General features: G+C 63.0%; 52 protein-coding genes, 1 tRNA gene, 1 rRNA gene and 2 pseudogenes. 17 read left to right on the top strand and 39 right to left on the bottom strand.

The genetic code is table 11. The features are described 5' to 3' along the window. Positions 1-59: 59 nt before the first annotated feature. Together AB4Y73_RS13535 and AB4Y73_RS13530 are read right to left on the bottom strand one after the other, a co-directional pair. Positions 60-608, bottom strand: coding sequence for an AMIN-like domain-containing (lipo)protein (locus tag AB4Y73_RS13535; protein ID WP_441872377.1), 549 nt, complete (start codon positions 606-608; stop codon positions 60-62). Between the two features lie 309 nt (positions 609-917). After that, positions 918-1,220: a DUF4193 domain-containing protein gene (locus AB4Y73_RS13530; RefSeq protein ID WP_275214587.1), complete on the bottom strand. Its 303-nt coding sequence runs from the start codon at positions 1,218-1,220 to the stop codon at positions 918-920. A 174-nt stretch (positions 1,221-1,394) separates the two neighbouring features. On the opposite strand from AB4Y73_RS13530, the gene AB4Y73_RS13525 reads away from it, so the two are divergent. After that, entirely contained in the window at positions 1,395-1,742 is a 348-nt protein-coding gene (locus tag AB4Y73_RS13525; RefSeq protein WP_441872375.1) for a hypothetical protein, read from the top strand. A gap of 102 nt (positions 1,743-1,844) precedes the next feature. Continuing rightward, positions 1,845-2,516: an alpha/beta hydrolase gene (locus tag AB4Y73_RS13520; protein ID WP_441872373.1), complete on the top strand. Its 672-nt coding sequence runs from the start codon at positions 1,845-1,847 to the stop codon at positions 2,514-2,516. A 34-nt stretch (positions 2,517-2,550) separates the two neighbouring features. On the opposite strand, the gene AB4Y73_RS13515 is transcribed toward AB4Y73_RS13520, so the two are convergent. The 6 genes from AB4Y73_RS13515 to AB4Y73_RS13490 form a co-directional block, all read right to left on the bottom strand. Beyond that, positions 2,551-4,116 (bottom strand): acyl-CoA synthetase, encoded by a 1,566-nt coding sequence (locus AB4Y73_RS13515; RefSeq protein ID WP_441872371.1) that lies wholly within the window; start codon positions 4,114-4,116, stop codon positions 2,551-2,553. 53 nt (positions 4,117-4,169) lie between these two features. Beyond that, the gene (locus AB4Y73_RS13510; protein WP_441872369.1) at positions 4,170-5,537 is read right to left on the bottom strand and encodes an MFS transporter; all 1,368 of its coding nucleotides are present in this window, start codon (positions 5,535-5,537) and stop codon (positions 4,170-4,172) included. Between the two features lie 41 nt (positions 5,538-5,578). Continuing rightward, on the bottom strand, positions 5,579-6,034 hold the full coding sequence (locus AB4Y73_RS13505; protein WP_441872367.1) for a MaoC family dehydratase: 456 nt from the start codon (positions 6,032-6,034) through the stop codon (positions 5,579-5,581). A gap of 85 nt (positions 6,035-6,119) precedes the next feature. Then, positions 6,120-7,370, bottom strand: coding sequence for an acyl-CoA dehydrogenase family protein (locus AB4Y73_RS13500; RefSeq protein WP_441872365.1), 1,251 nt, complete (start codon positions 7,368-7,370; stop codon positions 6,120-6,122). A gap of 1 nt (position 7,371) precedes the next feature. After that, positions 7,372-8,262, bottom strand: coding sequence for an amidohydrolase family protein (locus AB4Y73_RS13495; RefSeq protein WP_441872363.1), 891 nt, complete (start codon positions 8,260-8,262; stop codon positions 7,372-7,374). 2 nt (positions 8,263-8,264) lie between these two features. Next, a complete protein-coding gene (locus AB4Y73_RS13490; protein ID WP_441872361.1) occupies positions 8,265-9,215 on the bottom strand; it encodes an SDR family NAD(P)-dependent oxidoreductase in 951 nt (316 codons plus the stop codon). 237 nt (positions 9,216-9,452) lie between these two features. Between AB4Y73_RS13490 and AB4Y73_RS13485 the strand changes: the two genes are divergently transcribed. Beyond that, positions 9,453-9,947, top strand: coding sequence for a MarR family winged helix-turn-helix transcriptional regulator (locus AB4Y73_RS13485; protein ID WP_441872359.1), 495 nt, complete (start codon positions 9,453-9,455; stop codon positions 9,945-9,947). A gap of 683 nt (positions 9,948-10,630) precedes the next feature. Here the strand turns inward: AB4Y73_RS13485 and AB4Y73_RS13480 are convergent. The 6 genes and pseudogenes from AB4Y73_RS13480 to AB4Y73_RS13455 all read right to left on the bottom strand — a co-directional run bounded on the left by AB4Y73_RS13480 (position 10,631) and on the right by AB4Y73_RS13455 (position 15,409). Then, complete coding sequence (locus tag AB4Y73_RS13480; protein WP_441872357.1) at positions 10,631-11,404, bottom strand: AAA family ATPase; 774 nt, start codon at positions 11,402-11,404, stop codon at positions 10,631-10,633. Further along, positions 11,398-11,598: pseudogene (locus AB4Y73_RS13475) on the bottom strand (recombinase family protein); the annotation flags it as partial. The pseudogene AB4Y73_RS13475 and the gene AB4Y73_RS13480, both read right to left, overlap by 7 nt. A 299-nt stretch (positions 11,599-11,897) precedes the next feature. After that, positions 11,898-13,325 carry a carboxylesterase family protein gene (locus tag AB4Y73_RS13470; RefSeq protein ID WP_441872355.1) on the bottom strand — a complete coding sequence of 476 codons (1,428 nt, stop codon included), beginning with the start codon at positions 13,323-13,325 and terminating at the stop codon, positions 11,898-11,900. After that, positions 13,318-14,673, bottom strand: a complete 1,356-nt coding sequence (locus AB4Y73_RS13465; RefSeq protein ID WP_441872354.1) for a replication-associated recombination protein A — start codon at positions 14,671-14,673, stop codon at positions 13,318-13,320. The genes AB4Y73_RS13470 and AB4Y73_RS13465 overlap by 8 nt, the downstream gene beginning before the upstream one ends. Further along, the gene (locus AB4Y73_RS13460; RefSeq protein WP_441872352.1) at positions 14,670-15,026 is read right to left on the bottom strand and encodes an MmcQ/YjbR family DNA-binding protein; all 357 of its coding nucleotides are present in this window, start codon (positions 15,024-15,026) and stop codon (positions 14,670-14,672) included. Before AB4Y73_RS13460 ends, AB4Y73_RS13465 begins: the two co-directional genes overlap by 4 nt. Beyond that, on the bottom strand, positions 15,023-15,409 hold the full coding sequence (locus AB4Y73_RS13455; RefSeq protein WP_441872350.1) for an MmcQ/YjbR family DNA-binding protein: 387 nt from the start codon (positions 15,407-15,409) through the stop codon (positions 15,023-15,025). The genes AB4Y73_RS13460 and AB4Y73_RS13455 overlap by 4 nt, the downstream gene beginning before the upstream one ends. Before the next feature lie 76 nt (positions 15,410-15,485). On the opposite strand from AB4Y73_RS13455, the gene AB4Y73_RS13450 reads away from it, so the two are divergent. The 4 genes and pseudogenes from AB4Y73_RS13450 to bsaP all read left to right on the top strand — a co-directional run bounded on the left by AB4Y73_RS13450 (position 15,486) and on the right by bsaP (position 18,491). Next, the gene (locus AB4Y73_RS13450) at positions 15,486-16,079 is read left to right on the top strand and encodes a TetR/AcrR family transcriptional regulator (protein ID WP_441872348.1); all 594 of its coding nucleotides are present in this window, start codon (positions 15,486-15,488) and stop codon (positions 16,077-16,079) included. After that, a complete protein-coding gene (locus AB4Y73_RS13445) occupies positions 16,072-17,067 on the top strand; it encodes a zinc-binding dehydrogenase (RefSeq protein ID WP_441872345.1) in 996 nt (331 codons plus the stop codon). The genes AB4Y73_RS13450 and AB4Y73_RS13445 overlap by 8 nt, the downstream gene beginning before the upstream one ends. Positions 17,068-17,234: 167 nt before the next feature. Next, positions 17,235-18,252 (top strand): annotated as a pseudogene (gene bioB / locus AB4Y73_RS13440) (biotin synthase BioB). Further along, complete coding sequence (bsaP, locus tag AB4Y73_RS13435) at positions 18,249-18,491, top strand: biotin synthase auxiliary protein BsaP (RefSeq protein WP_441872343.1); 243 nt, start codon at positions 18,249-18,251, stop codon at positions 18,489-18,491. Before bioB ends, bsaP begins: the two are co-directional and overlap by 4 nt. A gap of 495 nt (positions 18,492-18,986) precedes the next feature. Here bsaP and AB4Y73_RS13430 read toward each other — a convergent pair whose 3' ends face one another. From AB4Y73_RS13430 to AB4Y73_RS13350, 17 genes are all read right to left on the bottom strand, one after another. Further along, positions 18,987-20,264, bottom strand: coding sequence for an acetyl-CoA C-acyltransferase (locus AB4Y73_RS13430; protein ID WP_441872341.1), 1,278 nt, complete (start codon positions 20,262-20,264; stop codon positions 18,987-18,989). A gap of 115 nt (positions 20,265-20,379) precedes the next feature. Next, complete coding sequence (gene dmpG, locus AB4Y73_RS13425) at positions 20,380-21,426, bottom strand: 4-hydroxy-2-oxovalerate aldolase (protein WP_441872339.1); 1,047 nt, start codon at positions 21,424-21,426, stop codon at positions 20,380-20,382. 2 nt (positions 21,427-21,428) lie between these two features. Next, entirely contained in the window at positions 21,429-22,367 is a 939-nt protein-coding gene (locus tag AB4Y73_RS13420; protein ID WP_441872337.1) for an acetaldehyde dehydrogenase (acetylating), read from the bottom strand. 10 nt (positions 22,368-22,377) lie between these two features. After that, the gene (locus AB4Y73_RS13415; protein WP_441872336.1) at positions 22,378-23,193 is read right to left on the bottom strand and encodes a 2-keto-4-pentenoate hydratase; all 816 of its coding nucleotides are present in this window, start codon (positions 23,191-23,193) and stop codon (positions 22,378-22,380) included. Next, complete coding sequence (locus AB4Y73_RS13410) at positions 23,193-24,131, bottom strand: 3-carboxyethylcatechol 2,3-dioxygenase (protein WP_441872334.1); 939 nt, start codon at positions 24,129-24,131, stop codon at positions 23,193-23,195. Before AB4Y73_RS13410 ends, AB4Y73_RS13415 begins: the two co-directional genes overlap by 1 nt. Further along, a complete protein-coding gene (locus AB4Y73_RS13405; protein WP_441872332.1) occupies positions 24,100-25,827 on the bottom strand; it encodes a bifunctional 3-(3-hydroxy-phenyl)propionate/3-hydroxycinnamic acid hydroxylase in 1,728 nt (575 codons plus the stop codon). Before AB4Y73_RS13405 ends, AB4Y73_RS13410 begins: the two co-directional genes overlap by 32 nt. A gap of 32 nt (positions 25,828-25,859) precedes the next feature. Continuing rightward, positions 25,860-26,729: an alpha/beta fold hydrolase gene (locus AB4Y73_RS13400; RefSeq protein ID WP_441872330.1), complete on the bottom strand. Its 870-nt coding sequence runs from the start codon at positions 26,727-26,729 to the stop codon at positions 25,860-25,862. A 155-nt stretch (positions 26,730-26,884) separates the two neighbouring features. Beyond that, positions 26,885-27,583, bottom strand: a complete 699-nt coding sequence (locus AB4Y73_RS13395) for an IclR family transcriptional regulator (protein ID WP_441872328.1) — start codon at positions 27,581-27,583, stop codon at positions 26,885-26,887. 88 nt (positions 27,584-27,671) lie between these two features. After that, the gene (locus AB4Y73_RS13390) at positions 27,672-28,562 is read right to left on the bottom strand and encodes a 3-hydroxyacyl-CoA dehydrogenase family protein (RefSeq protein WP_441872326.1); all 891 of its coding nucleotides are present in this window, start codon (positions 28,560-28,562) and stop codon (positions 27,672-27,674) included. Then, entirely contained in the window at positions 28,549-30,021 is a 1,473-nt protein-coding gene (locus AB4Y73_RS13385) for an aldehyde dehydrogenase family protein (RefSeq protein ID WP_441872324.1), read from the bottom strand. The genes AB4Y73_RS13390 and AB4Y73_RS13385 overlap by 14 nt, the downstream gene beginning before the upstream one ends. A 12-nt stretch (positions 30,022-30,033) precedes the next feature. After that, positions 30,034-31,194, bottom strand: coding sequence for an acyl-CoA dehydrogenase family protein (locus tag AB4Y73_RS13380; protein WP_441872322.1), 1,161 nt, complete (start codon positions 31,192-31,194; stop codon positions 30,034-30,036). 54 nt (positions 31,195-31,248) lie between these two features. Beyond that, positions 31,249-32,424, bottom strand: coding sequence for a CaiB/BaiF CoA transferase family protein (locus tag AB4Y73_RS13375; protein WP_441872475.1), 1,176 nt, complete (start codon positions 32,422-32,424; stop codon positions 31,249-31,251). A gap of 104 nt (positions 32,425-32,528) precedes the next feature. Beyond that, entirely contained in the window at positions 32,529-33,374 is an 846-nt protein-coding gene (locus tag AB4Y73_RS13370; RefSeq protein ID WP_441872320.1) for an ABC transporter ATP-binding protein, read from the bottom strand. A gap of 9 nt (positions 33,375-33,383) precedes the next feature. Next, positions 33,384-34,142, bottom strand: coding sequence for an ABC transporter permease (locus AB4Y73_RS13365; RefSeq protein WP_441872318.1), 759 nt, complete (start codon positions 34,140-34,142; stop codon positions 33,384-33,386). Beyond that, positions 34,139-34,990, bottom strand: a complete 852-nt coding sequence (locus AB4Y73_RS13360; protein WP_441872316.1) for an ABC transporter permease — start codon at positions 34,988-34,990, stop codon at positions 34,139-34,141. The genes AB4Y73_RS13365 and AB4Y73_RS13360 overlap by 4 nt, the downstream gene beginning before the upstream one ends. A gap of 5 nt (positions 34,991-34,995) precedes the next feature. Further along, positions 34,996-36,000: an ABC transporter substrate-binding protein gene (locus tag AB4Y73_RS13355; RefSeq protein WP_441872314.1), complete on the bottom strand. Its 1,005-nt coding sequence runs from the start codon at positions 35,998-36,000 to the stop codon at positions 34,996-34,998. A gap of 150 nt (positions 36,001-36,150) precedes the next feature. Continuing rightward, the gene (locus tag AB4Y73_RS13350) at positions 36,151-36,963 is read right to left on the bottom strand and encodes an IclR family transcriptional regulator (RefSeq protein WP_441872312.1); all 813 of its coding nucleotides are present in this window, start codon (positions 36,961-36,963) and stop codon (positions 36,151-36,153) included. A 214-nt stretch (positions 36,964-37,177) separates the two neighbouring features. Here AB4Y73_RS13350 and AB4Y73_RS13345 point away from each other — a divergent pair, with 214 nt between their 5' ends. Continuing rightward, entirely contained in the window at positions 37,178-38,461 is a 1,284-nt protein-coding gene (locus AB4Y73_RS13345; RefSeq protein ID WP_441872310.1) for a TetR/AcrR family transcriptional regulator, read from the top strand. A gap of 12 nt (positions 38,462-38,473) precedes the next feature. Here the strand turns inward: AB4Y73_RS13345 and AB4Y73_RS13340 are convergent, their stop codons facing one another. The 3 genes from AB4Y73_RS13340 to AB4Y73_RS13330 are packed head-to-tail and all read right to left on the bottom strand — an operon-like array spanning position 38,474 to position 41,037. Continuing rightward, positions 38,474-39,319 (bottom strand): aldolase/citrate lyase family protein, encoded by an 846-nt coding sequence (locus AB4Y73_RS13340; RefSeq protein ID WP_441872309.1) that lies wholly within the window; start codon positions 39,317-39,319, stop codon positions 38,474-38,476. Positions 39,320-39,331: 12 nt separating this feature from the next. Further along, complete coding sequence (hpaH, locus tag AB4Y73_RS13335) at positions 39,332-40,141, bottom strand: 2-oxo-hept-4-ene-1,7-dioate hydratase (protein ID WP_441872307.1); 810 nt, start codon at positions 40,139-40,141, stop codon at positions 39,332-39,334. Beyond that, on the bottom strand, positions 40,138-41,037 hold the full coding sequence (locus tag AB4Y73_RS13330) for an alpha/beta hydrolase (RefSeq protein WP_441872305.1): 900 nt from the start codon (positions 41,035-41,037) through the stop codon (positions 40,138-40,140). Before AB4Y73_RS13330 ends, hpaH begins: the two co-directional genes overlap by 4 nt. A 303-nt stretch (positions 41,038-41,340) precedes the next feature. Between AB4Y73_RS13330 and AB4Y73_RS13325 the strand changes: the two genes are divergently transcribed. The 5 genes from AB4Y73_RS13325 to AB4Y73_RS13305 all read left to right on the top strand — a co-directional run bounded on the left by AB4Y73_RS13325 (position 41,341) and on the right by AB4Y73_RS13305 (position 46,375). Then, positions 41,341-42,600, top strand: coding sequence for a hypothetical protein (locus tag AB4Y73_RS13325; RefSeq protein WP_441872303.1), 1,260 nt, complete (start codon positions 41,341-41,343; stop codon positions 42,598-42,600). Between the two features lie 51 nt (positions 42,601-42,651). Next, on the top strand, positions 42,652-43,635 hold the full coding sequence (locus tag AB4Y73_RS13320; protein WP_441872301.1) for a flavin reductase: 984 nt from the start codon (positions 42,652-42,654) through the stop codon (positions 43,633-43,635). A 44-nt stretch (positions 43,636-43,679) separates the two neighbouring features. Next, on the top strand, positions 43,680-45,059 hold the full coding sequence (locus tag AB4Y73_RS13315; protein WP_441872299.1) for an MmgE/PrpD family protein: 1,380 nt from the start codon (positions 43,680-43,682) through the stop codon (positions 45,057-45,059). Between the two features lie 30 nt (positions 45,060-45,089). Then, positions 45,090-45,695: a VOC family protein gene (locus AB4Y73_RS13310; protein WP_441872297.1), complete on the top strand. Its 606-nt coding sequence runs from the start codon at positions 45,090-45,092 to the stop codon at positions 45,693-45,695. Positions 45,696-45,835: 140 nt separating this feature from the next. Next, a complete protein-coding gene (locus AB4Y73_RS13305; RefSeq protein ID WP_441872295.1) occupies positions 45,836-46,375 on the top strand; it encodes a carboxymuconolactone decarboxylase family protein in 540 nt (179 codons plus the stop codon). 868 nt (positions 46,376-47,243) lie between these two features. Here AB4Y73_RS13305 and AB4Y73_RS13300 read toward each other — a convergent pair. Both AB4Y73_RS13300 and AB4Y73_RS13295 read right to left on the bottom strand, forming a co-directional pair. Further along, a tRNA-Thr gene (locus AB4Y73_RS13300) sits at positions 47,244-47,320 on the bottom strand. A 180-nt stretch (positions 47,321-47,500) separates the two neighbouring features. Then, the gene (locus AB4Y73_RS13295; protein WP_441872293.1) at positions 47,501-48,391 is read right to left on the bottom strand and encodes a DsbA family protein; all 891 of its coding nucleotides are present in this window, start codon (positions 48,389-48,391) and stop codon (positions 47,501-47,503) included. A gap of 179 nt (positions 48,392-48,570) precedes the next feature. Here AB4Y73_RS13295 and AB4Y73_RS13290 point away from each other — a divergent pair, with 179 nt between their 5' ends. The 4 genes from AB4Y73_RS13290 (at position 48,571) to AB4Y73_RS13275 (ending at position 53,798) form a co-directional block, all read left to right on the top strand. Next, positions 48,571-50,073, top strand: coding sequence for an alpha,alpha-trehalose-phosphate synthase (UDP-forming) (locus AB4Y73_RS13290; RefSeq protein WP_441872291.1), 1,503 nt, complete (start codon positions 48,571-48,573; stop codon positions 50,071-50,073). Beyond that, entirely contained in the window at positions 50,063-50,893 is an 831-nt protein-coding gene (otsB, locus tag AB4Y73_RS13285) for a trehalose-phosphatase (protein ID WP_441872289.1), read from the top strand. Before AB4Y73_RS13290 ends, otsB begins: the two co-directional genes overlap by 11 nt. Positions 50,894-51,124: 231 nt before the next feature. Then, the gene (locus AB4Y73_RS13280) at positions 51,125-52,207 is read left to right on the top strand and encodes an ABC transporter ATP-binding protein (protein ID WP_441872287.1); all 1,083 of its coding nucleotides are present in this window, start codon (positions 51,125-51,127) and stop codon (positions 52,205-52,207) included. Positions 52,208-52,379: 172 nt separating this feature from the next. After that, positions 52,380-53,798, top strand: a complete 1,419-nt coding sequence (locus tag AB4Y73_RS13275) for a DUF4032 domain-containing protein (RefSeq protein ID WP_441872285.1) — start codon at positions 52,380-52,382, stop codon at positions 53,796-53,798. 117 nt (positions 53,799-53,915) lie between these two features. Here AB4Y73_RS13275 and AB4Y73_RS13270 read toward each other — a convergent pair whose 3' ends face one another. The 3 genes from AB4Y73_RS13270 to rrf all read right to left on the bottom strand — a co-directional run. Next, on the bottom strand, positions 53,916-55,304 hold the full coding sequence (locus AB4Y73_RS13270) for an FAD-binding oxidoreductase (protein WP_441872284.1): 1,389 nt from the start codon (positions 55,302-55,304) through the stop codon (positions 53,916-53,918). After that, positions 55,301-55,795, bottom strand: a complete 495-nt coding sequence (locus AB4Y73_RS13265; RefSeq protein ID WP_441872282.1) for an SRPBCC domain-containing protein — start codon at positions 55,793-55,795, stop codon at positions 55,301-55,303. The genes AB4Y73_RS13270 and AB4Y73_RS13265 overlap by 4 nt, the downstream gene beginning before the upstream one ends. Positions 55,796-56,058: 263 nt before the next feature. Beyond that, positions 56,059-56,131 (bottom strand): 5S ribosomal RNA (gene rrf / locus AB4Y73_RS13260); the annotation flags it as partial.

Here is a 56,131-nt window from a genome sequence, read left to right as displayed (position 1 = left end):
CTTCCCGGGCAGGGCGCCATCCCTTGGGTTACTGAGCTACCTCAACGTCGGAGCGGCCGTCACCAGAAGTGCGCTACATCCACCACCAGTCGCGAACCTGAGCCGGGGCCCTCCAGGGTGATTACCCGGAACGGAAGCCGGGCACGGACGCCCAGTCCGAGGCTGGTATAGCCTTCGAAGCTGCCCGCGGATGCCACCTGCCGGAACGTCTGGTATCCCGAGACGTCGGACAGTTCCTTCGGCGTCACGGGGCTGTAGGTGGGGGCGCCTGCGCTGTCGTAGGACGGCGCGTTGACAGTCACCTGGAGGAAGGCAGAGCCCCGCATCGGGATTTCCTTACCTGAACCGTCCTGGACCACGGCCGGAACGTACTGAACCGTGTACCCCTTGGCAGGGCCGTTGAGATCAACCACCATCCGGTCGAAGCAATAGTGCTGCCCCGTCCTGACATTCGTCACGGATGCGGAGCTCATCCCCGGCGCTGTCTTAGCCAGCGACCCCCAAACGAGCCCGCAGTACGATGTTGCTGCCGAGGCGGGCCCCGGCGCCAGGAAACCCAATCCAACAGCAATCAAAATGACTGTTAGCCACGTCTGAAGCTTTTTCACTGTGGGCCACCCTTCGAGTGTTGAGGTACCTCAAGCGTAGGAGTCTCCGGGGCCGTAAATAAGGGCTGTGGCCGCTTCGGCGCGGAACCGTTAGGGGCGGGTTCAGCCGGTCACGCCAGCGTCATTCCGGCGGGTTTCTGAGGCGGAAAGAAGCGCTATTAACACCATTTCTGCACCCCGCCGTTATGCAACATAACGACGCCGGACCGGCCCACCGGGCAACCCTTCGCGGGGTGTGCCGTGAAGACGCAAAAGCCCCGTCCGGCCAAGAGGCTGACGGGGCTTGATTCGCGGGTGAGGGCGGGTTTTCTAGCCCTCGCACTCGATGCAGTACTTCAGGCCATTCTTTTCGCGGGCAACCTGCGAGCGGTGGCGGACCAGGAAGCAGGACGAGCACGTGAACTCATCGGACTGCTCGGGAACCACCACAACGGTCAGTTCTTCGCCGGAAAGATCGGCGCCAGGCAGGTCGATGCCCTCAGCCGTATCGTTCTCCTCGACGTCGATGACGGCGGTCTGGGCGTTGCCGCCGCGGGATGCCTGAAGTGCCTCCAGCGACTCTGCGGAAGACTCGTCGTCTGTCTTGCGTGGAGCGTCGTAATCGGTAGCCATGGCGGGGGTTCACTTTCGTTGCTGCGCGGCACCATTTCAGGCACCTCAGTGAAGCAGTTTAGGTCATTGCCCCACCACTTAGGCAATAGTGTGGGCAATTCGACAGATTATGGGGGCCTCGAGAGGGTTACGCTGAAGTGGCCGGCATTCCACGTTGAACCCGCAGGAGGCACCATGGCCGCCAAACTCAACCGCAAAGCAGTGACCCATGCCCGCAAGCTCATCGAGAGCGGAAAGGTCGAACGCGATGTCCGCGATGACTGGAGTGAACATGCTCCCACTGCGGACCAGGAGAACGCCTACATCGATAAACACGGCTTCCCGGCATTCGCTGAATGGCATCTGGGCCGGGACGATGAGCAATCTGAAGGCACGAAGGGCAGTGTGAGCTTCCCGTTCGGCGACTTCAAAAAAATCCACCGTTGCGCCGTCATTTCCCTGGAAAGCCGGGCAGCGCAGCACGGACACGATGACATCCGGGATGCCGCCAAGAAACTGCTGGAGCTGATGGATTCAGACTGATGCCGGCGCGGATTCGGGCACCGGGCATTGACAGCCGCCCCGGAAAGGGTTCTACTGGTTGTAGCTTCAACTAAAAGCCGCTTCCAGTGCTAAGGACTACTCATGCATCTCCCCGCCGACCCCGGTGCCGCCAACCTATCCTCCGCGAATGCCCAGCACGTTGTGGCGGCGGCAGGATCAGCGGATCCGTCCGCACCCCTTGTGGTGCTGTTGCACGGGCGGGGTTCCAATGAGCGCGAAATCCTCGGCCTGGCACCCCACCTCCCGCAAGCTTTTGCCTACGCTGCCGTTCGGGCCCCCATTGCGGAGGGCAGCGGCTATGCGTGGTTTGCGAACCGGGGCATCGGCCGGCCCACGCCCGAGTCCCTGGCTGAACAAATGGCCTGGTTCCGGCTCTGGCTTGATGAATACTCGCCCGCCGGCCGGCCCGTTATCCTGGTGGGCTTTAGCGGCGGCGCCGCGTTTGTTGGCGGCCTTGTCCTTGACGATCCGAACCGCTACTCAGGTGCGGCCATCCTTTACGGCACTTTGCCGTTCGATGCAGGAGTGCCGGTCACGCCAGCGAGGTTGGCTGGCCTTTCCGTATTTGTTGCCCACGGGGACCAGGACCGGGTCATCCCGGCTGACCTCCTCGCCCGGACCTGGCAGTACCTGACCACAGAGTCTGCCGCCAGCGTCCACACCCGCCGCGACCCCGGTGGACACCAGATCTCAGCCCAGACGCTCACCGAACTCGGCGCATGGATCAGCGCTACGGGATCTCCATCGGCCTGACTGGCGCCCGCAGCCGCGCTGGCACACCCGTGGATCACGGCTGGGCCGAACTCTGTTTCCGGAGATCCGCCTTCCTGATCTTCCCGCTGGCCGTGCGCGGCATCTCATCCACGAACACCACCGACTTGGGGATTTTGTAGCGCGCCAGCCTTCCCTCAAGATGGGTCCGCAACTCGGCCTCGGTGAGCCGGGCGCCTTCCCGCAGCAGCACTACGGCACGGGGAACTTCGCCCCACTTCTCGTCCGGCACACCGATCACAGCCACGCTGCCCACGGCGTCCAGTTCGGTGATGGCCTGCTCCACTTCCGCCGGATAGATGTTCTCGCCGCCGGAGATAATCATGTCTTTGAGCCGGTCGGCGATGAACACGAAGCCTTCCTCGTCCTTATAGGCCAGGTCGCCGGATCTGAACCAGCCGCCATCGGCGTAGGATTCGGCGGTGGCGTCGGGCCGGTCCCAGTACTCGCGGATCACGTTGGGGCCCTTGATCTGGATCTCCCCCACGGTTCCGGGCGCCGCGATCCCGGCGATCGGGTCGGCGATCCGCACGTCAGTGAAGAAGTGCGGTAGCCCGGCGGAACCGGCCTTGTCGCGGGACCGCGACGCGGGGAGGACCGTTGCCGCCGGCGCAGTCTCGGTCATGCCGTAGCCGTTGCCGATTTGGAGGCCCCGGGACTCGTACGCGTCGAGCACCCGCATGGGGATTGCGGATCCCCCGCAGGTGAGCTTGTTCAGCGAGCTGAGATCTGTGGTTGCCCACGCGGGGTGTTCGCAGATGAGCTGATAGGTGGTCGGGACCCCGCTCATCGTCGTGACGCTGTACTGCTCGATCAGGCCTAGGATCCGGCCCGGATCAAACCTGGATTCGAGGATGACCGTTCCACCCTTGAGGAGCGTCGGCAGGACACCCATGTCCAGGGAAGCCACGTGGAACATGGGTGAAATCATCAGCGCCACATCCTGCGAGGAAAAATCGAAGTCCACGATCACGTTGATGCAGTTCCAGGTGACGTTGCCGTGGGTCAGCAGGGCGCCCTTGGGACGGCCCGTCGTGCCCGAGGTGTAGAGGATCATGGCTCCGTCGTCCAGGCCCACCGGTTCATCGATCTGCTGGTCCGTGCCGGAGGCCACCACATCGTCGAAGCCCTCGACCGCCCTCGGCCCCTGGCCGCTGCCTGCCCGCGCGGGGCCGCCCGCACCGGCATCGTCGACAACGACGAGCCTCGCCACGGCGGTGCCGGCCGCACCGCGGGCGGCGAGGTCGCCCAGGTTGTGCGCGTGGATCAGAGCAACGGCCCCGCTGTCCTGCAGCTGGAACTGGATCTCGGGCGGTGCCAGCCGGGTGTTGAGCGGGACGAAGACGGCGCCCAGGGTGCCGCAGGCAAAGAGGGTTTCCAGGAAGGACGGGTGGTTCTCGCCCAGGTAAGCCACCCGGTCCCCCCTTGCGACGCCGCGGTCCCGCAGGGCGTTGGCCAGCCGGAGGCTCCGGTCCGCGAACTGCGCGTAGCTCATTTCCCGGCCTCCGCTAATCAGTGCGGTCTTGCTGCCGGACTTCGGGCGGCGACGTTGCAGCCACGAGCCGATGCCAAAATTTTCCACGGCGAATCCTTTCTACTGTGAGGTTAGCCCGCTGGACGGGACCCGATGAAGGGTCAGGCCCGGACGGTCAGGAGGTCGTTGTTCTTGGGCTCCCGGGTGAGCAGGATGAACACGATGGACACCACGGACATGATGGCCAGATAGGTGACCACCGAGGACGTGTTCTGCCCCGAGTCCTTGAAGATCTGGGCCACGATGCCCGGTGTGAAACCGGCGCCCAGAAGGGTGGCCAGTTGGTAGCCAAGTGAAGCGCCGGTGTACCGGGACGTGGTGCCGAACTGTTCGGACACAAAGGCTGCAAGGGGCCCAAAAAGGGTGGAGTGGATCATCAGGCCGATGGCGAACGCCACGAAGATCAGCACGATGTTGTTCGAGGACAGCAGGGAGAACATGGGGATCAGGTAGACGATGAACACCACCAGGCCGCCGATCATGACCGGTCGCCGGCCCAGTTTGTCGGAGAGCTTTCCACCCAGGATGACAAACACGATGGACAGGGCCGAGGCTGCGGCAAAGGCGTACAGCACGCCCTGCCGGTCCGCACCCTTGGAGACCGCATAAGTGACGGAGAATGTTGCCAGGACCACCTGCAGGGCGAAGCCGGCTGCCCCTGCCAGCATGGTGAAGATCAGGGTCTTGGGACGGCGCAGCACCAGCAGCAGCGGGATATCGCGCTTGGATGTGATGCCTGCCCGCAAGGCCTCCCGTTCGGCCTGGGCCCTCTCGGCTTTTTCCTGTTCCAGCGCAGCCTTGAAGATCGGGCTCTCCGAAACCTTCAGGCGGACGAACATGCCCACGCCGAGCAGGACAAAGGACAGCAGGAACGGCACGCGCCAGCCCCAGCTGAGGAACTGGTCATTCGGCAGCGCCGAGAATGCACCCATGGCGAGGGTGCCCAGGACGGCGCCGGTGGGGGCGCCGGCGTTCACGAAGGAGGCAGCGAAGCCGCGCTTGCCGGATTCGGAATGCTCCAGTGCCATCAGGGCTGCGCCACCCCATTCGCCGCCCACGGCAATGCCCTGGACGACGCGGAGGATCACCAGAAGCACAGCGCCCCAAGGGCCGGCCACGGAGGCACCAGGGACCACGCCAATAAGCGTGGACGCAATACCCATCATCAGCATGGAGATGATCAGCATGTTTTTGCGGCCCAGCTTGTCACCGAAGTGGCCGAAGATGATGCCGCCGATCGGGCGGGCTACATAGCCGGCGGCGAACGTGCCATAGGCGGCAACTACGCCCACCCAGTCGTCCATTCCGCTGAAAAAGACCTTGGGGAAGACGACGGCGGCTGCGGTGGCGTATAGGAGGAAGTCGTAGTACTCGATGGTGCTGCCCAGGTAGCTGGAGGCAATGACAGTGCGTGCTTCCTTGCGACGCTCGGCGGTGCCCATGGCTTGCAGCTGGTTGAGTCCGGACATTGTTGTTCCTTTTGACTGCTGAAGTGGAGAAAGGTGGGAGTCTATTTGTAGAACCGGGCCAGGAACTCAGCCACGACTGCGGGGCGTTCCTGCCCTTCGATCTCAATGGTGCTGGCAACTTTGATCTGGGCGCCGCCCTTGACCTCGGTGACGTCGGCGATGGTGGCCTGCATGCGGATGCGCGAGCCTACCTTCACTGGCGACGTGAATCGGACCTTGTCCAGGCCGTAGTTGACCTTGGTGGTGACGCCCTCGACGTCGAACAGCTCGCCCCAGAACGGGATGATGAGCGAGAGGGTCAGGAAGCCGTGGGCGATCGGCGCCCCGAACGGGCCGTCCTTGGCGCGCTCAGGGTCCACATGGATCCACTGGTCGTCGCCGGTGGCATCGGCGAATTTGTTGATCTGTTCCTGCGTGATCTCGCGGTACTCGGTGACGCCGAGATCGGTGCCGGAAAGGGTGAGGAGTTTGTCGAAGTCGACGACGAGGTTGGGCATCTTTGCCTCCTGGTTAGGTTTGGTTGGTTGGTTTCGTTGTGTGGGAGTACGACGGCGGATGCCGGGTTTTCGACGTTGGTGCTGGTCAGCGGGTGAAGGCACTTTCGCCGGTGAGGGCGCGGCCAATGATGAGTGCGTTGATCTCGTGGGTGCCTTCGTAGGAGTAGACGGCTTCGGCGTCCGCGTGGAAGCGGGCAACGTCTGTGTCCAGGGTGATTCCGTTGCCGCCCACCACTTCGCGGGCCAATGCGACTGTTTCGCGCATGAGCAAGGAGGTCTGCATCTTCGCCAGGGCCGAGTCCTGGTCGCGGTAAATGCCCTTCGCCTGCTGCTCAGTCAGGCGCACCACCAAGGACAGGGAGGAAGTGACATTGCCGAGCATCCGTGCGAGTTTCTCCTGGACGAGCTGGAAGGAGCCCACCGGACGGCCGAACTGCTGGCGTTTGGTGACATAGGCCAGTGCTGCTTCGAAGGCGCCGGCCTGGAGGCCGGTGGCGATCCAGGCGACGTCAGAGCGCATGGCCCGAAGCATCGCGGCGACGTCCTTGAACGAATTCACGTTGTGCAGCCGCATGGACTCCGGCACGCGGACGCCTTCGAGGGTGATGTGCGCGTTCTGCATCATCCGCAGGGACGTTTTGCCATGGATTTTCTCCAAGGTGACACCGGCCGCGGTCCGGTCCACAAGGAAGGCCTTGACTTGGTTGTCGGCGACGTCGCGGGCGAACACGGCCAGGACGTCGGCCGTGGACGCGCCGCCGATCCAGCGCTTGGCACCGTCCAGGACCCAGGTTCCGCCGTCGGCGTCCTCTTCGAAGCGGGCTGTCGTGGACAGTCCGCCGGCGATGTCCGAACCGGATTCAGGCTCGGTGAGCGAGAAGACACCCCTGAGCGAAAAGTCGATCACCTGGGGCATCCACTCCTCCCGCTGGGTTTCGGAAGCGCCCACGCGGATGGCCGTGCGGAAAAGCCCCGCCTGCGACGTGTACCACGTTGCCAGCGACGCGTCCGTGCGGGCCAGTTCGAAGATCCGGAAGCCTTGGTAGATACCCCGGGCCGGGACTCGCCCAGCACCCGGGGCGCCCGTCAGTTCGGCAGGTTCCATCAGGTCCAGGTCGATCAGCGGCTGGCCGAGTTCGGTGGGGAATTCGCCACGCTCCCAGTGATCCGCGAGCAGCGGGTGCGCCTTCTGGTCCAGGAAGCTGCGAAGCCTGCCCAGGACCCGGCGTTCACCGTCGGTCAGCAGGGACTCTGCGTCGTAGTAGTCGCAGACACCGTACAGGCGCTCCTGGGTAGCCGCTGTCCGACCTGCGGGCACGGTGGTTTCAGTGCTCATCTCAGCCACCGAGCCCGAGGAGGCGGACGGCGTTGCCCTTGAGGATCTTCGGGCGGACCTCGTCCTTGAGCGGCAGGTCGGCGAACGCGCCGAGCCACTTCTGCGGGGTGATGAGCGGGAAGTCGGTGCCGAAGAGGACCTTGTCCTGCAGGTAGGAGTTGGAGGCCTTCACCAGGGATTCCGGGAAGTACTTCGGCGACCATCCGGAGAGGTCGATGAACACGTTCGATTTGTGCGTCGCAATGGAGTTGGCCTCGTCCTGCCACGGCACGGAGGGGTGGGCCATGATGATCTGCAGTTCCGGAAAATCCGCTGCCACGGCGTCCAGCAGCAGCGGGTTCGAGTAGGCAAGCTTGATTCCGTAGCCGCCCGGCAGGCCCGCGCCCATGCCGTTCTGGCCGGTGTGGAAGATCGCCGGCAGCCCGAGCTCCTGCAGCGTTTCCCAGAGCGGGTAGAACGCTTCGTTGGATGGATCGAAGCCCTGCAGGGAGGGGTGGAATTTGAAGCCGCGGGCGCCGAGTTCGATGGCCTGGTGCTTTGCCCCGGCGATCGCGTCTTCCCCGGTGCGCGGGTCAACGCTGCCGAAGGGAATCAGCACATCGTTGTTGCGGGCGGCGCCGGCAATCAGTTCCGGGATGCTGTTGGGTTCGTGCTTGAGCTGGGTGCGGGCGTCCACGGTGAACACGACGGCGGCCATGTTCAGTTCGCGGTACACCTCCGCGATCCGGTCCAGGGACGGGGTGCGGTCCTCGGCCTTGAAGTACTTGGCCGAGGCTTCCGTCAGTTCCTCCGGCAGGGAGCCATGGCCGCAGCTGTCCACCTCGAGGTGGACGTGCATGTCGATGGCATCGAGTTTCGCCGGGTCGATGGCCAGTTCGTAACGGTCGGCCATGGTCAGCGGGCCTCGGCGGGCTGCGCGGGCTGTACGGGCTTCAGGTCCTCCGGCAGCGGGAGGAATTCCTCGCCGTAGCTCTGGAGCGTTTCCGCAGTGAACAGCTGGCCGGCGTTTTCCTGCAGGGCTTCGTAGCTCCAGCCGCCCTCGCGGTATTCGGTGGTGGCCGCTTCCGGGTGGGTCCAGACCTGCAGCCGGTCACCGCCGGCACCGATGGCCTGGCCGGTGATGTTGGCGGCCTCATCGGAGGCGAGGAAGGCAATGAGTCCGGCGACGTCGTCGGCCGTTCCGAACCCCAGGTCGTGGCGGAAGAAGGACGGCATGGCCTCGCCACGCTCGTCGGCTTCCACGGCCTTCTGGAAGTACGGAACAGTCTTGGTCATAGCGGTGGCGGCCACCGGGATCACGGAGTTGACCGTGACGCCGGCCTTCTTCATTTCCAGTGCCCAGGTGCGGACCATGCCCACGATGCCCGCCTTGGCTGCGGCGTAGTTGGTCTGGCCGAAGTTGCCGCGCTGGCCCGTCGGGGACCCGATGGTGATGATGCGGCCCTGGACGTTGTTTTCCTTGAAGTAGGCAAATGCCTCGCGGACGCAGGTGAAGGTGCCCTTAAGGTGGACGTTGATGACCAGGTCGAAGTCCTCATCGGTCATCTTCAGCAGGGACTTGTCCCGCAGAATGCCGGCATTGGTGACCAGGATGTCCAGCCGGCCGAACGCCTCCACCGCACCTGCAACCAGCGCTTTCGCAGCCTCGCTCGTTCCCACCGGAACCACCACGGCGGTGGCACGGCCGCCGTCGGCCTCAATCCGGGCCACAGCCTGCGCCGCGGTTTCAGCGTTCACATCGTTGATAACGACGGCGGCCCCTTGACGGGCGAGTTCCCGGGCGTAGGCGAGGCCAAGTCCCTGGCCGCTTCCGGTGACGATTGCTACTTTTCCTGACAGGCTCATCGCTGCTCCTTTGCATTGCGCCTTGCGGCGGATCTTCTGGGAGCCGGTGTGTGATGCCCGTCTCCCTTGCCTGGTTCCATAAGAAACCAAATCCTTGAAAAAGTCAATCATTTATTTCTGCATTCAAACTCGCGCGACCCTGTCCCATGCGCCGCGAGTCCAAAATTTCCGCTATTACGGGAGTCGGTGGGATCATTGAATAATTCAACGAACAAGCCCGCCGGCCCGAAAGGCATCATGACACTCCAGGCAACGGACGCCGCCGCCAACCCCAGCGAGCCTTTCTCGAGGCTGGCGGAATCAAGCATCAGCAACGACATGGGCTTCCTGCTGGCCAAGCTGCACGCGGCCGGAAGTGTGCTCAACAACGCCGCCCTCGCCGAATTCGGCCTCAAAGAGCGCTCCTACTCGGTGCTGGCGCTAGCCTGCGGCAACCTCGGCCCCACCCAGCGAGAGCTGGCCGAGTTTCTCAGTCTTGACCCCAGCCAGATTGTCGCCCTCATTGACGAACTGGAGCAGCGAGGCCTGGTGGAACGCAAACCGGGAGTGTCAGACCGGCGGCAGAAGCTCGTGGCGGCGACCTCGAAAGGCCGAAAAGTCCACGCCTCCGCGCAGAAGGCCGCCAAAGTCGCCGAGGACCAGCACCTGAGCATGCTCACCGCGCAGGAAGTTGCCTCGCTGCGGTCCATCCTCCGCAAGGCCGTGTGGGCGGAGGAGACCCGGGCCGAATAATTGCCACGGAAGTCAGGCAATTGTTGAGGGTAACAGTCTGGTCCGGCGAACGTGCAGCAGGCGATCGCCGGCACGGCAGGAATGATGTCTAGGGTTACCGGCAGCATTTCCGCGGCCGCGGCCGTCGCGCTAAAGCCCACGACGAGTCATAATCTTCTGGATCAACTGCACACGGGAAATTCAACGTAGTGGAGCCTCCTGTCAGATTCGAACTGACGACCCCCGCTTTAGGTCTGGACGCCTTTCAACGAGCGGTGCGGGTCAAATTTTGCCCGGAATCTAGCGGTTTCTGGGCTCCGCGATGAGCGACGAATGCTCGTCCTTTGTCGTTGATTGGGGTGAGTAAAAGGTGAGTCGGTCGAAATTGCCACAGCATCGGCCGGTCGCGGCTTTTGGCCCGCGCTTCATTGCCGTCTGTTCAGGGCAGGCCCTCCAACCGCCGGTCGACACTGACACAAAGGTGACAAGCAACCGGACCCGGTAGACGTGAAGATGGAAATGAAACGGATATGGGGCCACGGCTTTGCACCCGGCATCGTCCGCTGACTAGACCTGAACTTACCAACTAAGCGCGGAGCGCTTGATTGTATATATCCGACAGAATCCGGGGCCTCGGAGGAAACTAGCGTGAGTCTTGTGAACTTCGGAGCTCTTTGGCGGTGTTCTGGTGACGCTCTTTGTCGTTAGTTGCCGATGACCAGGGTGCTGGCGGCCGCTTCGATGACGTCGTCGGTGATGGTTTCGAGTTGGTTGATTTTCAGTACCCGGGTGATTTGGGGGAAGATCCGCTCGAGGAGCCGGAAGTTCCCGCGGGTGATTCGTTCGATTGCTGCGATTGCTTGAGCGTCGGTGAAGTCGTCTGGGTCCAGTGAGCGGCCGAGTCGTTTCCAGTGCCGATCGAGGACGAATAGGAGTTCGTCGCGTCCGAGTGCCCTGTAGCGGTGCGAAAAGCCCAGACGGCTGTAGAGCTGGGGGTAGTGGCGGAAGCGTTGGTCGATGCCGGGCATGCCGATGAGGATGATCCCGAGGTGGGTGCGGTCGTGGTTGTCGCGGAGGAGTTCCAGTGCGGTTGGGGTGAGGCGTTCGGCTTCGTCGATGATGAGCAGTTCGACTAGCTTGGTGATGCCATTCATGATGCGAGGGGTTGTTGTGTCGTGGCGGCGGAGGTGGTCATCGATGCAGGATCCGATCCGTACTTGTGAGCGGAGGATCTCGTCCATGAGGTTCTTAGGTCGACAGAGGACTTCGGGGGTGTAGAAGACGGTCCGGGTTTTGTTGGCGAGAAAGGAATGTTTGGCATGGTCTTCTGCGTCGCGGGACCGCCACTCTGTTATGTAGGGTTCCAGGGCATCCCAGTTGGCGTAACGCCGGGCGGAGTAGGTTTTGCCCACTCCCGCGTCGCCATGGCAGATTCCAATGGTGTGCTCTTTTCGCACGGCGTTGGCGAATCCCGCCACACGACGACCGTGTCCCCGGGCTCGGCGTAGGCGAGCAGCTTCTTCATCCCCGGGCGCTCCATCGCGGCCCTGCTCCCGGACGTGACGTCAGCGAACACGTCGCGCTTTTGGACTCCGGAATCGACAAGCGCGTCGAGCTGCAGCTTCGCGTCCTGGCCAGATGTACTCACGCGCGTATACCCAAGGTGCCTCACTCTGCCATTGTGCCTCAGAAAACCCGGGTAAGCGCTCGTCCGAGACGTTTAACGGTGAGGCACCTTTCCAAGACAACAGCCAGGCCGATAACACGCCGGTTTCCGGAGCCCTCCATGGCGCTAGGTCGGTGTCTTGGAAAGCTTTGGGTTATGAGACGTCTGAGTGTGTAGCGTTTAGGGCACCTTCACCGGGCATTTTCTCGGGCGGGTATGAACTGTGTGAACTTCGGCGCTCTTCGGCGGCGTTCTTTCGCTTCAGAGTGGCGGGTCTGCGCATCACCGACGACCTGGTATCTACTTCATGGTCGTTCGATGCCGTCGAATGTGTCTAGGACTTCGATTGCGTGGGTGGTGGGGTCGTATGGAGGGTTGCCTATGCCTTGAGTGGTGGGTTCCGTTGTGACCTTGGCCCATAGAGAGTCGGCGTTTCCTTCGGCGAGGGTGAGGATGGTGTCGCGGACGAAGGCGTCGCGGGTGATCTGTTCTTTGCTGGCGCCGGGCTTTGTCTGTCCGACGATGCCATACATCTCGGACCCGTGCACAGCGTGTGCGCCTTCGACCGACCCGATCGAGAGCAGGTGAGCGTTTCCGCCTGCTGCGGCGTGGGCAAGTGCGCCGCGAGCTTGGGGAAGGGTGAAGGAGAAGTCGGTCAGCAGCGCCCCGCGGACCTCGACAGGGGTGCGCCCGTCGACGTCGTACGCGGCGATGATCTTTTGCGCGCGGCTGCGGGGGATGCGGTTCCGGGTGGCGAATTCGTCCACGAGGGCGTCGATGCTGCCGGGGTCGAAGTCTGCGGTCCTGTTAAGGACCCACCAGTCGGTCTCGTGAGTGGCGCTGCTGAAGACGATGTCGACGTCGCGATGAAGGCCTGATTCAAGGATCCGCATGGGGTGGTCTGCGAGGATTCCGCCGGGCTGGGTGCGGTCATCGACGATGGCGATGACGTCGCTGTCGACTCCGTGTGCCGATCCGGGGTCTGGGGAGATCGTGCTGCTCATCGCGTCCGCGAGTGCCTGCGCGTCGACGGTCAGCAGCTGTTCCGGATCGTCGCGGATCCCGAGTTCGGTCAGGACCGCTACCGCCCGCTGCTCAGCGCCCCAGGCCGGGACCTGTCGTGAGGGCATGCCGGAGAAGGCGGCGATGTGGTGGTAGAGGTCGTCTGCTGTGGGGGCTGCGAGCAGGGCGAGGCTGTTGAAGGCGCCGGCGCTGTGACCGGTGACGGTCACGTTGTGCGGGTCACCGCCGAACCGCGCGATGTTTTCCCGCACCCACCGCAGAGCGGTGATGATGTCCTGCAGGCCGAGGTTCGAGGCCTCGGCCAGTGCGCCACCGTATTGGGAGAGGGAAAGCCAGCCGAATGCGCCGAGACGGTAGTTGATGGACACACCGATCGCCCGTCCGGTCGCGGCGAGCCCGGACGCGTTCGAGGTGGTCTGCGTGTTGGAGCCAAGCACCCATCCGCCGCCGAAGGTGTAGACGATTACAGGCAGCCGCTCATCTCCCAGATCTGTTGGTGCCCAGACGTTGAGGTTCAGGCAGTCTTCGCTGAATCCGTTGTCGGCTTCCAACCAGGACGTGTCCCCGGCCTGGATCGGAGCCGGGCCGAGCTCGTCGTAGGGCAGATCAGGGTTGTAGGGCAGGAGCGTCGGCTTGCGGAAGCGTTCTGCGGTGGCGTAGGGGATGCCGAGCCAGGAGCGGACCGGGTGTGTAGGTGTCGTGTCAGTCATGAGAGGTGTCCTTTCGATCGGAAGGCGTCGTGGGGGTGTCATCGCTTCGGGAATCGTCGGCGATGTCGTCGCGGAGTTGTGCCCAGTGGCGGAGCCGGTCGGTAATGGCGCGCTCGTATCCGCGGGTGGTGGGTTGGTAGAACGTTTCCCGGGGCAGGCCGTCGGGGAAGTAGTCCGCGCCGGAGAATCCGGTTTCCGTGTCCGGGTCGTACTGGTATCCCTTGCCGTAACCGAGGTTTTTCATCAGTCGGGTGGGGGCGTTCAGGATGTGGGCGGGGGGCATGAGTGAGCCGGTGCGTTTCGCGGTCGCCCACGCCTTGTTGAAGCTTCGGTACACGCCGATCGACTTCGGAGCGGTCGAGAGGTACAACACGGCTTGGGCGATAGCGATCTCTCCCTCCGGGGAGCCGAGGCGTTCGTAGACGTCCCACGCGGCGAGGGCTTGCTGCACGGCGTGAGGGTCCGCCAATCCGATGTCTTCGTTCGCGAAACGCGTGATCCGTCTGGCAATAAACAACGGATCCTCACCGCCGAGCAGCATCCGTGACAGCCAGTACAAGGCCGCGTCGGGGTCAGAGCCGCGCATGGACTTGTGGAGCGCGGAAATGAGATTGTAGTGCCCCTCCTGCGACTTGTCATACAGCGGTGCCCGTTTCTGCACTGCGGCAGCAAGCGCCGCCGTATTCACCGGGCTGGGGAGGGCCTGGACCTGTTCGATCATGTTCAACAGGTACCGGCCGTCTCCATCGGCCATGGCTATCAGCGACTGTCGTGCGTCCACGTCGAGGGGGAGCGGTGAACCAGTGAGATCTTCCGCCCGGTTGATGAGCGTGTCTAGAGCGACCTCGTCTAGCCGCTTCAGCACGAAAACTTGGCTGCGGGACAGGAGTGCCCCGTTGAGTTCAAAGCTCGGGTTTTCTGTTGTCGCGCCGACGAGGATGATGGTGCCGTCTTCGACATAGGGCAGGAACGAGTCCTGTTGAGCACGGTTGAACCGGTGGATCTCATCCACGAATAGCAGTGTCCCTTGTCCGATCTCCCGCCGTTGCTTCGCTGCCTGGAAGATTTTTCGAAGGTCGGCGACTCCTGAGAACGTTGCCGAGAGCGGTTCGAACACCAGGTCGGTGTGCTCTGCGAGGAGCCGCGCGATGGTCGTTTTCCCGCACCCGGGTGGGCCCCACAGCACCATCGACACCAACCGATGACCCGCGACCATACGCCCGATCGGAGCGTCATCTGAGAGAAGGTGTCCCTGCCCGACAACGTCGGAGAGAGCGCGAGGGCGAAGCCGGTCAGCCAACGGACGCGACGTATCATCGACATCGAACAGGGACGGGATGTCAGTCACGACGGCTCCGCGTGATGCGCGTCGGCGAGATCGTAAGAGGTGTGGACGAGGTTCTCGATCAACTTCGCCGTGATTCCCTGGCCCGGCCCGACGGAGATCCAATGCCTCTTGTCGAGGTAGTGACCGACGGTGATCGACTCGTGATCCCGGCGCAACGCGTCACCGTGGTGCGGGCCGGCTTTGATGGTGATGATCTGCAGGTCGGGGTCATCGTCGGTGACAATCAAAAAGACTTTCTCGCCGGCTTTCCAGACGTCAAGGTGCGGGGTGAACGGGTGCCCGTGAGACACGTCGGGGAGGGATGCCGCAGTGTTGCGGGCGATCTGCTGCAGCCGTTCCCCGGACAACGTCACTGCGTGCCCTGCCCGAACGTGGCGGGGTCGACCGGTCGCTTGGCGCGCGGAAGATTATCAACGACTCGCAGGTACGACTCGGTGACCAGGTCCTCGACCAGCGACGCGGAGAGGTCCCCTGAGGGGTGCAGGGTGATCCAGTGCTTCTTGTTCATGTGGTAGCCGGGTGTGATGTCCTCGTGCTCGTCCTGCAGCGCCTTGCTTTCTTCCGGGTCCGCTTTCAGGATCACGATCGGCTCACCGGTGGAGAAGGTCATCAGCATGAAGACCTTCTCCACCACCTTGAACACCTCCCATTCCGGCCCGAACGGGTGCTCGAGATGCGCACCAGGGAGCTCCTGTACTCGTGCCCGGGCGTGCTCCTGCAATTCGGGACCGTTCATGCGAAATCCTCCATGGTGGGCTAGATTGGACACTGATACGTACCAGTGTACGCACTAGGTCAGACATTGGAGAGATGTGCGACGAGGAAAGCCGAACGACCCAGGTCGCCGCGCTCGGATTCTGGAGGCCACCCTTGAGGTCATAGCCGCCGACGGCGTGGCCGGCGCGTCGTATCGGGGTATCGCTGCGCACGCCGGGGTGCCACTGGGGTCGATGACGTACTACTTCCCCACCCTCGAGGGCCTCATAGTCAGTGCTTTCGACTCGACCCGCAGTCACCTCGGACCCCGCTACGAGACACCGCTAGGAGACGCCCGGACGCCGGCGGACATCGTGGATGTGCTCGTCGCCGCAACAATCGGTGCAACGAGCCCAACGCTCGACAACATCCGCCTGTATGCCGAGATCCGGCACTACGGCATCCGCCACCCAGACGTCGCGTCAGTCCTGCAAGCAGTAGAGGATGACGCCCTGGCGATGATCCACGGTCTCGTACCGGAGAGCACAGCCGTCACGATCAACGCACTGCTGTGGGGGTGGTGGAGCCACCGCCTCGCCCACCCCGACGGAGCCCTGGACGAGGCGATGGTGCGTCGGGCATTCGAAGCCCTAGTCGCCATCCCCGCCACCGATGATCCCGTTCACACGAAGGAGAAATCCCATGCCTGAGACCATGCGCGCTATCCGCCTCACCGGCCCCGCCGACTTCGACGGCCTCGCCGTCACCGACGTCCCCATCCCCGAAGTCCGCCCCGGCTGGGTGCGCATCAAGGTGAAGGCGTTCGGTGTCAACGAATCCGAAGTCACCAGCCGTCAAGGCGAATCCGACTCCGACTTCACCTTCCCCCGCATCCTCGGTATCGAAGCCGTCGGCGTCGTGGACGCCATCGGTGACGGCGTCGACCTTGCCCTGGGTCAGAAAGTCGCCACGATGATGGGCGGGCTAGGCCGAACCATCGACGGTAGCTACGCCGAATACACACTCGTCGACGCCGCCAACGTGATCCCGTTCGACACCGACCTCGGCTGGGAGGCCATCGGTGGGCTCCCCGAGATGCTGCAAACCGCGCACGGCTCGATCACCACCGGACTGCGCCTAAAGGCCGGGCAGAGCATCCTCATCCACGGCGCGACCTCCACCGTAGGACTCACCGCGGTCGCTATCGCACACCAGCTCGGCGCGACGGTCTTCGCGACCACCCGCAACCCCGCGCGCGCCGACCTGCTTACCGGAGTGGGCGCCGACCACGTCCTCATCGACGACGACACCCTCACCGACACGATCCTCGCAATCACCCCGGACGGTGTTGACGCTGCGCTCGAGTTCGTAGGCGCCACCGCCCTCCCCACCATCCTCTCCGTGATCCACCCCAGCGGGACGGTGTGCTTCGTCGGCGCGCTCGGCGGGAACTGGACCATCCCCGACTTCAACCCATTCACCATCCCCACCCGAGTGCACCTCACCAGCTATGCCGGCGAAGCCACCGACCTCCCCACCGACGCCCTCGACCGCTACCTCGCAGCAATCAAAGCCGGCACGTTCCGCACCGTCATCGCCGACGTCTACGAAGGGCTCGAGAAAGTGGCCGACGCGCACCGCAACCTCGAATCCCGCCACCAGCCCGGGAAGCACGTCGTTGTCATGCCCACACCGTGAACGCCGAACTGGCGACCGCGCTACGTCTCAAGAAAGTAAGGGTTTCGAGACAATTTCTGGCTGGTCCAAGGGAGCGCGACAAATAGCGCCGCCAAAACACCGCCATTTACCGCTGAAAGTCACACGTGAGTCTTGATGTACAACGGCACTTTCCCGCACAAAGGACCATCAATGACGATTCAGGCGCCTCCGGCGCAACGACCGCACGCTACGCAATTCTGGAAACGGCCCGGCAGCAGGTTCTCGAAAAAGGTGAGGGGCTGAGGGAGGACCAACTCGCCGGACGAGGCAGTGCCCGCCGCCCTGCAGCTCGCCCACGAAGTACGACTGAAACACTGCGGCGAGGACGTCGAGGCGGAAGGCATCATCTCCATCAAGACCGGCGGGTGCCCAGAGGACTGCCACTTCTGCAGCCAGTCCGGCCTGTTCGACTCCCCCGTCCGCGGCGTCTGGCTCGACATCCCCGAGCTCGTGAAGGCCGCGAAGGAAACGGCCGCCACCGGCGCCACGGAGTTCTGCATCGTGGCCGCCGTCCGCAGCCCCGACATCAAGCTCATGAACCAGATCAAGTTCGCGATCGACCGCATCCACGAAGAAGTGGACATCAACATCGCCTGCTCCCTTGGGATGCTGAGCCAGCGCCAGGTGGACCAGCTCGCCGAATGGGGCGTGCACCGCTACAACCACAATCTCGAAACGGCCCGCAGCTACTTCCCCGAGGTCGTCACCACCCACAGCTACGAGGAACGCCTGGAAACCTGCAACACGGTCAAGGCCGCCGGCATGGAACTCTGCTGCGGCGCCCTGATCGGCATGGGCGAAACCCGCGAGCAGAGGGCAGAACTCGCGGCCCAGCTCGCAGCCCTCGAACCGCACGAAGTCCCGCTGAACTTCCTCAACCCCCGCCCCGGCACACCGCTCGAAAACCAGGGCATCATGGACGGGAAGGACGCCCTCCGTGCGATCGCCGCGTTCCGCCTCGCCATGCCCCGCACCGTGCTCCGCTACGCCGGTGGCCGCGAACTGACCCTCGGCGACCTCGGCACACGGGAGGGTCTGCTCGGCGGCATCAACGCCGTCATCGTCGGCAACTACCTCACCACGCTGGGCCGGCCCGCAAATGCCGACCTGAACCTTCTGGTGGAATTGAACATGCCCATCAAGGAACTCCAGAAGTCACTTTGAGCACTGGATCTACCAGCGCAGCCACAACACGCTACTGCGGGCATTGCGGTGAGCCCACCGGCGTCGGAGCCGCACCGGAAGATGACTGCCCGACGTCGGACGCTCACCAAAGCTGCGCACATCGCCTCGCTATGGAGCCGCCGCGCTACTGCGCGGACTGCAGGCGACGCATGAAAGTCCAGGTCACCCCGCTGGGCTGGACCGCCGAATGCTCACGCCACGGCAGTCGCGCAGCATGAGCTTGATCCAGCACAGCCTAATCCAGCGCGAACGGGCGAGTCTGTGGCACCCGTATGCCCTGCCCCAGCGTCGGGGGATCTTGCCTTGGGGAGGTCGAGGCGGCCGACGGCGTGCGGGTGCGGCTCCGCGATCAGCCCCCATACCGGCTGCCCAAGGGCGTAAAGCAGGGCGTACTTGGCCACGACTTCGACGGTCTGGCCCAGAGACAGGTTGGTCCGCTCAACGGAGCACGAGCAGCATGGGCGGCGTGGCGAAGCGGTCGAAGAACGACAGGAACCCTACCGACGGCGGACAGATTTGGGCACCTCGTCCCGCCGGTTACCGGAGCTTGTGTGGTCCAGCATCTGGCTAGCTGCTTCTCTTTGTGATCCCGCAGTTACGGAGGGCAGCGGCGCAGCAGCACCGCAGGCATATTCGGGCATCCGTCACACTCCATGAGGAAGGATTTTCCCCGCCAATAGGATGTGACCTGACCGGCCAAGGGTGGAGATGGGTTACTTCCGCTTGTCCATCAACAGGTTGGTGATGCGCATGGTGCATAGCCGCTGGCCTGCCTCGTTGGCGATGAGCACTTCGTGGGTGGTGAGTGTTCCGCCCAGGTGGATGGGTGTGGCAGTGATGGTGATCTGTCCCTGACGGGCGGAACGGTGGTGCTTTTCCGAAACGTCTATACCCACGGCAGTCTTGCCCAGGGTGCTGGCGTGTATCACGGCTGCCCAGGATCCCACGGCTTCGCCGACCGCGAGGGACGCGCCGCCGTGCAGCAGGCCGAACGACTGCCTGTTGCCCTCCACTACGGAGGCGAACGCCTCATTGATCTCTACGAAGTCCAGGTCCTCCACGGCCCAGCCCGCTGTTTCCAGTGCCTTGCTGATGGCGCGGGCAGGTTTGTCCGGCAGCGAGGTGTCCGGACCGGCGGTCTGTCCAGGGGCCTCGACTGTCGCCAGGATCTCAAGCCCGTGCGTTTCCGCGTAGCCGCGGGTGGTCAGGACAACGGCGGCCGCGCCGTCGTTCAGCGCGGAGGCGTTGCCAGCGGTCACCGTCCCGGCGGCGGAAAAGGCCGGCCGGAGTTTGCCCAGTGATTCTTCGGTGCTGTTGGGACGCACACCCTCATCTGTTGTTACGAGTTCGGACTCCCCCCGGGGCCGCGGCACCTTGACCGAGATGATCTCGAGGTCAAAAAGCCCGGCAGCCTGGGCGGCCGCGGCACGCCGGTGGGAATCGGCGGCAGCTTGGTCCTGATCGGCCCGGAGGATTCCCAGCGCCGCGTTGGCGCGGTCGGTGGCCAAGCCCATGGATTCCTGGTCGAAGGCGTCCGTGAGGCCGTCGTGGGCGGCGGAGTCGATCAGGGGCGCGTCCCCGTAGAGGTGTCCGGTGCGGGATCCGGGCAGCAGATGCGGGGCGTTGGACATGGATTCCTGCCCGCCGGCGACAACCACCGCGGCTTCTCCGAGCCGCAGCAGCCGGGTTGCCTCGATGATGGCGCTCAGCCCGGACAAGCACACCTTGTTGACGGTGGCCGCGTGGGCACTGAGCGGTATACCACCGGCGACGGCGGCCTGCCGGGCAGGATTCTGGCCGGCGCCCGCCTGAAGGACATGACCGATGATGACCGCTTCGACGGCGTCCGGCCGGACCCCCGCCTTCTCCAGCGCACCGGCGATCGCCGCACCACCTAGCTCAACAGCGGACAACGGGGCGAGCTGGCCCATCAGCTTGCCCTGCGGTGTACGGGCTGCACCAACGATGACAACATCTGAACTGGTGTTCATTTTTCTCCTTGGACGGGTGGCGGGCGGAAGCACCGTGATCTGAGGGCAGCCGTTCACCTGATGGCGCCATATCGGATGCTGGAAGGGCGACGCGCAGTTCCGGGCGGAAGGCTGTTCAGGCGACCCGTGCTCCGGCGGCGAGTTGGACGGCGACGTCGATGATCATGTCTTCCTGGCCGCCGACGTAGCCGGCTTTGCCGATTTCTTCGAGGATTTGCCAGGCTGGGACGCCGTAGCGTTCTGCGGCGCGTTCGGCGTGGATGAGGAAGGAGGAGTAGACCCCGGCGTAGCCCTGCATGATGGAGGCGCGGTCCATGATGGGCATGCGGGTGATGATGGGTTTGACCACGTCTTCGGCGGCGGCCATGACCCCGTGGACGTCAACGCCGGTGCTGATGTTGAGCCGGTCGAAGGCGGCGGCGAGGACCTCTGTGGGTGAGTTTCCGGCTCCGGCGCCGAGGGCCAGGAGGGTTCCGTCGATCTGTTTGGCCCCGGCGCGGGCGGCGTAGACGGAGTTCGCGACGCCGAAGGACAGGTTCTGGTGTCCGTGGAACCCGACTTGGGCGTCGGTGCCGAGTTCGGCCACGAGTGCCGAGACGCGGTCGGAGACGTCTTCGAGGATCAGGGCGCCGGCGGAGTCGACGACGTAGACGCACTGGCAGCCGGCGTCGGCCATGATTCGTGCCTGTTTGGCGAGGTTTTCCGGGGTGGTGCGGTGCGAGAGCATGAGGAACCCGACGGTTTCCATGCCGAGCTTTCGGGCGTGCTGGAAATGCTGGATGGACACGTCCGCCTCGGTGCAGTGGGTAGCGATGCGTGCCACGGTGGCGCCGGCGTCGTGGGCCTGGTTCAGGTCGTGGATGGTGCCCAGGCCCGGGAGCATCAGCACCGCGATCTTCGCGTTCTTCGCTTCGTCAACGGCGGCCCGGACCAGGTCCAGTTCCGGGGTGAGGGAGAAACCGTAGTTGAAGGAGGAGCCGCCGAGGCCGTCGCCGTGGGTCACTTCGATCACTTCGATCTTGGCGTCGTCGAGGGCACGGACCACGGAGCGGACGTGCTCTTCGGTGAATTTGTGGCTCATGGCGTGGGAGCCGTCGCGCAGGGTCGTGTCCGTGAGCCGGACGCTGAGGTTTTGTGCTGTGGTGTCGGAGGTGGGGGTCATGGTTATGCTCCTACGGGGGTTGACGGTGTGGCGGCGTCCATGCGTTCGGCGAGCAGGTCAGCTGTCCGGGTCGCTGCGGCGGTGATGATGTCCAGGTTCCCGGCGTATTCGGGCAGGTAGTCGGCCGCTCCCTTGACCTGGACCCAGACGCCCACCCGGCCGTTGCCGTTCCAGTCGTCGCGGGCGGTATCGAATTGGGGTTCCACACGCAGGGAGTAGCCGGGGACGTAGTCCTGGATCTTCGTGACGGCCTCGTTGATGGCTGCGATGATCCGGTCCTGCAGCTCGCCGGGTTCGGCGGCTGTGGCGGGGATCGCGGCGTAGATGGTGTTGCGCATGATCATGGGCGGTTCGACCGGGTTGATGATGATGATCGCCTTGCCCCGTTTCGCGCCGCCAACCTCTTCCAAAGCCTTGGCCGTGGTTTCGGTGAACTCGTCCACGTTCGCGCGGGTTCCCGGACCGGCGGATTTGGAGGCAATGGAGGCGACGATCTCGGCGTAGTCCACGGGAACGACGGAGGAGATCGCGGCGACGATCGGGGTTGTAGCCTGCCCTGCGCAGGTGATCATGTTGACGTTCAGGACGTCCTGGAGTGCGTCCAGGTTCACCACGGGGCACAGGTACGGGCCTACGGCGGCCGGGGTCAGGTCGATCGCGTGGATACCCGCGGCCTTGTACTTGGGGGCGTTGGCCTCGTGCGCCTTGGCTGAGGTGCATTCGAACACGAAGTCCGGGAGTTCGTCCTGGGCAAGGAGCCAATCCACGCCCTCGGCAGAGGTGGTGATGCCGAGGCGGGCGGCGCGGGCGAGCCCGTCCGAGGCCGGGTCCACGCCAATCATGTACTTGACTTCAATGTTCTTGCTGCGGCGCATGATTTTGAACATCAGGTCGGTGCCGATGTTGCCTGAGCCGACGATGGCTGCTGTTTTCTTGGCCATGGTGGTGTCCTTAGTCTGTGAAGTGAATTGTCAGTGAGCCCAGGGGGCCGAAATCGGCCGTCGCGGTGCTGTTGGCTACGACCGGCATGGCTACCGTGAAGGAGCCGGGCAGGATCAGCTGGCCGACTTCGAGCGCCACGCCCTGCTCGCCGAGGACGTTGGCCAGCCAGGCCAGCGGCGCAAGGGGGTGCCCCATGACGTCCGCGCCGGTCCCGGTGCCGGTTACCTCCCCGTCGATCACCAGTGAGCAGGTGACATCCAGGAGCCCAGTGGGATCGGCGGGATCCAGCCACAGAGCGTGGGCACTCACTGCGATGGCACCGCAGGAGGCGTTGTCGGCGATGGTGTCGACGAGTTTGATGTCCCAGTCCCTGATCCGGGAGTCGATGATTTCGATGGCGGGGTAAATGGCGGCGATGGCGGCCGCCGCCTGCTCCAAGGTGACACCGGGGCCCTGAAGGGGCTCCTTCAGGACGAAACCGAGTTCCGGTTCCACCTTGGGCTGAATGAACTGGGAGGCCGGGATCCGGGCCTCATCATGGTGGACCATGTCCTCGAAGAAGAACCCGAAGTCCGGAGAATCAACGCCCAACTGCCGCTGCATGGCAAGGGATGTCAGCCCGACTTTGCGGCCGGCTAGTACCCGCCCGGCGGCAACGTGTTGCGCAAGCTGGGCCGTCTGGACATCGTAGGCGTCCTGGACGGTCATGTCCTGCAGCCGGTCCCGTAAAGGTGCCACTGGTACCAGGGTGCCGGTGGCCTCCAGCAGTTCCGCGGCGAGCTGGTCTTTCAGCTCGGTACGTGCGGTTTCGGTCTGTGTGCTCATCATTTCACCATCGCTGTGGTCACGCCGAAGCCGGCGATAAATTCGGGAATCGGGCGGTAGTACTCGGAGGTGACCGCGTAATCGCCTGCTGCTGCAAGCGCGTTGTAGGCGGCCACCCAGTTGCGGACTTCGTGGGCGGAGTTGCCGGCTGCGGCGGCCATGGCCGGGGCGGTCCAGGCGTCCAGCTTCTCCAGGTCCCCGGACGCGATGATGGCGAGGAATTCACGGTCCCATTCGGGGTTGAGGTCCATGATGCTGGCCTCACCTTTCGCGAACGCTGCGGCGGTGTCGATGACACGTTGCTGCCGTGCGTTGCGGGCGGCAGCCGTTGGGTGCCTGCCGTTGAGCAGCATTGCCTTCTGCTCCGGAGTCGCGGTGGCAATCTGGGGCACCGGCGGGTCGTGGGAAAGACCGCCGGAACCGATAATGAGGACCTTCCGGTCCAGCGTCTTGAGGTAAGTCCCGACGGCGGTGCCCAGCTGCCGCACGCGGCGCATCGACGCGAACGGCGGAGCCACCGAGTTGACGAAAATCGGTACTACCGGCTTGGCCGCAATGGAGCCGAAGAGTACCTCCAGGGGCTGGACGGCGCCGTGATCGATTTCCATCTTCAGCGAGATCGCAGCGTCCAGGTCGGCGTCGATGACTGCCTGGGCGAGGTCCCTGGCAATCTGCGTTGGGACGTTCAGTGGACCTTCCTCGGAACCGTAGTCGCCCACGGAAACGGCTTCGTAGCCGATGCAGAACGGCGGCATCAGCTCATAGAAGAAGCCGTTGTAGTGGTCCGGCGCGAAGGACACGACAAGGTCCGGGTCGAAGTCCTCGACGAACTTGCGCGCCACCGCGAAGGCGGCGTCGACGTCGTTCTGGATTTCTTCCGGCGGTTCGGTGACCTCCAGAAGCGGGCTATGCGACATGCAGACGAGTGCGAGCGTCATGGCTGGCTCCTTCCTTGAAAGACATTGCGGTGAGGATGGCTGAGAGAGTGCGAGGGGCGTCCTGCGCAAGGCAGGCACCGGCAACAAAGCGGTCCGGGCGGATGAAAAGGACCGGGGTGGGGCGGTCATCGAACCACTTCTTGAGGCGGCCTTCGGCGTCGCCAACGACGATCACGTCGTGGCTGTAGCGCTCTTCGGCCCAGTTGCGCTGGGATTCGGGAACGACGGCGACAAAAGTGGCACCGAGTGCCTCCAACGTTGCCAGTTCCACAGAGCTGAACATGCCTTTGGGGTTATTGCCCCACGCCAGCACGGTCCACCATTTGCCGATGGCGTCATCAAGCCGGATGCCCTGCGCGCCCTTGGTGTTGACCCGGGGCTGGATGAACTGCACACCGACTGCCGAGTTGAGGTTATTGGCCGTCAGGACGGGAATCAGCTTGCTGGTGAGCCGTGCCGCAGCAGTACCGGGGGCAGCGGACGTGGGGTCCACAACAACGCCTTTGGTGTACCGCGGCATCGGCTTGAAACGCATCTCCGAGAAATACGACTTCACCTGCGGGAACAGGTTCAGGACCGCTGCTGTCGCATCGCGGGCACCCACCACCACCGGGTTGGTGGGCTTGATGATCGCACCCAGGGTCAGGGAGAGGTCGATCATGGCCTTGGCGTGGTCACGGCGCTCGTCCTCATAAGTGTCGAGAAGCCCCTCCCCCGCCTGGCCCCGAAGCACGGTGGACAGTTTCCAGGCGAGGTTGGTGGCGTCCCGGACGCCGGAGTTCCAGCCCTGGCCCATCCAGACTGGCATCAGGTGAGCGGCGTCGCCGGCGACAAGCTGGCGGCCCTTGCGGAACGTACCGGCGATCCTGCCGTGGTGCGTAAAGACGCGTTCGCGGATCACTTCCAGATCGCCCGGGTTGGGGACGTGGTCCTTGAGCAGGTTGTAGATAAACTTCTTGTCCGTGACCTGCTCGTCGGTTTCGTGATCGAAGAGCATAAACTCCCAGCGCCGGATCGAGTGCGCCAGCCCGATCGACACGTAGGGGCGTTTCGGGTCCGCGCCGAGGAAAACGTTTGGGGTGCCCAGGGGGTCGTTCTCGACGTCGACCACGAGCCAGCGGGTCGACGGTGACTGGCCGTCAAAGGTTGTCCCAAGCCTTTTGCGGGTCGGTGACTTTCCGCCTTCGCAACCCACTAAATACCTGGCTTTGATTCGTTTGACCGCCGTGGTGCCACCGTTGTTGTATTCGACGCTGGCGATGACGGCGTCGGCTGTTTCCATTGCATCCACCACTGTGTGGCTGAAGTGCGCGGTGACGGATGCGAAGCGGTCCAGGCCGTCGAACAGTGCGCGGTCCACCAGTGGCTGGACGAAACCGTTTTTGCGGGGCCAGCCGAACTCGTCGGCCCTGGGCTCGTTGGTCATGATCACCTTGCCCCGGCCGTTGACCAGCCGCATGATGTGCTGGGCGGTGGTGTGCGGCAGGACTGTTTCCGTTAGGCCGACGGTCTGGACCGAGCGGAGCGATTCGTCGTCGATACCGACTCCGCGTGGGTAGTCGATCAACTCGGGCAGCTGTTCCACAAGGGTGACGTCCTGGCCGTACATGCCGAGCAGGTTGGCGAGCATAAGCCCCACCGGACCGGCGCCCACCACCAGGACGTTTGTTTCAATATCGAAGTCGTTGCTTGTCATTTTGGTGCTTTCGCGTCGTTGCAGCTGGGCGCCTAGCGGGCCAGCATGAAGTCAAGGAAGATCTTGTTGAACGTGGCCGGATCCTCGTACTGGGGCCAGTGGCCGCAGTTTTCCATGATGGCCAGTTCACTGTTGGGGATGAGACCGGCGATCCGGCGTCCTTCATCCACCGGGCCGGAGGGGTCCTTCGTGGTCCACAGCACCAAAGCCGGGACCTTGATCTGGGCAAGGGCCTCGTCCGTCAGCATGTTGCGCTTTCGCGTCTCGGGGTTCTGGAGAGCCATGTTGGCTTCACAGGCTTTCAGCCAGCCCGGCTGCTGGAAGATGGCCTGGCGGGTGCGGATCAGGTCGTCCGTGACCATGGAAGGATCGGCCATGAGCCATTCGAGCCGGGTTTTCACGCGGTCCCAGGAAGGGTCCTTGGCAGCTTCCATGGACAGCGTGTAGAGACGTTCCATCACTACCGGGTTGGCCATCGTCCCGCCCATGGTGTTCAGGAAGATGCGTTCGACCTTTTCCGGGTAGTCGATGGCGAACTGTGCCGTGACCCAGCCGCCGAGCGATTCGCCGGTGAGGTACGCCTTCTCGACGCCGATTGCGTCCATGAACCCGAGGAGTTGCTCGATGTAGTGCTTGATTTCCAGGGGGTGTTCAGGCTTGGTGCTGTAGCCATGGCCGATGAAGTCGATGGCCCACACGTCGAAGTGTTCCGACAGGGGCTGGAGGTTGCGGACGTATGCCTCGGCGTGGCCGGTGATGCCGTGCATGGCGATCAGCGTGGGCTTTGAGGAGTCCCCTGCATGCAGGTAGCGGGTCCGGTAGGGACCGGCCTGGATGTAGCCCTGGCTGAATTCAGTCTGGGCAAGGTCGGACCAGACGCTGGTGTACGGATGCTGTGTCATAGCTAAACTCCCTAGATTGTGTATTTATCGCACAAGCAAAGGCGATAATTGCACTTCGATGCCGACATCGAATCACTGCGGTGACGTGGGTGTCTATGGCAGTTTGCCGGCTAGTGGAATGTCCTGAAGTTTCACGTATTTCTGCAGTCCAAAACTCAGCCGAGACGGCTGGAAATACGCTCGGCCGCGGCAACAATGGCCGTGGCGGCGCCTTCCGCGACTTCCCTCCGGGTCGTGATGAGGTTGATACAGGCGGCAAGATCCGGTCCAGAACCTTTGATAGGGGCGGCCAGGCCGTACATGTTGGGTTCAACTTCACCGAAGGTGATGGCAAAGCCGTTGGCCCTGGCAATCCGGACATCTTCGGCTTCTGAGGACAACGGTGGCTGGCTTGCTTGGATCGCAAGTCCTGCGGCTCCACGGTTGAGCGGGTGCCGGCTTCCCTGGGCAAATGAGACATGGTACGAGGGGCCCCGCGGCTCTACTACGGCAAGTGCCACCGCGTCGCTTCCCTCCCTAATGAGCAGCGAGACCGTCGATGCCAGGTCATTGGCCACATCGTGCAGAACCGGGAGGGCCGCGGCACGAATCGCATCATGCGCTGCAGAGGTGAGGTGGAGCAACCCTGCCGCGCCGCGGTAGCGGTTGTCGTCGCTTCGGTGTATTAGCTTCGCGTCGCTCAGCGTGTTGAGGATGCGGTAGGCGATAGTGCGGTGCACACCCAGAAGCTCGGCGACGTCATTGATCGCAAGCCCGTCGCGTGCGTCGGCGATTGCCTTCAAGGCCTCCAGTCCGCGGGCAAGTGTCTGGGAGCCAACGGTCCTTGACGGGCTGCCGGGCAGTTCTGTAGTCACATGGACATCCTAGTGACGAGAGAAAACCGGGTTTCACATTTTCCTGGTGTCGTAACGCATGCCCGGTACGGCAGGGCCACTTCTTTTGTCATCGAGTGGTTTCGTAGTTGTACCAGCCGTTCCCGCTTTTGCGCCCGAGCCTCCCTGTTTCATACATTTCCTGCATGATCGGGTGGGGCAGGTCTGCGGGGTCGCCGGTTTCCTCGTAGGTGGCTTGGGCAATCATGCAGTTGACGTCGAGCCCTACCAGATCCATGAGTTCGAAGGGACCCATGGGGTGCCCCAGTGCCGTTCTGGCGGCTGTGTCGATGTCCTCAATGCTGGCCACGCCGGAACTGTACAGATTCAGTGCTTCATCGCGGAGTACGCCCATCAGCCGGTTGGCCACGAAACCGGGGACTTCCTGGTTGAGCAGGACCGGTTGCTTCCCGATGGAGCGGACCAGGTCCATGACTGTATCTATTGTCTCCTGCGATGTCTGCGGGTGGCGGACCACTTCGACGCATTTCATCACCAGTGCAGGGTTGAAGAAGTGCACGTTGCAGACACGTTCCGGACGGCCGGTGACTGAAGCCACCTTTGAGGAACCGTAGGTCGAGGAATTGGTGGCAAGGATGGCATGGGCCGGGACGGCTCGGTCAAGGTCAGCGAATATCTGCTGCTTGATTTCCAGCTTTTCCGTGGCGGCTTCAATCACGAAGTCCGCAGTTGATGCGGCTTGATCGAGGTCGGTACTGAGGCTGAGCCGGCCCAGGGCTTCCTCGGCGGACGCCTGGGTCATGCGGCCTTTGGTGACGGCGGCGCCCATGCGGTCGGTGAGCTGGGCGTTGGCTCTTGCCAGTCCGGACTCTGCTACATCCTGGATGGTGACGTCATGCCCGGCCAGGGCAAAGACCATGGCGATCTGGGAGCCCATGGCGCCGGCGCCGACAACGAGGATGCGTTGGATCTGAGGACGTGAGGGATCAGGACTGGGCATCCTTGCCTCCGCGCAGGTAGACGGTTGTGGTGTGTGAGAAGAATTCCCTGGCGGCTTCGCCCTGTTCCTTGGGCCCGTAGCCGCTCTTCTTGGCTCCGCCGAAGGGAACGTGGGGATCGGCCCCGGCTGATTCGGAGTTGATGTGCAGGATCCCGACGTCGATCTCATCCATGGCTGACAGGGCTGTGGTCAAGTCTTGGGTAAACAGCGCGGCCGAGAGGCCGAATTCGCTGTCGTTGGCCACCTCAAAGGCTTCCTGGGTTGATTGGGCACGGCGAACGCTCAGCACTGGGCCGAAAAGCTCTTCGGTCCACACATTCTGCGTTCCGTCGCCGGGCAGTTCCAGAACGGTTGGGGCAATGAAGTGGCCTTCGGCCAGGGCGCCCTCGCTGTAGGGGTGGCCGCCGGCGAGGAGGCTGGCTCCTTGCGCGAGTGCGGTGTCGATTCCCTGCTGGATGGACTTGCGTGCGGAGGCATTGATGACGGGGCCCATCTCGGTTCCGGCAGCGGTCGGATCCCCTAGGGACAGGTTTGCAGCCCGCTTACCAAGTTCGGCCAGAAACTCGTCGGCGATATCCTCGGCGACAATCAGGCGGGAGGTCGCTGTGCATTTTTGTCCCGATGACCTGAAGGCGCCAAGCATCACCTGTTCGACCGCCAGGTCAAGGTCCGCGTCGGCGAGGACGACGGCGGCATTTTTTCCGCCCATTTCGGCCTGCACGGGAACACCGCGGCCGGCGGCTTTGGAGGCCAGGTTCCTGCCCACACCGGTGGACCCGGTAAATGTCAGTCCGTCCAGCGCGGGATGTTCAACAATGCTGTTGCCCACCGAGCCCGGGCCTATCAGGAGGTTAAGTACACCCGCTGGAAGGCCGGCCGCGCTGAGTGCCTGCGCCAGCCGCATGGCCAGCAGCGGCACTGTGCTGGCCGGTTTCCAGACCACCGTGTTCCCGTAGGTCAAGGCGGGGGCGATTTTCCATGCCGGGATGGCAATTGGGAAATTGAACGGGGTTACTACCCCGATCACGCCTAACGGTTTTCGCGTTACCAGGATCTTTTCGCCGCGCCGGGGTGAGGAATAGATTCCGCCGGCCGCGCGGTCGCCGTCGTTCCCGTAATAGCGGAGGATCTGTGCGGCCCGTAAGACTTCGCCTTCGCCTTCAGGACGGGTCTTGCCTTCCTCGCGGGCCAGTTCAAGTCCGAGGTCTGATGCGGACTCCTCCAGGATGGCTGCTGCGCGGAGCAGCACGGCACCCCGTTCATGGGCCGGGGTTCGGGCCCAGTCCCGCTTGGCTGCGGTAGCCGCTGCCATGGCCCGGTCGACCTCAGCCTCGCCTGCCTGGAGGCCGTGGGCGACGGTCTCATCGGGGAGGGCCGGGTTGTTGCTGGCCAGGGGGCCAGCGGTCCCGTCTTGCCAGGCCCCATCGATGAGGTGTTGAAGCTGGATGGCTGTTGTCATGGGGTTGCTCTCTCAGCGAAAGGCGTGAATGCCGGTGATCTTGTTTCCGAGGATCAGTGTGTGGACCTCGTCGGTGCCTTCATAGGTGCGGACCGATTCCAGGTTGTTCGCGTGGCGCAACGGCGAGTAGTCCAGGGTGATGCCGTTTCCGCCCAGCATGGCGCGTGCATCGCGACAGATTTTGATGGCCTCGCGGCAGTTGTTGAGCTTGCCCACCGAGATCTGGTGCGGTTCCAGCATCCCGGCGTCTTTGAGTCGGCCCAAGTGCAGGGCGAGCAGGAATCCCTTGTTGATTTCCAGTGCCATGTTGACGAGTTTTTCCTGAGTGAGCTGGTAGCCGGCGAGCGGCTTGTCGAACTGCAGGCGTTCCTGGGCGTAGGCCAGAGCGGTGGCGTAGCTGTCCCGCGCCGCACCCATGGCGCCCCAGATAATGCCGTAGCGCGCTTCGTTCAGGCACTCGAAGGGTCCCCTCAAGCCTTTGGCGTTCGGCAGCATAGCGTCCGCAGGCAAACGTACGTCCGTGAGCTCAATGTCGCATTGGATGGAGGCCCGCATGGAGAGCTTCTGTTCGATCGGCGTCGCAGTGAATCCCGGCGTGTCAGTGGGCACAATGAACCCGCGGACGCCGTCATCAGTCTGAGCCCAGATAACCGTGAGCTTGGCCACGGAGGCGAGGCCGATCCAGCGTTTGGAGCCGTTGATGATCCAGTCCTCGCCGTCCCTGCGTGCGAAGGTCTTCATCGCGCCCGGGTCCGAGCCTGCCGTCGGCTCGGTCAGCCCGAACGAGCCGATCGCTTCACCGGCAGCCATCTGGGGCAGCCATTCCTGTTTTTGTTCTTCGGAGCCGTGCTTGTAAATGGCGCTCATGGCCAGGGAGCCCTGGACGCTGACAAAGGTGCGGAGGCCCGAGTCGCCTGCTTCCAGCTCAGCGCCGGCCAGGCCGTATTCGACGGCGGAGCGGCCGGCACAGCCGTAGCCCTTCAAGTGCATGCCGAGGAGGCCAAGTTTGGCCATTTCGGGGACAATTTCCAGCGGAAAGACGGCGGACTCGTACCAGGCGGCGATGTTGGGCTTGATGGTCGAGTCGACGAAGGAACGTACGGAGTTTCGGAGCGCGATCTCGTCCGGGCTGAGCAGGGTGTCGAAGTTGAGCAGATCTGTTGAGTCAGTCATGGCTTCCTTGGGTGCAGTGTTCGGGGGGCTGGTTCGAGGTATCGGCAGGAAGAGTCATAAGTCAGCTGCCTGTTTTGTGCCGGAAGCGGCAGTGCGGCCGGTCGCGGACTCGGTAAGCCACCGCCGCACTGATTCGCTGTGCTCGCCTAGAGCAGGGGGCGCTGTCCGGCGCTGTTCGAGCGGGGGTGTCCAGGTGATCGGATGGCGGATCTGGCGCCCGGTGATTTCGCCGCTGGCATCATGGACGGGGATCGTCGGCTCCAGCCCCAGCGATTCGGCGAACTCCAACGATTCCTTGATGGTGGCCACCTGCCCCGCGGGAACACCTGCGCGGTTTAAAGTGTCCTGCCAATATTGGGCACCGGCGCGGGCCAGGGCATCCTCCAGTAGCGGGATCAGGTCCAGGCGGTTCCCGACCCTGGCGTTGTTGGTCTGGAAGCGCTCGTCCACGGCCAGTCTGCTGAGGCCCAGGGCGCCGCAGAGCTTGACGAACTGGCCATCGTTTCCGCAGGCAACTGCCAGGGGGCCGTCCGCGCATTGCAGCAGCTGGTAAGGGACGATCGAGGGGTGGTCGTTTCCCATCCTGGCCGGCACCTTTCCGGCGCCCAGGAAGCTTTGGCCTTGATTCGCCAGTGCTCCTTGCAGGCTTGAGAGGAGGTTGACTTCTATCAGGGCACCCATCCCCGAGCGGTGGCGTTCGTTGAGTGCTGCCAGTACCCCGATGGTTGCGTCCTTGGCCGTGAGGACATCCACGAGTGCCACACCCGCCTTGGTGGGGTCGCCGTCAGCCTGCCCGGTGATGCTCATCAGGCCTCCCAGCGCCTGGACTACGAAGTCGTAGCCAAGCAGGTCTGCTCCTCCGCCGCTGCCGAACCCGGTGACTGACACATAGATCAGTCCGGGGTTCTCTGCTGCAAGTTCGGTGTAGCCCAGTCCCAGCCTGGCCATGCCGCTTGGTTTGAAGTTTTCGACGACGATGTCGGCTCTGCGGCTCAGCTCACGGGCTGTTTCCCGGTCATCCGGGTCCGCGAGATCGAGGCAGATGGATTCCTTATTGCGGTTCACGCTTTCGAAGTAGGTCGCCCCGGTTGGTGAGAAGGGAGGCCCCCAGCTTCGGGTGTCATCGCCGGCACCGGGACGTTCGATCTTGATGACCCGCGCTCCCAAGTCCGCCAGCGTCATGGTTGCCAAGGGCCCGGCCAGGACGCGCGAAAAGTCGGCGACGATGATGCCATCCAACGGCCGCTGGTGAGCATTTGGGCGCGGCTCAGCGTGAGGTAACAACGGGGGGTCCTTTCGAAGATGTGCCGGTCGCGAGGTGAGGAGGCGTCGTCTTAGCTGGCTGCCGGCGCGGCCACCGACCCGGCCGAGCTGGGAATATCGCCGTGCCGGATTTCCTGGTACACCCGGGTGCGGAGTTGGGCGAATTCCCGGGTCGCCTTGGTACTGATCTGATCGCGCTCCGTGCCCAAGTGGGTTTCAATGAGGTCGACAACCTGCGTCGGTTTGTTACCCAGAACCAGAACACGATCGGCGAGGTAAACGGCCTCGTCAATATCGTGGGTGACGAGCACGATCGTTATGCCCAGGTGGTTTTTCAGCTTCAGCGTCAGATCCTCCAAATCTCCTCGGGTCTGTGCGTCCACCGAGGCGAACGGTTCGTCCATGAGGACGATCGCCGGCGCGTAGGCCAGGGCACGTGCGATGGCGACGCGCTGCTGCATTCCGCCTGACAACTGCCATGGGTACTTTTCGACGTGGTCTTTGAGCCCGACCTCGATCAGTGCTTCCATTGCCTTCTTTTTGCGTTCGGCCTTGTCTTTGGTCGCTGAGCGCAGGGGAAGCATCACGTTGTCCAGGACGGAGAGCCAGGGCATGAGCGAACGGGAGTAATCCTGGAAGACGATAGCCATTTCAGCGGGGGGTTCCGTGACCATCTTGCCTCGGAGCGACACCGTCCCACGGGTGGGGTTGATAAGCCCCGACAGGCACTGCAGAAGGGTGGTTTTGCCGGCACCGGACGGTCCGACGATGCACATAAACTCGCCTGAGCGGAGGGTGACACTGATGTCACCGAGCACCTGATGGTCACCATAGCTTTTACCGAGATTCTCGACGACGAGCAGCTCGTCCGTTTGCGCCGGGACGCGGCCCGCGAGCGGGGTTTGAGAGTTGTTCATGTCAGGCTCCTAAGCGTTCTTCTTGTTGTGCCAGTCGAGGACCCGGGCCTCAACCAGCCGGAATCCGAAATTGAGGAGATAGCCCAGCACGCCCAGCATCACAATTCCGGACCACATGTTCAGCACCTTGAAGGTGCGCTGAGAGTCGAGAATGAAATAGCCGACGCCGCCCGGGGAGCCAATCATCTCGGTGACCACCATGACAACTGCCGCGATGGCCAGGGCTACCCGTGCACCGGCAAATATCTGCGGTGCCGCGTTGGGGATATAAATAAAGCGGATTTTGTCCTTAAGCGGGATGCGGTAGCTACTGGCCATCCGGAGGAGCACGGGCTCCACCGAACGCACGCCGTCAATGGTGTTCAGCAGGATTGGCCACATGGAGGCAAGGGCGATCATGAAGACCTTCATTCCGTCACCGATGCCGAGGAAGATAATGGCGATTGGCAGCAGTGCAACCCCTGGCGTGGACCTCAGGAACTCCAGCAGCGGCCGGATCGCTTCTTCGAAACGGGGCAGAAGTCCCAGTAGGACGCCGCCGATGACGCCAACAAGCAGGGCGAGTATGAAACCGGTCAGGATCCGCGACAGGCTCGGGAGCATGTTTTCGACGATCCCGTCGAAGAACCACAGTTTGTTCACGGTCTCAAGGATCTTGGCCAGTGGCGGGAAATAGAAGGATTTGCTGCCCGCGGACAGTACAATCCAGAGGATGATGAGAACTAGCGGGAGCCAGATTTCCCAAGCGAGAGCTGTGAGGCGTTTCATTCGGAACGCTCCCCTCGAATAATCGGGTGCCACCAGAGCACTCGGCGTTGGAACAGGACGAGAGCGGTATTGATCAGGAGTCCGATCATGCCGGCGGTGATCGCATAAGCGAATACCTCGGGCCGTTTGAAGGACTGTTCCATGTGGGACAGTTCCAATCCAAGCCCTGGTGCCCCGCCGATATATTCGGCGGAGATGGTCATGAGCAGGGCCATCGTGGCTGCGAGGCGCATTCCGGTGGAGACGAGCAGGGTCACACTCGGCGCCCAGAGGAAACGCAAACGGTCCATGGTCGAAATCCGGAATACACGGAACACCCACTTCAGCAGAGGTTCCACCTGCTTGGCCGCGTACATCGACTGGATGAGCAGGGGCCAGATTGCGGCCAGGACGATCATCGTGATCTCCATTCGGCTCGTTGCCCCGAAAAGCAGGAGAACAAGCGGCAGGAGGGCAATAGTCGGGATGGTTCTGAAGAAGTCGATGACCCATCGAGTGCTTTGAGTGGCCCGCACCGAAACCCCGATCAGCAGTCCTGCCGGGATTCCGATCACTGCACAGAGCGCCAGCCCGATGGCCCAGACCTGCAAAGTGTTACTCAGGGCGGCCCAGTATGCACTGGTACCCCATAGTCCGGCCAGCGCAGCGAAAACGGTCACCGGCGCGGGAAGGCTGTCGCTGTCCATAAGCGGGCTCATGGAGAGGAGCTGCCACAGGATCAGGACGGTAGCGATGGCGATCACCTTCGTTCCAATGCCCACCCGTCGTCGCTCCGAGGGGTCGGAACCCCTTTTTCGCGATTCTTCCCGGGCGCCGGCCAGAACTGCCGGTTTACTCTTTGCGGTCATTTCGCTCATTTGAGATCAGCGAGGAGGTCCTCGGCCTTGGGCTTGTCGGTCAGGATGCCGTATTTGACGGCGAGGTCGGAGATCTTGTCAATTTGGGCGGGTGTCGCTGCTGCAGCGCCAAAGGTCTGGAAGAAGGCGTTGTTGAGCTGTTCCGGGGTGTACTTGAGCTCCGACTGGGCTACCTTGGAGGCGAGTTCGCGGTTTCCGTTGACCTCTTTGGCGGCCGCGTAAACGCTGTCAGCAAAGTTTTTCACGGTGTTCGGGTTCTTGGCTATGAATTCCTCCGTGGCCACGTAGACGGAACTGGGAACTCCCTTGTTACCCGGCGCGTCCGTGTTGTGGACCAGCTTGACCTTGCCTGCGGCGATGGAGCTGGACATCAGGGGCTCAGCCGGAGTGGACGCAACTACAGTGCCCTGCATGACCAGGTCGATCGTCTGCGCGGAGGGGACCTCGACGAATTCGATCTTGGAGGAGTCTCCGCCTGCGGCGTCGACGAAGGCCCGGATGTTCATCCACGTTTGGGTCTTGATTGCCGGCACACCGACCTTCTGGCCGACCAGACCCGTGGGCGAACTGATGGCGCTATCAGCCTTGGTCACGACGCCGGCCGCAGACATGGCGCCATTCTCTCCGTTGGTGGACTGCTCGCCATTCACCGCGATGATCTTCACCGGCAGGCCTTGGCTGCGGGCCTGCATAAAGGTGATGGTATCCATCTGAGCTACCTGCAGCTCCCCACTGAGGAGCTGGGGCACGGCATCGTTGGCGGATTTGTTCACAACCGGAGTCACTTTGAGTCCATCGCTAGTGAAATTTCCCTGGCTGATGGCTATGCGGAGCCCCAGCCCGGACAAAGTAGGGGTTGCCCCGACTTTGAGGTCTTTGACCTGCTCGGCAGCGGCCGGCGTGGCATCCCCCGACGAAGCACAGGCTCCGAGGCTCAAGGCGAGGGCAAGGCCCGCTGCGGCGGCTGTGACGCGGCGGGCTTTGGAGGAGGTTTTTGTCATGACGGGCATTGTGGAACTCCGGACTGTGGTGAGCGGGATATTGTGCTATGCATCACTTATGTAGTGGTTGGTACAGAATCTTACGAAGCGTCCTAACCGCAACGCAACGTGTCTTTCCAGATGGCGCAAAACGTTGGTTGGCGTAATTGGCTATTGGGCGTTGAGGAGGCCCGAAATGCGGCCTGCTGCTTGCTGCAGCGCCGCAGTGGACTGCGTCAGATTTGTCTGGTGCGTGCGGGCGGACAGGCTAATAGCGGCCACAGCGACGCCGTCACTCAGGATTGGGGCAGCCACACACACTTGACCCAGCACGGATTCCTCCAGGTCATAACCGAGACTCAGGGAGCGAATTTCAATCAGTTGCTTGTGCAGCAGCCGGGGTTGCGAGGCGGAATAGCGGGTGCGTCGTGGGAGCGGCGCCTGCAGGACCTTGGCGACGTCCTCAGCGGGCTCAAATGCGAGCATGACCTTACCCAGCGCCGTGCATGTCGCCGGCACCCGACCGCCGATTGCCGTCAGGGCCGGGACCGTTCTCAGGCCCACGATTTTGTCAACGATAACCACTTCCGCACCCTCCAGGACGGCGAGCCGGACAGTCATGCCGGTAGCAGCGTAGAGCTCCCCCAGATGCGGTGCCGCCAGCTCGCGCAGTCCCTTGGGCCGGCAGAGGGAGACTTGGTTGCCCAGCTCAAAGAGCTTGTCACCCAGGCGGTAACGGGTGCCCTCTTTGGTGATGAACTCCCCCTCCACGAGATAGGCCAGCAGCCGGAAGGCCGTCGAGGTGGGAACCCCTACCCGGCGGGCAATCTCACTGACCCCTAGGACCGGGCCGCCGTCGCGGAAGACATCCAGCAACTGGAGAGCTTTCAGGACGGAGGCCGTCCCCTGCTGTTCGCTTCTGGAAACGTCGGCTCCGGGCCGGTCTCGAAGGTCGTGCTGTTCGTCCAGTACTGCTGTCATCATCGACTCCACTTATGTTCAGGGCGGCCCGGCACGAGTGCCGGGCAACATCCTTTTCAGCTCCAAAGTATTCCGTGAGCCGTTTCACTTCTGTAGTGAATGGTACACTGATTGTAACGAGCGTTCCATATTCTGGCAATGCCGTGGTCCTGAGACAGCAGAAGTACGATGGTTGGCAGCGTGCGTCCCGCCCTCGCGCCTCCTAGGGGAGATTTCCATGAACACAAGCCGCCGAAACGCTCGCGGGGAAGCAAGTCTCCAGCGCATCCTTGAGTCCACCGTGCAGCTGGTCGGCCGCTATGGGTTCGACAACACAAGCATTGCCCGGATCGTGAAGGCGACGGGCAGGCCTGCCAGTTCGATCTACTGGTTTTTCGAGAACAAGGATGAGCTCATCGCAGCAGCCTTGGAGAGTTCGTACTCACAGCAAGCGCCGTCGCGCCGCCCCTGGGAGGAATTCAGCGCTACGCGTCCGCTACTTGATCAGTTGTGTGAAGAACTCGAGCCTGAGCTTCGCGCTTCTGAATCTGAGGATCCTCTGCGTCTGGGGATCATGCTCGCGCTGGAAGGGAGCGCCGAAAATTCCAAGGTGCAGGAGCCATTCCGGCGCCGACGTGCCGCTGCGCAACGCCGCATCGAAACCTGGTGGGCGGAGGCTTTCTCCGCCCAAGCGGCCGACATCGTGGACCCCTCCGCGGGAATCGAATGGATGGTCAGGCTGACTCTGGCATTCCTCGACGGTCACTATATCTCCGACGTCGTGGCTGATTACCAGGATGCAGCAAAACGCAGCACCATTCTCGCGCACGCATTGGCCGGCGCCTTCGAGGTAGTGGCTCGCCAGCCGCCGTCTGCACCTTTGGAGGTACCTCCGTTTGAGCACCCCCACCAGGAGGCGTCGACTCCTGAAGCAGAAGGTGAGGGCGCCGACAACCTGCTTCACGTAACCCGCGCGCTGGTCGCAGAGCATGGCTACGAAGGCGCCACGATGAGCCGAATCTGCGCAGCCTCTGGCATGAAGCGAAGCTCAGTTTATTGGCGTCACAAAGACAAGGACACACTGATCAAGGCAGCTGTCGCCGAGCCGTTCGTGGGCTTGCTGGCGCCATTTCTGGTACTTCCAAGCCCCACGCACGATTGGCTGCAAGACCTCTCCTCGGCATTAGAAACATTTATGAGTGACGTTCTTGACCATCCCGACACCGTAAAGGCCGGCCTCTTGCTGAAGCTCCAGCGCTGGGACCCACCAACCTCAGGTGGTTCCGCGGTACTGGCCGGTTCGGCATTGGCTGAAGAACGGTTGGCTGACTGGTTCAAGGACGTTCTTCCCGAAGAGGGTAAGAAACCAATCAGGGATCACCTGGCTTGGACCATTGCCCGGCTGTGCGAGGGGCTGATGCTGGGCTCCGCACTGGGGCACCCAGCGGCACCCCAGGCGGTAGCAGGCCTCCTGCTGCCCATGCTCACTAAGCCCTTGGACCATTGGCGGGCAACGGTCTGACGGCGCCTTGGGTCAATAAGCGCTGGCTGTGCTTACTGACCCAGGACGGTCGACGCGAAACTGGGCCAACAGTTCATCCGCTGCCCGGACCAACAGCGATGAGTCCACTCCCACCCCGGCAAAGGTGATGCCGTTGCGCAACCATTCCTGGGCGGCGGCAACGTCCGTGAGCATGATGCCACTCGGGGTGCCAGCGCTCTTGGCCGTCGCAATGCCGTCCTGAATTGCACGGGTGACCTCCGGGTGCGAACGTTGCCCGGGGTAACCCATGTCAGCGGCAAGATCAGCAGGACCAAACAGCACGCCGTCGACTCCTTCTGTTGCCGCGATCTCGTCAAGGTTCTCAAGGGCCTGGAGGGTCTCGATCTGGACTACGAGGCAGATGTTCTCGGCGGCAGCCGAGACGTAATCAGTCAGGCGGCCCCATCGGGAGGATCGTCCGAGGCCGCTGCCCATGCCCCTCACGCCGAAAGGCGGATAACGAACAGCGCGGACCAGTTCAGCCGCCTGGGCGGCGGTGTTGACCATCGGGATCAGCAGGTTCTGCACCCCGACCTCCAGATATTGCTTAATCAGCACCGTATCCCCGTGAGGCAGACGCACGACGGGCTGGGAAAGGTCTTGGGCCTTCGCGCCCAAGAGGGAAGCTGCGGCCGCGATGCCCTGCAGCTGGGCAAGGACCGAACGCAGGTCGTTGGGACCGTGCTCAGCATCGAGAAGCAGCCAGTCATAGCCGCATCCGGCAATGACCTCCGCGCTGTAGCCGTCTGCTAGGACGGACCACAGCCCGATTTGCGTTTCGCCTGCCGCCATTCGTTGCTTGAACCGGTTGGTCGGCGTGTTACTCGTGATGGACATGGTTCTCCGCGCTCAGAGTAGTTGGAAGGACACGGTTCCGAGGGGCCCGTAGTCTGCTTGGACGACGTCGCCGGTAGCCAGTGGCACAGGCCGGGTGAACGATCCGGCGAGAATAATTTCCCCGGCTTCCAGCCGTTCACCGAAACCGTGCAACCGACGCGCCAGCCAGGCGACACCACTGGCGGGATGCCCCAGCACGGCCGCTGCGACGCCTGATTCTTCGACTACCCCGTTCAAGTACAGCAGGGCGCTGACCCAGCGGAGGTCCACGTCATCGGGCTTTACCGGGGTGCCGCCCATGACAATGCCGGCATTGGCGGCATTGTCGGAGATCGTGTCGAAGACCTTCCTGGGTGCACCTGTATCGCGGTCGAGCTGTTCGATGCGGGCGTCGATGATCTCGAGAGCTGGGGTTACCCGGTCGGTTGCGTTGAGGACATCGTTGATGGTCACATGCGCGCCCTCCAACGGCGTCTTTAAGAGAAAGGCCAGTTCCACCTCCACTCGAGGGCGGATGAAGCGCTCCGCACGGATTGCCTGGCCTGACTCGTAGACCATCTCGTCGAACAGCGTTCCGAAGTCGGGTTCTGTAATCTGGCTGCTGACCTGCATGGCACGTGAAGTCAGGCCGATCTTGTGCCCCACGATGCGCTGTCCTTCCGCCTGCTTAATCCGGCTCCAGGCCCGCGAGACGGCGTATCCATCCTCGATGGTCATCTGCGGGAACCGCTGTGAGAAATGCCGAAGCTGCTTCCGGTTTTGTTCGGCGTCATGCAACTCGCTGGCCAGGAGGTCAGAAGCCTGCTGGTCAAGCGCCATCATCGTGCGTCTTCCCGCTGAAGGGCACCAAGGAAACCAAGGGCCACCCGGTTGAATTCGTCGGCCTGTTCGAATTGGGCCCAATGGTCGCAGCCCGTCATCTCGACCATCTCAACATTCCGGATGATCTGCCCCAGCAGCCGTGCGTTGTCCAGGAACATGTTAGGGGCATCCACCGCCGCCACCACCATGACCGGCTGCTCCAGGCGCGCCCATTCCTCACGGGAGAGATGCTGCCCGCCATCAGTGAAGGCCAGCAGATGGCCCATGGCTTTGGCCATTTCCGGCTGTTCGTAAATGCGCAGCCGGACGCCCACCAGGTCATCAATGAGATCTTCAGGATTGAGCATCAATCGGCCCATGGCTTCGGTGACGGATTCCCATGATGGTGCTTGGGCAGCTTTTTGCCGGCGCAACCTCACGTCTGCACCAAAGACCTTCTCTTCGTCCGCGTCAACCACGACGCCGGCGGGGGCCACCATGACCAGGCGCGTGACCCGGTCCGGGCGATCCAGGGCGAGCCTTGCACCGACCCATGAGCCCAGGGACACGCCAATAACAGCGGCTTCACCGATGCCCAAAGCGTCCAGCACGGCAAGCACGTGCTGAGCATAGTCCGGAATCAGATATGGCCGGTCGGGTTTATCAGTGTAGCCGCACCCCAGCATGTCGATGCCGATGACCCGGTGGCTCCGAGCCAGGGCCCCGTAGTTGGCACAAAAGTTTTCAAGACTTCCAGCGGTGCCGTGAAGCAGAAGGACGGCGGGCCCATCCGGGTTCCCGGCCTCGAGATAACGTGTTCTGACCTCACCGGCGTTAACCCAGCCCAGTGTGTGAGGAACGGTGTTCAGGTAAGTCCATACGCTGCGATAGCGATGTGTGTCCGCTGTGTCCGTCATGATGGAGTCCTTTCTTTAAGTCCGTGCGGCGGAGATGCCGACGTCGAGCCGCCTCTCGGCGCGCTGGTGCATGAGGACCCACATTAGGGCTCATCAGGGGAAACGGGAATCGGTTTATGCCGCATTATGGAATGACTGGTCCACAAGATTCGGCGAATCCTGACAGGGTTGGTGATGAACAAAAATGTGAGCACGAAAAAACCTTCGGCAGCATGCCGCTATGTGGAAGACAGCCCTCGCGACCGGGCGGGAGGTCGGCATATGCTCCCGGTAACACCAGTCCTTGCACCAAGGAGAATTTAGATGCACACCACAGCCCAAGACCACCCAACGAAAGCCCCTGACTACTTCGGACCGCGTGCCGAGGATTGGAGCGAATACCGGAACAGGGCACTCAGGGAAGGGAAGAAGTATCTGGCCGCGGTGGACGGGATCCTCGACGTTGTGCGGGAAGGACGCCCGCTGTCGGAAAAAGAAGGCCGCGTTCCGGACAGCTCCGTCAACGCGATGATCAGCACGGGCCTCTTTCGTGCGTTCACGCCGGTGCAGTACGGCGGCCTCGAGATGGACCCGGCGTCGTTCTTCGAAGGCATCATGCGTATTGCCGAGGCGGACAGCGCTGCTGCCTGGATCGCCGGCCAGTTGAACGTCCATTCCTTCGAAATCGCGCTCATGGACGAGCGGATGCAGGAAGAATTCTGGGGTGAAAGCCCGGACACCCGCGCCTCAAGCTCCTACGCGCCGGTCGGTAAGTTCGAACCGGTAGAAGGGGGTTACCGGCTCAACGGCACGTGGACCTTTTCCAGCGGAGTCGACCACGCCCAGTGGGTCATCCTGGGTGGCGGCGACCGCACCTTTGTCGTTCCGCTCGGTGATACAACCGTTGATCAGAACAGCTGGGACGTTCAGGGCCTGAAGGGCACCGGCAGCAAGTCCGTGACTCTCGAAGATGTCTTTGTCCCCGGATACCGAACCCACATGCTGATTGACACCTACAACGATGCCAATCCCGGGTGGGCAGTTAACAACCGCCCGCTTTACTGGGTCTCCTTCTTGTCGCTTTTCAACTCAACACCGGCCAACACAGCCATAGGAACGGCAACTGGGGGCATCGAGACGTTCATCGAGCAGTCGCGGGTCCGGCTTACTCGCCAAGGTACCGGCGCACCAGCGGCTCAGAACCCGTTCCTGCACTTGAAGGTTGCGGATGCCCGTACCCGGGTCCGCACGGTCAAGGACCGTCACCTGAAAAACTGGCGCGAACTCTTCGACATCGCTTGCCAGGGGCAGGAGGCCAGCCCGCTTGAACGCATGCGCGTCCGGTTCGAGGCCGCTGATTCGATTGCCGCCAGCTTCGAGTCCTTTGCCGAAATCTGGCCGATCGCAGGGGCTGCCGCGTCCTCAAGCGCCAACCCGCTCCAGCAGACCATGCGGGATCTCATGGCGGCGCGAAACCATGGCTCGGCGGGCAAGGAACTCGCGGCCGGACAGTACGTCAAGGAGCTCTTCGGTCTGCCGCCCGCACCGTTCTCCGACTTCGGCACGCTCAGCTATTACAAGTAAGGTCCCGGGCCGTCGTGAGCCCGCTTCCGCACCCGTGAAAGGACCATTCAGATGAACCAAGCAATTGACCTGATGCACTCCCCCGGCCCTGTCGAGGAGGGCAAACCCGCCGACGACTTCCGCGCCTTCAGGCGTGCGCTGGGCCAGTTCGCCACCGGCGTTACGGTGATTGCGACCAGTGCCGGCGACGAGATAGTCGGCATGGCCGCGAACTCCTTCTCCACAGTCTCCCTGGAGCCGCCCCTGGTGCTGTGGTCAATCCGTAAAGAGTCCAAGAGCCTGCCCGCCTTCCTCAACAACGGACACTTCAGCATTAACGTCCTCGGCGAAAACCAAATGGAAATTTCCGGGTTGTTCGGCCGCCCGCAGCCTGACCAGTTCGGCCAGGCGAAGTGGAATGTCGGAAGCCACGGGGACCCGCTACTGGAAGGTGCGATTGCGCACTTCGAATGCGTGACCGAGTCCGTTATCGACGGCGGTGACCACCACATCCTGGTGGGTCGCGTAGAGCGTTTCGCCCGTTTCGACGGTGCCCCGCTGCTGTTCGCCCAAGGCCAGTACGGTGTGCCGGTCGCTCACCCGGATGCCATTCCGGCGTCCGCCTCCGCATCTGTCAAGGACGGGCAGGAATCGGAGGAGTCGCTCTTCCTGTCCCTCGTGAAGGCAACCGATCAGCACATGTCCGCACTATTTCAGGAACACCGTCAGGAGCTCGGGGTGACTGTCGCCACCGGTCGCATCCTCAACCGACTGTCCCAAGGTCCCTGCGCCGCCGACACTCTCGAGCTGGAAACGTTCCTGGGAGAAAGCGCCCTGGAGGACGCCCTGACCGAACTCGCCCAGAAGGGTCAGGTCGTTCAACTGCCCGACGGCGAGTGGGACCTCACCGATAATGGCCGTGAAGTACGGGGTGCACTGCGGCGCAGCGCCGAACAGTTCACGATTGAGCAGCTCCGGGGAATCCCTGCCACGGACCTTGCTACGGCCGAACGTGTCCTCGGCACCCTGCTCGGACGCGGAGGTACAGATCGATGAGCCTTTCGCCCGCACATTCGCGCGAACTAACCGGAGAATCCAACATGGCTTCCATCATCGACCAGTTGGTCTCACACGTACTCGACACGCCGTTCGAGACCTTCAATGAGGAGACGATCTTTGCAGCCAAGAAGCGCCTGATCGATGCCTTAGGCTGCACGGTTTCTGGAGCCGGCGCTTCGGGAAACGATGCCATGCTCAACATCTTCAGCGAATGGGGTGGGGCTCCGCAGGCAACAGTCCTGGGGTCAGGGACCAAGCTGCCCCTTCCTCACGCGGCGATGGTGAATTCGCTGCAGACGCGGTCCTTTGACTTTGAAGTGTGCGGTCCGGAGCCCGAAGGGATAAACAAGGGCAAGATGGTGGGCCACGTCGCCAGTACCACTGAGCCCCTGGCCTTGAATGTGGGCGAATACACCCACGCCTCAGGCAAGGAGATGCTCGCAGCAGTGATCCTGGGTGGTGATGTCGCAGCGCGCATTTCCGTCTCCAACACGTTTAACTTTGATGCCGACTTCGAGGTGTGCGGAACGTCCAACGCGTTCGGTGCGGTAGCTGTAGCCGGCCGTCTTATGGGCCTAACCCACGACCAGCTCCGCAACGCATTCGGGATCGCCCTCAACCTGATGGCCGGCTCCTACCAGGGCATCTGGGACGGCGTCCACTCCTTCAAGCTTCCTGGGGCAGCCGCTGCCTACAACGGCGTCCTCAGCTGCCAACTGTCGGTAGGTGGATTCTCAGGAGTGCAGGACGCGCTCGAGAGCCGGCTGGGCTACTTCAACTTGTACTGTGCTGATCCGCACCCGGATGTCATGCTGGCCGACCTCGGATCCATTTTCTACGTCAAGGGCCAGCACAAGCTGCACCCCTCGTGTTACGGCAACCACAACCCCATCGAATGCGCCTTGCTGCTGCGCGATGAGCACGGCTTTACGGCCGACCAAGTGGCAGAGGTCTTCCTCGATGTGCCTCCAAACCGGATCGATCACTTCCTGAACCAGGTGGCCACCGCAGTAGACCAGCAGCCAAAGTTCCTGTTCACCATCCCCTACGCAGTGGCCAATGCGCTTTATCGCGGGAGACCAGAGCTGGAGCACTACACGGAGGCCCTGATGCACGATCCTTCAGTGTTGGACCTGACTGCACGGGTGAAGCTCAGGCCTGGCCTTCCTGTAGGCAAGAACCACGCCATCCGGATGACCATCCACCTAAATGATGGGCGCGTAGTAGAGACCTACCGCGAAGATCCGTCGGGCTGGCTCGACACCCCGGCCCCTTACGACGCCATAGTCGATAAGTACTGGCGCAATATCCGGTTCTCAAACCTCGTCTCCGATGATCGTGCCAAGCACGCACTTCACCTGATTGAAAACCTCGAGCAGGTCACCGACGTGACCGACCTTGCCGCCCAGCTAATCCGCTGAGCATCCCACAGAAAGCAAAGGACAAGAATCATGACGGAAACCACCACAACGACGACCGCGCAGAAGACTGAGTTCAACCCCCGGCTGGCGCACCTCGGCATCTTCTGCAAGGACCTGGATGCCATGGTCGAGTTCTACTGCCGCGAGTTCGGCATGATCATTTCCGACTCCGGCCTCGGTAAGTCAGGCAAAGCCGGAATCAAGCGCCGCGGCGCCTTCCTCACAGGCGATCCCTCAGAGCACCACCAGCTTGCACTGATCGAAGGACGCGCCAAAGACACCCCGCCCACCACCGCGCAGATCTCCTTCCTCGTCCCGACCCTCAGCGAGCTCCGGGCGTTCTGGCGGCACGTCCAGAAAACAGGCATCCCTGTCCAGGTCGTCAAGAACCACGGCAACGCCTGGAGCATCTACATCGATGACCCGGACGGCAACATGATCGAGGTTTACACCCACTCCGACTACTACACACAGCAGCCGCTGGGTGAACCGCTGAACCTGGAAGACAGCGAAGAGGAGATTCTTCGCCAGACGGACGAACTCGTGAAGCGGGATCCTGAAGCCCGGCCCCGCACCGAATGGATGGCCGAGCAGGCCGAGAAGCTGAAGGCAGCACGGGTCGCCTTGGCTTCCTAGGCCCCCAGAAGACTTCTGCATCAACAGTCGACCTGATCCCAGGGAGCCCCTTTGGCTCCTTGGGATCAGGTCGTCTACCGACCCGCCAACCACTTTCGGCTCGTTTGACCGAGCCCTATCAACTACATGGAGAAGTCCGAATGGCCCGCATTGAATACTTTGATCCAGAGAGTGCCTCACCTCATATCGTGAAGGCACTGGAGGGAAAGAAGAAGATCAACATCTTCCGGATGATCGCCAATTCCGACGGCGCCGGCGCCGAGGTTTTGGCACTTGGGCAACGGCTGAGCCACGGATCGTCATTGGACCACGTCGACCGCGAGATTGTGATTCTCCGTGTTGGCCACCTCTCGCAAGCCTCCTATGAGATCAAGCAACACACGGCTGTAGCCCGCCGCGTCGGACTCTCCGATGAAAAGATTCAAGCCATCGGCGACTACCCGGAAACCGAGTATGTCTTCGACGATACCGAACTCGACCTGATCGCCTTCACCGACGCCGTTGTCCGAGAAACGACTCCCCCCGAAGACGTCTTCCGTCGAGTGGAAAAGAGATTCACCAAAAGCCAACTCGTAGAACTCGTACTGCTCATCGGGTTCTACATGATGGTCAGCCGCGTGATGAACACGTTCGAGATTGACCACGAATCCGGACCCGCAGACGTGTTCACAATCCAGTGAGATAGTGGCCTAGCGCGGATTCCCAAAAACCTCCCTGGGGCTCTGTGGCCTTTCCACACAACCCGGCGAGGACAGATGACGTTCACCGGATTTGATGACTGGCGAAGGCTCCCAGGAACCGAAGTGGCAATTTGGCACCAAGGAACACTGCAGAGGATCGGCGCTATTGATGCCGCACGGAAGATTTGACCATCGCAGGGGTCGCTGCCGACCCAGACAGACCCCGAAGGCCTTTTGGAGCGAGCCAGCGGTTTCGTACTGCGGATTTCGCCACACGAAGTGGTACTTACGGCAGTATGAAAAACCCATCCTTAGCGCCTGAGGCAGCGACGGCCGTGCTGGGGGCAGCCGTTCCCGGACGGCAAGAGATAACTGGGCAGATCAATCAAGCGTGCGCCCGTTTTACGCGACCCAGTAAGCAGTAACGTGCTGAGGGAACGGCTTGATCTGACTCAACGGTGGCCCCACCGGCATGGCGCCGGCTCCTCCATAGATGCCTTGACAGTAACTCCTAGGCGATGCTCCTGAGCGCGACGCCGCCCTTATTAACACTCCAGCCTGCTGATTAGGGTGAGTAAAGGGTGAGTTCTCGTGGGGGTACCGCCTTCTGCCGACTGCCCACGGCAGTAACCCCGCAGGTCAGCGACCTGTTGGGCCGGCAGGAGGATTCTAACCGAAGATTTTGCCCGTACTGGCTAGTTCATTCGCCCGATTTGGGTAAACGGCATCTGGACTTAAAACGCTGGTCAGGACCATTTACTAGCCCAGCGGACCGGTTGGAACCGTCATAAACGTTCCAGGTCCTGCGCAAAATCTGGTCCTGCGCCTCATGGGCTCCGGCATAAAGCCGCAGGTCAAGCCACAAAACTGGAGCCTCCTGTCGGAGTCGAACCGACGACCCCCGCTTTACAAGAGCGGTGCTCTGGCCAACTGAGCTAAGGAGGCGCACCCTCAGGAGGGTGTGCGCCTGAACGGCGCTAGATAAGGTTAGCCCAAGTCCGCCCGCTGGTAAAAACGCGGGGCACCGCCGTCGCACAATGAGGCGCGCTCAAAGACGAAATGGCCCGGCCCCCGAGCGAACCGGGACCGGGCCATCACTGCTATCTCAGCAGAGGCTCAAACAGATCAGCCCTTTGCGGCGATTGCAGCCTGCAGGAAGTCCGGGAAGGGCGTCTGCGCGCTGGCGCCCTTGCCCCACTGCTGGCCGTCAACGAACACGGTGGGCGTGCCGGTAACGCCGATGGCGGCGGCCTGCTTGGTCGTGAACTTCACGAACGGGCGGTAGGTCTTGTCATCCACACAGCTGTCAATGGGCTTGGCGCCGATGTCTGTGGCCATCTTCTTCAGTTCGTTGTCTGAGAGGCCTGCGCTGCCTTCGGCAGGCTGTTTGGCGAACAACGAATCAACGAATTCGGCGTACTTTTCCGGGGACTCGTTCACAACACAGGCAGCGGCATTGGCTGCCCGCGAGGAGTAGTTTGTTGAGGACCGGCTGTCCAGGAAGCCGAGGGCCCGGTATTCCACGGTAATCTTGCCCGCGTTGCGCAACGACGTCAGCTGTTCGTTGTACTGTGCTTCGAAGTTTTTGCAGACCGGGCAGATGAAGTCGATGTACAGGACCACCTTGACCGGTTTGCCGGCTTCAGCTGCGGCGCCCGGTGCAACCACTTCTGCCGGGGCCGTCTGCGGCGGCTCTCCCACGGAGGCGGCGTCAACGTTGGCCGGCTCCAGCTTCGCGACGTCCGTATTGGCAAGCAGGGTGATTCCGCCGTTGACGTTGCCGTTGGCCGGCGTCGGTCCCTGATCGGCGACGGGGGCGTTCTGCCGCATGGTTGTGGTCACCACAAGCGCCACCACTGCAAGGATTGCCACCACGGCCACAACAATTCCCCAGCCGATCAGCAGCTTGTTGCGCTTGTCCTTTTTGAGCTGGGCCTCCCTGATCAGGCGGGCCTTTTCTCGCGCCTCCGACGTGCGCTCAGCCTTGGACTTACGTATTTCATTTGCGGGGCTCATGTGTTCCTAGGGTCGATCGACATAGGGGGACCACTCTGTGGCGACTCCACCCATTTTAGGACAGAAACCTGAGAGCTTGCCTTTTCAAGTATTCGGCCCACATAACCCACGACGAATGGCCCCAAAGTATCCATCCTAATAAGGTGGCTTAAAGGCACAAGCAACCCCAGGGGGCCGCAATGCAAACACCTGTCCAGGAAAAACCTACAGCCGTACCCGAAGGCCACCCGGCCCCGCGCGGCCACGAGCCGCCCACAAAGTACGACTTTATGGTGGTGTCCAACAGGCTGCCTGTTGACCGAACCGCGCCAGGTGAGAGCGGCGACGACGGCTCCGGCTGGCGCCGCTCCCCCGGCGGCCTAGTGACAGCCCTCGCACCCATGATGAGCAAAACCGACGGCGCATGGGTGGGCTGGCACGGCGCTCCGGATGAAACCGTTGAGCCGTTCAGCCACGGCGGCATGGACCTGGTCCCGGTCCAGCTGAGCACGGACGACGTCGAGCTTTACTACGAGGGGTTCTCCAACGCCACCCTGTGGCCGCTCTATCACGACGTCATCGCCCCGCCGGAGTTCCACCGGACCTGGTGGGACGCATACCGCAGGGTCAATCAGAGGTTCGCCGACGCCGTCGTGCACCACGCGGACAAGGGCGCCACGGTGTGGGTCCAGGACTACCAGCTGCAGCTCGTGCCGCGGCTGCTCCGCGAGGCGCGGCCGGACCTGAGGATCGGGTTCTTCAACCACATCCCTTTCCCTCCGCCGGAAATTTTCGCGCAGCTGCCGTGGCGCAGGGCCATCATCGACGGCCTGATGGGCGCTGACCTCGTCGGCTTCCAGCGTCCCAGTGACGCCGGAAACTTCATGCGCTCCGCCCGCCGGTTCCTCGGCGCCAGCGTCAAACAGCAGCAGGTGCACGTGAAAGGCCGCGACGGCGAAATCACCCACATTGCCAGGGCCCAGGCCTTCCCCATTTCCATTGATGTGGCCCAGATCAGCGAACTGGCCCACAAACCGGAGATCATCGAACGTGCCCGCCAGATCCGCCAGGACCTCGGCAACCCCAAGACCATCCTGCTGGGGGTTGACCGGCTGGATTACACCAAGGGCATCCGGCACCGGCTCAAGGCCTTCGAAGAGCTCCTCAACGAAGGCAAGCTGGCCGTAACGGACGCCACACTGATCCAGGTGGCCAGCCCCAGCCGGGAACGGGTGGAGCAGTACCGGCTCCTGCGCGAGGAGATCGAAGGTACGGTCGGCCACATCAACGGCACGTACGACACCATTCAGAACACGGCTGTCCGCTACCTGCACCACAGCTACCCGGTGGAGGAAATGGTGGCGCTGTACCTCGCCGCCGACGTCATGCTGGTGACCGCCCTGCGGGACGGCATGAACCTTGTGGCCAAGGAGTACGTCACCGCTCGCAAGGACAACGACGGCGCGCTGGTGCTCAGCGAGTTTGCCGGCGCGGCAGACCAGTTGAAGCAGGCCCTGCTGATGAACCCGCATGACATTGACGGCCTCAAGGACACCATCATGCACGCCGTCAACATGTCCCCGAGGGACGCCGCACGCCGCATGCGCGCCATGCGCAAGCAGATCCTGGAGCACGACGTCGACCACTGGTCAGCCGATTTCCTCGCCGCCCTGAATGAAAAGGTTGTCCGCGATGACTCCTGACAACCGCGCCGCCAAGCAGCCGCTCGCACTGTCCCCCGAACTCCGGGAGGCCCTACGGCGCATCGCCCAGACCGAACACCTGCTGGTGGCGCTGGACTTCGACGGCACCATTTCCCCGATCGTCGACCGGGCCGGAGATGCCCGTCCCCTTCCGCGTTCGGCCGCCGCGTTCGCCGGGCTGGCCGCCCTGCCACGGACGACGACGGCACTCCTCTCCGGGCGGGCCCTCGCCTCCCTGCGCGCGGTGGCTTCGCCGCCGGTGGACACCCTGCTGATCGGCAGCCACGGGGCCGAAGCGTGGCTGGGCCCGGGCTCCGCGGAGCTGACCCTGGACGAAAGCCAGCGGCTCCTGCTCGCTGAGGTTCGCGGTGTCCTCGAAGACATCGTTGAGCAGGCACCGGGCACCCTCCTGGAAGACAAGCCCGCCGGAGTGGTCCTGCACACCCGCCTCGCTGAAGACGATGTGGCGGAGGATGCGGTGGCTGCGGCCCGCTCAGTGCTTCAGGAGCGCAAGGGCGTTTTCCTGAAGAACGGCAAGCGCGTCCTGGAAACCTCCGTGGTCAACGCGTCCAAGGGGGAAGGCCTCACGTTCCTGCGCCAGATCACCGGGGCAACCGCAGTCCTTTTCGCCGGGGACGACGTCACCGACGAGGACGCCCTGGGCCGCCTCGAACCCGGCGACGTGGGCGTGAAGGTGGGCCTGGACTTCACGCAGGCCGAGTTCCGCGTGGAGGCGCCGGCTCACGTGGCGGAACTGTTGGAGGCACTTCTTCAGGAGCGCAGCCTGGTGGTGGCCGAGGAGGGTCCCGCCCCACAATGACGGACAGGTATGTCCAACCTCACGTGTGACCTCCGTAACATTTGCAACAATAACGGACTCACCTGACATACTCTTGTCTGTGATGTGGCGCACAGAACCGTGCGGCGTCACGTGATACTCCTCGGCCTCGGCCGGGGAGTACACGGCTGCAATGCCGTGGATAACTGAATTACATGAACCATTCACTACGGATCGTCCGGCACGTACCTGCCGGTGAAGGGATTGATAACTGTGGCTACGGTTACTTTTGATAACGCTACGCGTCTTTACCCGGGCACAGAGAAGCCCGCTGTTGACAAGCTCAACATTGAAATCGCCGATGGCGAATTCCTGGTCCTCGTTGGACCCTCCGGTTGCGGTAAGTCCACCTCCCTGCGCATGCTCGCAGGCCTTGAGGACGTCAACGCCGGCCGGATCCTGATTGGCGACCGCGATGTCACCGATGTTCCGCCGAAGGACCGCGACATCGCGATGGTTTTCCAGAACTACGCGCTCTACCCGCACATGACCGTTGCGGACAACATGGGCTTCGCGTTGAAGATCGCCGGCGTCTCCAAGGAAGAGCGCGCCGAGCGCGTCCGTGAAGCAGCCAAGCTTCTTGACCTTGAGCCGTACCTCGACCGCAAGCCGAAGGCACTCTCCGGCGGTCAGCGCCAGCGTGTTGCCATGGGCCGCGCCATCGTGCGTAACCCGCAGGTCTTCCTCATGGACGAACCGCTCTCCAACCTGGACGCCAAGCTGCGCGTCCAGACGCGTACGCAGATCGCATCCCTGACCCGCCGCCTCGGCGTCACCACGGTATACGTCACCCACGACCAGGTCGAGGCCATGACCATGGGTGACCGAGTGGCAGTGCTGAAGGACGGCCTGCTGATGCAGGTTGATACCCCGCGCAACCTCTACGACAAGCCCAAGAACGTCTTCGTTGCCGGCTTCATCGGCTCCCCCGCCATGAACCTGCTCGAACTTCCCGTGGTCGACGGCGGTGTCCAGTTCGGGGGGACGGTTTACCCCGTGCCGCGCGACGTGCTCGAAGAAGCACACGGCAGCACCGTCACCCTGGGCAGCCGGCCGGAAGACCTCGAGACCGCGCCGCAGGGCGAAGGCCTCCAGGTGGAGGTCGACGTCGTTGAGGAACTTGGTGCCGACGCTTACGTTTACGGCCACACCACGCTGGACGGCAAGGACCACGACATCGTGGCACGCGTCGACGGCCGTCGCCCCCCGATGAAGGGCGAGACCATCTACGTCCGTCCGCAGTCGGGCCACGTTCACCTGTTCGACACCAAGACCGGCCTGCGCCTGGGCGACTAGTCCCTACCGGCGCCCTAACCTCGCTCCGCTTTGGCCAGGGAACCCGGCCGGCATGGGCCCAACCGGCGGCGTCGAGATCGCTAACCGACGGCGGTTCTCCCCCATGGGAGGGCCGCCGTCGGCGTTTGAGCACGTTGCCCCTTGTGGCCCGAATGTACGGAAGAATTGACTCATGACCGATGAAAACAGCGCCCAGTGGCACGACGAGCCCACCGACTATGCGCAGGTGGGCAAACTGCCCCGGTTTGAGGCGGCAAGCGCCAACGATTCCAAACTCGCCGCGGTCTCAAGTTCGCTGAGCATCACAGCGGCAGCGGCGGATCCCGAACTCCTTGACTTGCCTTGGCACATCGCCTTGGAGGACTGGCCGGCGGAGAACCTGGCGGCCCTCCCCCGCGGTATCTCGCGGCACATCGTGCGTTTTGCGCACCTGGGCGGCTCCGTCATTGCCATCAAGGAAACGTCCGAGCATATAGCCCGCCATGAGTACCACATGCTCCGCAAGCTGGCCCGCCTGGACGTCCCCTGCGTTACCCCGGTGGCGGTGATTACCGGCCGCACTACCTTGGACGGGCGGCCGCTGAACCCGGTGCTGGTCACGCGCCATCTGAAGTTCTCCATGCCGTACCGTGCCCTCTTCTCCCAGATGCTGCGCAAGGACACCCTGACCCGCCTCATCGATGCCCAGGCGCTACTGATGGTCCGGCTGCACCTCGTTGGCTTTTACTGGGGCGACGTTTCACTGTCCAACACGCTGTTCCGCCGCGATGCCGGTGCGTTCGCCGCCTACCTGGTGGACGCCGAGACCGGCGAACTCTACCCCGACCTTTCTACCGGCCAGCGCGAATACGACCTCGAGATTGCCCGGGTCAATATCGCCGGTGAGCTGATGGACCTCCTGGATGGCGGCCTCATCGAGGAGAAGGTGGACCCCGTGGCCACCAGTGAACTCATCATGGAAAGCTACCGCCGGCTCTGGGCGGAGCTGACGGAGAAGGAATCCTTCGAGCTCGGCGAACGGTGGCGCGTGGCCGCCCGCATCCGGCGGCTCAACGAACTCGGCTTCGACGTCGAAGAGTACGCCATCAAGACCACCCAGAACGGCTCAACCATCCAGCTGCAGCCCAAGGTGGTGGACGCCGGTCACCACATGCGCCGGCTGCTGCGCCTGACCGGCCTGGACGCCCAGGAGAACCAGGCCAGGCGCCTGCTCAATGACATGGACACCTTCCGGGCGGACAACAATCCGGGGATGGACGAGGAATACAGCGCTCACCTGTGGGTCAGCCAGGTGTTCGAACCGATCGTCCGCTCCATCCCCCGCGACCTGTCCCGCAAGCTGGAGCCGGCTGAGGCCGTCCACGAGGTCCTGGAGCACCGCTGGTACATGTCCGAAGAGCAGGCCCGCCACATCCCGCTCGCGGAAGCTGTACAGTCCTACATTGATTCGATCCTGCGCCACCGCCGGGACGAGGCCGCGATCATGCTGAATCCGGATACGGACATGATCAAGATCCTCGCAGTGGAAACCGAGGAGTCCCGCTACGGGACCGAGGAGTCCATCGACGAATATCCGGACGTCGACGACTAAGCGCCCGCTCACCGTCACAGCACGGTTGTGTTAATACCACCCCAACTGGATAGCACTAAGTGTCGTTATGAGCGCCCACAACGACACTTACTGCTACCCAGTTTCGCGGGTCCGGCCTCAGATGGCCTTTCCAGGGTTCAGGATGCCGGCCGGATCAAAGAGTGCCTTGATTCTGCGCTGGAGCTCCCGGACCGGTTCCGGCTGCTCCAGGCCAAGCCAGCGCAGTTTGTACTGGCCGACGCCGTGCTCCCCCGTGATGGTGCCGCCCATTTCCAGCGCCGCGACGACGGAGGCATCCAAGGCCAGGTTCAGCCGGTCCATGGCGCCCGCGTCGATGGCGTTGTCCTCCCGGTCAATCCAAAACGTGGGGTGCAGGTTGCCGTCTCCAGCATGCGCCACCACCTTCAGATTCACGTCATGCTTGGCTGCCAGGTCTTCGAGCGCCGCAACGTAGTCCACCAGGCGTGACCTCGGCACCGCAACGTCCTCCCCTACCCGGTACTGGTCGTCCACCTCCACGCCACGGCTGTTGCGGCGCAGTTCCACCAGCTGTTCTGCTTCCGCGGTGGATTCAGTACTCACCGTGGCTCCACCGGCGGCAAGGACAGAACGCACGACGTCGGCCTCCGCCCCGGCGCCGAACCCGTCCGTTTGGATCAGGAGCAGCGAACCGCCACGGGAGCTCAGATCCGAGCCATGGAGGTGGTCCAGCTGAGCCAGGGTGCCGCCGTCGAGCAGTTCCATGATGGCTGGCTGCACCCGGGCCCGGCCCACAGCCAGGACACCCGCTGCGGCCTGCCGAAAGTCAGGGTAGAACGCGGCAATAGTTTGTACGGCGCGGGGCAGATACTTGAGGCGCACTGTTACCCCCACCACGATCCCCAAGGTCCCTTCGGAGCCGACGAAGAGACCCGTCAGGTCGTAGCCGGCCACACCTTTGAACGTCTGGTGCCCGGTATGGAGAAGAGACCCGTCTGCCAGCACCACGTCCAGCGCCAGCACCGAGTCCCGGGTGACGCCGTATTTGGCGCAGCGCAGCCCTCCTGCGTTGGTGGCAACGTTGCCGCCGATGGTTGACATGCGGAAGCTCGCCGGATCCGGCGCATACATCAGGCCGTGGCGAGCCGCCGCTTCGTTTAGGGCAGCGTTGATGACGCCGGGTTCGACGACGGCGGTTTCGTCGTCGGCGTTCAGATCAAGGATGCGGTTCATCCGTTCCAGTGACAGGACTATGGAGTTCCGGCTCGCGTGCGCACCCCCGGAAACACCCGTCCCGGCGCCGCGGGCCACCACCGCGACCCCGTGTCTGGCACACAGCCTGAGAATGGCCTGGACATCGGCCACGGTACAGGCGAAGACCACAGCTTTCGGCAGCTGGAAGTCCAGGACCGGGGCCTGGTCTACCGCATACGTTTCCAGGGCCGCTTCGTCGGTACTGACCTGTTCGTTGCCCAGGGCTTCAACGAGTTCTTCGACCAGGCTGCCGACGCGGCTTTCCGGCGTCATTCGCCGCTCCCACCCATGAACCTGACAAAGCGGTCCAAGACTTGAGGCCAGCCGGCGGCATAAGAGGCCCGCGTGGCAGCAGGGTCCTCGGCGCCCTCCCAGCCGTCGTGGACCAGCCGTACTTCCGTACCCTCTGGAACAGCCCTGAAGGCTAACCTAAGCTCTGTGGACCAATAGGCAGTGGTTCCGGGAAACCACGAAGCGTGGAAGGACAACGGTGGCTGCCAGTCGTCGATGGTGCCCCAGACGGCAGTCCTCCCGTCGTCGGCCGTTTCCATGATGAAGTTCTCCTCGAACTCGACATACGAGCCGGGGCCAAACACACCCTGGGATTCGAGCGGCCACCACAAGTGGGTGTGATCCGTGACCCCTGCAAACGCCTGCGCCACCGGGCCGGGCACCGTCACCGTAAGGACGACCGGTTCGAGGCTCCCGGCCGGCTCCGAAGGAACGGGCAGGGCATCGCCCGAGTGACTGAAAAGGTTATCCATGGAGGTCAACTCTACGCGGCCCCGTCCGGACGCTCTCTCACTTGATGTGGGTTTCCGGGGGACGCTCTCGCAGTTGGTGTGGGTTTCCGGCGAACGCTCTCGCGGTTGGTGGGGGTTTCCGGTGGGAGGCTCCCGCGGTGTGTGTGGGTTCGACGGCGGCCGGTGGGGGTGGGTGCCGTGTGCCGGCGGGTGGTTATTGAAGGGGTGGTTAAAGTGGGAGAGCCTCCAAACGGTGTTTGGAGGCTCTCAACCATTTAATGATGTTCCGGCGGTGACCTACTCTCCCACACCCTCCCGGGTGCAGTACCATCGGCGCTGTGGGTCTTAGCTTCCGGG

It is taken from the genome of Pseudarthrobacter sp. TAF60_1 (assembly GCF_052113505.1).
In the GTDB taxonomy this organism is placed as follows: Bacteria; Actinomycetota; Actinomycetes; order Actinomycetales; family Micrococcaceae; genus Arthrobacter.
The sequence above is the reverse complement of the archived record's forward strand: the minus strand, read 5'-3'. Positions and strand labels throughout refer to the sequence as shown.

Coding starts and splice junctions, on each gene's coding strand:
- AB4Y73_RS13500 (WP_441872365.1), bottom strand. CDS start 7,370: ATGAGCACTGAAACCACCGTGCCCGCAGGTCGGACAGCGGCTACCCAG.
- AB4Y73_RS13325 (WP_441872303.1), top strand. CDS start 41,341: ATGCACACCACAGCCCAAGACCACCCAACGAAAGCCCCTGACTACTTC.
- AB4Y73_RS13330 (WP_441872305.1), bottom strand. CDS start 41,037: ATGACGGACACAGCGGACACACATCGCTATCGCAGCGTATGGACTTAC.
- AB4Y73_RS13495 (WP_441872363.1), bottom strand. CDS start 8,262: ATGGCCGACCGTTACGAACTGGCCATCGACCCGGCGAAACTCGATGCC.
- AB4Y73_RS13410 (WP_441872334.1), bottom strand. CDS start 24,131: ATGACGCTCGCACTCGTCTGCATGTCGCATAGCCCGCTTCTGGAGGTC.
- AB4Y73_RS13290 (WP_441872291.1), top strand. CDS start 48,571: ATGCAAACACCTGTCCAGGAAAAACCTACAGCCGTACCCGAAGGCCAC.
- AB4Y73_RS13445 (WP_441872345.1), top strand. CDS start 16,072: ATGCCTGAGACCATGCGCGCTATCCGCCTCACCGGCCCCGCCGACTTC.
- AB4Y73_RS13315 (WP_441872299.1), top strand. CDS start 43,680: ATGGCTTCCATCATCGACCAGTTGGTCTCACACGTACTCGACACGCCG.
- AB4Y73_RS13520 (WP_441872373.1), top strand. CDS start 1,845: ATGCATCTCCCCGCCGACCCCGGTGCCGCCAACCTATCCTCCGCGAAT.
- AB4Y73_RS13415 (WP_441872336.1), bottom strand. CDS start 23,193: ATGAGCACACAGACCGAAACCGCACGTACCGAGCTGAAAGACCAGCTC.
- AB4Y73_RS13270 (WP_441872284.1), bottom strand. CDS start 55,304: ATGACGCCGGAAAGCCGCGTCGGCAGCCTGGTCGAAGAACTCGTTGAA.
- dmpG (WP_441872339.1), bottom strand. CDS start 21,426: ATGACCCCCACCTCCGACACCACAGCACAAAACCTCAGCGTCCGGCTC.
- AB4Y73_RS13295 (WP_441872293.1), bottom strand. CDS start 48,391: ATGAGCCCCGCAAATGAAATACGTAAGTCCAAGGCTGAGCGCACGTCG.
- AB4Y73_RS13390 (WP_441872326.1), bottom strand. CDS start 28,562: ATGCCCAGTCCTGATCCCTCACGTCCTCAGATCCAACGCATCCTCGTT.
- AB4Y73_RS13380 (WP_441872322.1), bottom strand. CDS start 31,194: ATGACTGACTCAACAGATCTGCTCAACTTCGACACCCTGCTCAGCCCG.
- AB4Y73_RS13350 (WP_441872312.1), bottom strand. CDS start 36,963: ATGATGACAGCAGTACTGGACGAACAGCACGACCTTCGAGACCGGCCC.
- AB4Y73_RS13305 (WP_441872295.1), top strand. CDS start 45,836: ATGGCCCGCATTGAATACTTTGATCCAGAGAGTGCCTCACCTCATATC.
- AB4Y73_RS13430 (WP_441872341.1), bottom strand. CDS start 20,264: ATGAACACCAGTTCAGATGTTGTCATCGTTGGTGCAGCCCGTACACCG.
- otsB (WP_441872289.1), top strand. CDS start 50,063: ATGACTCCTGACAACCGCGCCGCCAAGCAGCCGCTCGCACTGTCCCCC.
- AB4Y73_RS13405 (WP_441872332.1), bottom strand. CDS start 25,827: ATGACAAGCAACGACTTCGATATTGAAACAAACGTCCTGGTGGTGGGC.
- AB4Y73_RS13265 (WP_441872282.1), bottom strand. CDS start 55,795: ATGGATAACCTTTTCAGTCACTCGGGCGATGCCCTGCCCGTTCCTTCG.
- AB4Y73_RS13470 (WP_441872355.1), bottom strand. CDS start 13,325: ATGACTGACACGACACCTACACACCCGGTCCGCTCCTGGCTCGGCATC.
- AB4Y73_RS13490 (WP_441872361.1), bottom strand. CDS start 9,215: ATGAGCCTGTCAGGAAAAGTAGCAATCGTCACCGGAAGCGGCCAGGGA.
- AB4Y73_RS13365 (WP_441872318.1), bottom strand. CDS start 34,142: ATGAAACGCCTCACAGCTCTCGCTTGGGAAATCTGGCTCCCGCTAGTT.
- AB4Y73_RS13275 (WP_441872285.1), top strand. CDS start 52,380: ATGACCGATGAAAACAGCGCCCAGTGGCACGACGAGCCCACCGACTAT.
- hpaH (WP_441872307.1), bottom strand. CDS start 40,141: ATGATGGCGCTTGACCAGCAGGCTTCTGACCTCCTGGCCAGCGAGTTG.
- AB4Y73_RS13510 (WP_441872369.1), bottom strand. CDS start 5,537: ATGTCCGGACTCAACCAGCTGCAAGCCATGGGCACCGCCGAGCGTCGC.
- AB4Y73_RS13370 (WP_441872320.1), bottom strand. CDS start 33,374: ATGAACAACTCTCAAACCCCGCTCGCGGGCCGCGTCCCGGCGCAAACG.
- AB4Y73_RS13505 (WP_441872367.1), bottom strand. CDS start 6,034: ATGCCCAACCTCGTCGTCGACTTCGACAAACTCCTCACCCTTTCCGGC.
- AB4Y73_RS13360 (WP_441872316.1), bottom strand. CDS start 34,990: ATGACCGCAAAGAGTAAACCGGCAGTTCTGGCCGGCGCCCGGGAAGAA.
- AB4Y73_RS13420 (WP_441872337.1), bottom strand. CDS start 22,367: ATGGCCAAGAAAACAGCAGCCATCGTCGGCTCAGGCAACATCGGCACC.
- AB4Y73_RS13485 (WP_441872359.1), top strand. CDS start 9,453: ATGACACTCCAGGCAACGGACGCCGCCGCCAACCCCAGCGAGCCTTTC.
- AB4Y73_RS13345 (WP_441872310.1), top strand. CDS start 37,178: ATGAACACAAGCCGCCGAAACGCTCGCGGGGAAGCAAGTCTCCAGCGC.
- AB4Y73_RS13340 (WP_441872309.1), bottom strand. CDS start 39,319: ATGTCCATCACGAGTAACACGCCGACCAACCGGTTCAAGCAACGAATG.
- AB4Y73_RS13320 (WP_441872301.1), top strand. CDS start 42,652: ATGAACCAAGCAATTGACCTGATGCACTCCCCCGGCCCTGTCGAGGAG.
- AB4Y73_RS13400 (WP_441872330.1), bottom strand. CDS start 26,729: ATGACACAGCATCCGTACACCAGCGTCTGGTCCGACCTTGCCCAGACT.
- AB4Y73_RS13530 (WP_275214587.1), bottom strand. CDS start 1,220: ATGGCTACCGATTACGACGCTCCACGCAAGACAGACGACGAGTCTTCC.
- AB4Y73_RS13310 (WP_441872297.1), top strand. CDS start 45,090: ATGACGGAAACCACCACAACGACGACCGCGCAGAAGACTGAGTTCAAC.
- AB4Y73_RS13455 (WP_441872350.1), bottom strand. CDS start 15,409: ATGAACGGTCCCGAATTGCAGGAGCACGCCCGGGCACGAGTACAGGAG.
- AB4Y73_RS13525 (WP_441872375.1), top strand. CDS start 1,395: ATGGCCGCCAAACTCAACCGCAAAGCAGTGACCCATGCCCGCAAGCTC.
- AB4Y73_RS13385 (WP_441872324.1), bottom strand. CDS start 30,021: ATGACAACAGCCATCCAGCTTCAACACCTCATCGATGGGGCCTGGCAA.
- AB4Y73_RS13355 (WP_441872314.1), bottom strand. CDS start 36,000: ATGACAAAAACCTCCTCCAAAGCCCGCCGCGTCACAGCCGCCGCAGCG.